57 protein-coding genes are annotated in these 57,671 nt (G+C 28.1%); 47 read left to right on the forward strand and 10 right to left on the reverse strand.

What is annotated here, in order from left to right; genetic code table 11:
* Nucleotides 1-261: 261 nt before the first annotated feature.
* Nucleotides 262-660 (reverse strand): hypothetical protein, encoded by a 399-nt coding sequence (locus LLF98_RS11100; RefSeq protein WP_291703553.1) that lies wholly within the window; start codon nt 658-660, stop codon nt 262-264.
* Nucleotides 661-992: 332 nt separating this feature from the next.
* Between LLF98_RS11100 and LLF98_RS11105 the strand changes: the two genes are divergently transcribed.
* From LLF98_RS11105 to LLF98_RS11115, 3 genes are all read left to right on the forward strand, one after another.
* A complete protein-coding gene (locus LLF98_RS11105) occupies nt 993-1,721 on the forward strand; it encodes a hypothetical protein (protein WP_291703555.1) in 729 nt (242 codons plus the stop codon).
* 512 nt (nt 1,722-2,233) lie between these two features.
* On the forward strand, nt 2,234-2,845 hold the full coding sequence (locus tag LLF98_RS11110; RefSeq protein WP_291703557.1) for a metal-dependent hydrolase: 612 nt from the start codon (nt 2,234-2,236) through the stop codon (nt 2,843-2,845).
* Between the two features lie 176 nt (nt 2,846-3,021).
* Nucleotides 3,022-3,615: a DUF4362 domain-containing protein gene (locus LLF98_RS11115; protein WP_291703559.1), complete on the forward strand. Its 594-nt coding sequence runs from the start codon at nt 3,022-3,024 to the stop codon at nt 3,613-3,615.
* 247 nt (nt 3,616-3,862) lie between these two features.
* Here the strand turns inward: LLF98_RS11115 and LLF98_RS11120 are convergent, their stop codons facing one another.
* Nucleotides 3,863-4,498 carry a hypothetical protein gene (locus LLF98_RS11120; RefSeq protein WP_291703561.1) on the reverse strand — a complete coding sequence of 212 codons (636 nt, stop codon included), beginning with the start codon at nt 4,496-4,498 and terminating at the stop codon, nt 3,863-3,865.
* A 351-nt stretch (nt 4,499-4,849) separates the two neighbouring features.
* Here LLF98_RS11120 and LLF98_RS11125 point away from each other — a divergent pair, with 351 nt between their 5' ends.
* From LLF98_RS11125 to LLF98_RS11290, 34 genes are all read left to right on the forward strand, one after another.
* The gene (locus tag LLF98_RS11125) at nt 4,850-5,467 is read left to right on the forward strand and encodes a hypothetical protein (RefSeq protein WP_291703563.1); all 618 of its coding nucleotides are present in this window, start codon (nt 4,850-4,852) and stop codon (nt 5,465-5,467) included.
* Nucleotides 5,468-5,890: 423 nt separating this feature from the next.
* Nucleotides 5,891-6,529 (forward strand): HD domain-containing protein, encoded by a 639-nt coding sequence (locus LLF98_RS11130; RefSeq protein ID WP_291703565.1) that lies wholly within the window; start codon nt 5,891-5,893, stop codon nt 6,527-6,529.
* A gap of 7 nt (nt 6,530-6,536) precedes the next feature.
* Nucleotides 6,537-6,704 (forward strand): hypothetical protein, encoded by a 168-nt coding sequence (locus LLF98_RS11135; RefSeq protein ID WP_291703567.1) that lies wholly within the window; start codon nt 6,537-6,539, stop codon nt 6,702-6,704.
* Nucleotides 6,705-6,726: 22 nt separating this feature from the next.
* Nucleotides 6,727-6,918, forward strand: a complete 192-nt coding sequence (locus LLF98_RS11140) for a hypothetical protein (protein WP_291703568.1) — start codon at nt 6,727-6,729, stop codon at nt 6,916-6,918.
* Between the two features lie 238 nt (nt 6,919-7,156).
* The gene (locus tag LLF98_RS11145; protein WP_291703570.1) at nt 7,157-8,131 is read left to right on the forward strand and encodes a hypothetical protein; all 975 of its coding nucleotides are present in this window, start codon (nt 7,157-7,159) and stop codon (nt 8,129-8,131) included.
* 200 nt (nt 8,132-8,331) lie between these two features.
* Nucleotides 8,332-9,852 carry a type I restriction-modification system subunit M gene (locus LLF98_RS11150; RefSeq protein WP_291703572.1) on the forward strand — a complete coding sequence of 507 codons (1,521 nt, stop codon included), beginning with the start codon at nt 8,332-8,334 and terminating at the stop codon, nt 9,850-9,852.
* Nucleotides 9,853-9,880: 28 nt separating this feature from the next.
* Complete coding sequence (locus LLF98_RS11155; protein ID WP_291703575.1) at nt 9,881-10,141, forward strand: hypothetical protein; 261 nt, start codon at nt 9,881-9,883, stop codon at nt 10,139-10,141.
* 19 nt (nt 10,142-10,160) lie between these two features.
* A complete protein-coding gene (locus LLF98_RS11160) occupies nt 10,161-11,414 on the forward strand; it encodes a restriction endonuclease subunit S (RefSeq protein WP_291703577.1) in 1,254 nt (417 codons plus the stop codon).
* 73 nt (nt 11,415-11,487) lie between these two features.
* Complete coding sequence (locus tag LLF98_RS11165) at nt 11,488-13,455, forward strand: AAA family ATPase (RefSeq protein ID WP_291703579.1); 1,968 nt, start codon at nt 11,488-11,490, stop codon at nt 13,453-13,455.
* Nucleotides 13,456-13,480: 25 nt separating this feature from the next.
* Nucleotides 13,481-16,663, forward strand: a complete 3,183-nt coding sequence (locus tag LLF98_RS11170; RefSeq protein WP_291703581.1) for a type I restriction endonuclease subunit R — start codon at nt 13,481-13,483, stop codon at nt 16,661-16,663.
* Between the two features lie 163 nt (nt 16,664-16,826).
* On the forward strand, nt 16,827-17,504 hold the full coding sequence (locus LLF98_RS11175; protein ID WP_291703583.1) for a hypothetical protein: 678 nt from the start codon (nt 16,827-16,829) through the stop codon (nt 17,502-17,504).
* A gap of 157 nt (nt 17,505-17,661) precedes the next feature.
* The gene (locus LLF98_RS11180; RefSeq protein ID WP_291703585.1) at nt 17,662-18,399 is read left to right on the forward strand and encodes a SprT family zinc-dependent metalloprotease; all 738 of its coding nucleotides are present in this window, start codon (nt 17,662-17,664) and stop codon (nt 18,397-18,399) included.
* Nucleotides 18,399-18,998, forward strand: coding sequence for a PIN domain-containing protein (locus LLF98_RS11185; RefSeq protein ID WP_291703587.1), 600 nt, complete (start codon nt 18,399-18,401; stop codon nt 18,996-18,998). The genes LLF98_RS11180 and LLF98_RS11185 overlap by 1 nt, the downstream gene beginning before the upstream one ends.
* 18 nt (nt 18,999-19,016) lie before the next feature.
* Nucleotides 19,017-19,253 (forward strand): PC4/YdbC family ssDNA-binding protein, encoded by a 237-nt coding sequence (locus LLF98_RS11190; protein WP_291703589.1) that lies wholly within the window; start codon nt 19,017-19,019, stop codon nt 19,251-19,253.
* Nucleotides 19,254-19,344: 91 nt separating this feature from the next.
* Nucleotides 19,345-20,232: an ADP-ribosylglycohydrolase family protein gene (locus tag LLF98_RS11195; RefSeq protein ID WP_291703591.1), complete on the forward strand. Its 888-nt coding sequence runs from the start codon at nt 19,345-19,347 to the stop codon at nt 20,230-20,232.
* Nucleotides 20,233-20,847: 615 nt separating this feature from the next.
* Nucleotides 20,848-21,363, forward strand: coding sequence for a hypothetical protein (locus LLF98_RS11200; protein WP_291703592.1), 516 nt, complete (start codon nt 20,848-20,850; stop codon nt 21,361-21,363).
* A 63-nt stretch (nt 21,364-21,426) separates the two neighbouring features.
* Nucleotides 21,427-22,017 (forward strand): hypothetical protein, encoded by a 591-nt coding sequence (locus LLF98_RS11205; protein ID WP_291703593.1) that lies wholly within the window; start codon nt 21,427-21,429, stop codon nt 22,015-22,017.
* Between the two features lie 567 nt (nt 22,018-22,584).
* Nucleotides 22,585-23,487 carry a hypothetical protein gene (locus LLF98_RS11210; RefSeq protein WP_291703594.1) on the forward strand — a complete coding sequence of 301 codons (903 nt, stop codon included), beginning with the start codon at nt 22,585-22,587 and terminating at the stop codon, nt 23,485-23,487.
* Between the two features lie 34 nt (nt 23,488-23,521).
* On the forward strand, nt 23,522-24,268 hold the full coding sequence (locus LLF98_RS11215) for a hypothetical protein (RefSeq protein ID WP_291703596.1): 747 nt from the start codon (nt 23,522-23,524) through the stop codon (nt 24,266-24,268).
* A gap of 255 nt (nt 24,269-24,523) precedes the next feature.
* Nucleotides 24,524-25,504, forward strand: coding sequence for a PD-(D/E)XK nuclease family protein (locus LLF98_RS11220; RefSeq protein WP_291703598.1), 981 nt, complete (start codon nt 24,524-24,526; stop codon nt 25,502-25,504).
* Nucleotides 25,505-25,573: 69 nt separating this feature from the next.
* On the forward strand, nt 25,574-25,948 hold the full coding sequence (locus LLF98_RS11225; RefSeq protein ID WP_291703600.1) for a DUF1232 domain-containing protein: 375 nt from the start codon (nt 25,574-25,576) through the stop codon (nt 25,946-25,948).
* A 106-nt stretch (nt 25,949-26,054) separates the two neighbouring features.
* A complete protein-coding gene (locus tag LLF98_RS11230) occupies nt 26,055-26,678 on the forward strand; it encodes a GyrI-like domain-containing protein (protein WP_291703602.1) in 624 nt (207 codons plus the stop codon).
* 408 nt (nt 26,679-27,086) lie between these two features.
* A complete protein-coding gene (locus tag LLF98_RS11235; RefSeq protein WP_291703657.1) occupies nt 27,087-27,245 on the forward strand; it encodes a DUF5808 domain-containing protein in 159 nt (52 codons plus the stop codon).
* Between the two features lie 100 nt (nt 27,246-27,345).
* Nucleotides 27,346-28,413: a DMT family transporter gene (locus LLF98_RS11240; protein ID WP_291703604.1), complete on the forward strand. Its 1,068-nt coding sequence runs from the start codon at nt 27,346-27,348 to the stop codon at nt 28,411-28,413.
* A 98-nt stretch (nt 28,414-28,511) separates the two neighbouring features.
* The gene (locus LLF98_RS11245; RefSeq protein ID WP_291703605.1) at nt 28,512-28,844 is read left to right on the forward strand and encodes a hypothetical protein; all 333 of its coding nucleotides are present in this window, start codon (nt 28,512-28,514) and stop codon (nt 28,842-28,844) included.
* Nucleotides 28,845-28,930: 86 nt separating this feature from the next.
* Nucleotides 28,931-29,527: a sugar O-acetyltransferase gene (locus tag LLF98_RS11250; RefSeq protein ID WP_291703606.1), complete on the forward strand. Its 597-nt coding sequence runs from the start codon at nt 28,931-28,933 to the stop codon at nt 29,525-29,527.
* Nucleotides 29,528-29,651: 124 nt separating this feature from the next.
* A complete protein-coding gene (locus LLF98_RS11255) occupies nt 29,652-30,458 on the forward strand; it encodes an MBL fold metallo-hydrolase (RefSeq protein ID WP_291703607.1) in 807 nt (268 codons plus the stop codon).
* Nucleotides 30,459-30,538: 80 nt separating this feature from the next.
* Complete coding sequence (locus tag LLF98_RS11260) at nt 30,539-30,793, forward strand: DUF1653 domain-containing protein (protein WP_291703609.1); 255 nt, start codon at nt 30,539-30,541, stop codon at nt 30,791-30,793.
* A gap of 80 nt (nt 30,794-30,873) precedes the next feature.
* Nucleotides 30,874-31,353 carry a GNAT family N-acetyltransferase gene (locus LLF98_RS11265; protein ID WP_291703611.1) on the forward strand — a complete coding sequence of 160 codons (480 nt, stop codon included), beginning with the start codon at nt 30,874-30,876 and terminating at the stop codon, nt 31,351-31,353.
* A gap of 535 nt (nt 31,354-31,888) precedes the next feature.
* The gene (locus tag LLF98_RS11270; RefSeq protein WP_291703613.1) at nt 31,889-32,644 is read left to right on the forward strand and encodes a hypothetical protein; all 756 of its coding nucleotides are present in this window, start codon (nt 31,889-31,891) and stop codon (nt 32,642-32,644) included.
* 206 nt (nt 32,645-32,850) lie between these two features.
* The gene (locus tag LLF98_RS11275; RefSeq protein ID WP_291703615.1) at nt 32,851-33,321 is read left to right on the forward strand and encodes a hypothetical protein; all 471 of its coding nucleotides are present in this window, start codon (nt 32,851-32,853) and stop codon (nt 33,319-33,321) included.
* A gap of 371 nt (nt 33,322-33,692) precedes the next feature.
* A complete protein-coding gene (locus tag LLF98_RS11280) occupies nt 33,693-34,022 on the forward strand; it encodes a hypothetical protein (RefSeq protein WP_291703617.1) in 330 nt (109 codons plus the stop codon).
* Nucleotides 34,019-34,456 carry a four helix bundle protein gene (locus tag LLF98_RS11285; protein ID WP_291703618.1) on the forward strand — a complete coding sequence of 146 codons (438 nt, stop codon included), beginning with the start codon at nt 34,019-34,021 and terminating at the stop codon, nt 34,454-34,456. Before LLF98_RS11280 ends, LLF98_RS11285 begins: the two co-directional genes overlap by 4 nt.
* 1,329 nt (nt 34,457-35,785) lie before the next feature.
* On the forward strand, nt 35,786-36,271 hold the full coding sequence (locus LLF98_RS11290; protein WP_291703620.1) for a hypothetical protein: 486 nt from the start codon (nt 35,786-35,788) through the stop codon (nt 36,269-36,271).
* A 26-nt stretch (nt 36,272-36,297) separates the two neighbouring features.
* On the opposite strand, the gene LLF98_RS11295 is transcribed toward LLF98_RS11290, so the two are convergent.
* The 4 genes from LLF98_RS11295 to LLF98_RS11310 form a co-directional block, all read right to left on the reverse strand.
* A complete protein-coding gene (locus tag LLF98_RS11295; protein ID WP_291703622.1) occupies nt 36,298-37,920 on the reverse strand; it encodes an IS66 family transposase in 1,623 nt (540 codons plus the stop codon).
* 90 nt (nt 37,921-38,010) lie between these two features.
* Entirely contained in the window at nt 38,011-38,361 is a 351-nt protein-coding gene (tnpB, locus tag LLF98_RS11300) for an IS66 family insertion sequence element accessory protein TnpB (RefSeq protein WP_291703624.1), read from the reverse strand.
* On the reverse strand, nt 38,355-38,684 hold the full coding sequence (locus LLF98_RS11305; RefSeq protein WP_291703626.1) for a hypothetical protein: 330 nt from the start codon (nt 38,682-38,684) through the stop codon (nt 38,355-38,357). The genes tnpB and LLF98_RS11305 overlap by 7 nt, the downstream gene beginning before the upstream one ends.
* Nucleotides 38,685-38,939: 255 nt before the next feature.
* Nucleotides 38,940-40,424 (reverse strand): diguanylate cyclase, encoded by a 1,485-nt coding sequence (locus LLF98_RS11310; protein WP_291703627.1) that lies wholly within the window; start codon nt 40,422-40,424, stop codon nt 38,940-38,942.
* Between the two features lie 408 nt (nt 40,425-40,832).
* Between LLF98_RS11310 and LLF98_RS11315 the strand changes: the two genes are divergently transcribed.
* The 4 genes from LLF98_RS11315 to gshAB all read left to right on the forward strand — a co-directional run bounded on the left by LLF98_RS11315 (nt 40,833) and on the right by gshAB (nt 45,634).
* On the forward strand, nt 40,833-41,009 hold the full coding sequence (locus LLF98_RS11315) for a hypothetical protein (RefSeq protein ID WP_291703629.1): 177 nt from the start codon (nt 40,833-40,835) through the stop codon (nt 41,007-41,009).
* A 442-nt stretch (nt 41,010-41,451) separates the two neighbouring features.
* On the forward strand, nt 41,452-41,760 hold the full coding sequence (locus LLF98_RS11320) for a metalloregulator ArsR/SmtB family transcription factor (protein ID WP_291703631.1): 309 nt from the start codon (nt 41,452-41,454) through the stop codon (nt 41,758-41,760).
* A gap of 181 nt (nt 41,761-41,941) precedes the next feature.
* Nucleotides 41,942-43,255 carry an MATE family efflux transporter gene (locus LLF98_RS11325; protein WP_291703633.1) on the forward strand — a complete coding sequence of 438 codons (1,314 nt, stop codon included), beginning with the start codon at nt 41,942-41,944 and terminating at the stop codon, nt 43,253-43,255.
* A gap of 39 nt (nt 43,256-43,294) precedes the next feature.
* Complete coding sequence (gshAB, locus tag LLF98_RS11330) at nt 43,295-45,634, forward strand: bifunctional glutamate--cysteine ligase GshA/glutathione synthetase GshB (protein ID WP_291703635.1); 2,340 nt, start codon at nt 43,295-43,297, stop codon at nt 45,632-45,634.
* Between the two features lie 45 nt (nt 45,635-45,679).
* Here gshAB and LLF98_RS11335 read toward each other — a convergent pair whose 3' ends face one another.
* A complete protein-coding gene (locus tag LLF98_RS11335; RefSeq protein ID WP_291703637.1) occupies nt 45,680-46,297 on the reverse strand; it encodes a DUF4489 domain-containing protein in 618 nt (205 codons plus the stop codon).
* 321 nt (nt 46,298-46,618) lie between these two features.
* On the opposite strand from LLF98_RS11335, the gene LLF98_RS11340 reads away from it, so the two are divergent.
* Nucleotides 46,619-47,278 carry a DUF6483 family protein gene (locus tag LLF98_RS11340; RefSeq protein WP_291703639.1) on the forward strand — a complete coding sequence of 220 codons (660 nt, stop codon included), beginning with the start codon at nt 46,619-46,621 and terminating at the stop codon, nt 47,276-47,278.
* Between the two features lie 42 nt (nt 47,279-47,320).
* Here LLF98_RS11340 and LLF98_RS11345 read toward each other — a convergent pair whose 3' ends face one another.
* Both LLF98_RS11345 and LLF98_RS11350 read right to left on the reverse strand, forming a co-directional pair.
* Nucleotides 47,321-47,770 carry a threonine/serine exporter family protein gene (locus LLF98_RS11345; protein WP_291703641.1) on the reverse strand — a complete coding sequence of 150 codons (450 nt, stop codon included), beginning with the start codon at nt 47,768-47,770 and terminating at the stop codon, nt 47,321-47,323.
* 78 nt (nt 47,771-47,848) lie between these two features.
* The gene (locus tag LLF98_RS11350; protein WP_291703643.1) at nt 47,849-48,601 is read right to left on the reverse strand and encodes a threonine/serine exporter family protein; all 753 of its coding nucleotides are present in this window, start codon (nt 48,599-48,601) and stop codon (nt 47,849-47,851) included.
* A gap of 443 nt (nt 48,602-49,044) precedes the next feature.
* Here LLF98_RS11350 and glyA point away from each other — a divergent pair, with 443 nt between their 5' ends.
* Together glyA and LLF98_RS11360 are read left to right on the forward strand one after the other, a co-directional pair.
* On the forward strand, nt 49,045-50,280 hold the full coding sequence (gene glyA, locus LLF98_RS11355) for a serine hydroxymethyltransferase (RefSeq protein ID WP_291703645.1): 1,236 nt from the start codon (nt 49,045-49,047) through the stop codon (nt 50,278-50,280).
* 162 nt (nt 50,281-50,442) lie between these two features.
* Complete coding sequence (locus tag LLF98_RS11360) at nt 50,443-50,688, forward strand: hypothetical protein (protein WP_291703646.1); 246 nt, start codon at nt 50,443-50,445, stop codon at nt 50,686-50,688.
* Between the two features lie 250 nt (nt 50,689-50,938).
* Here the strand turns inward: LLF98_RS11360 and LLF98_RS11365 are convergent, their stop codons facing one another.
* A complete protein-coding gene (locus LLF98_RS11365) occupies nt 50,939-51,094 on the reverse strand; it encodes a hypothetical protein (RefSeq protein ID WP_291703647.1) in 156 nt (51 codons plus the stop codon).
* Nucleotides 51,095-51,318: 224 nt separating this feature from the next.
* Here LLF98_RS11365 and LLF98_RS11370 point away from each other — a divergent pair, with 224 nt between their 5' ends.
* The 3 genes from LLF98_RS11370 (at nt 51,319) to LLF98_RS11380 (ending at nt 57,432) form a co-directional block, all read left to right on the forward strand.
* The gene (locus LLF98_RS11370; RefSeq protein ID WP_291703648.1) at nt 51,319-53,511 is read left to right on the forward strand and encodes a DNA topoisomerase III; all 2,193 of its coding nucleotides are present in this window, start codon (nt 51,319-51,321) and stop codon (nt 53,509-53,511) included.
* Nucleotides 53,512-53,718: 207 nt separating this feature from the next.
* On the forward strand, nt 53,719-56,229 hold the full coding sequence (locus tag LLF98_RS11375) for a DUF2339 domain-containing protein (protein ID WP_291703649.1): 2,511 nt from the start codon (nt 53,719-53,721) through the stop codon (nt 56,227-56,229).
* A gap of 6 nt (nt 56,230-56,235) precedes the next feature.
* Complete coding sequence (locus LLF98_RS11380) at nt 56,236-57,432, forward strand: hypothetical protein (RefSeq protein WP_291703651.1); 1,197 nt, start codon at nt 56,236-56,238, stop codon at nt 57,430-57,432.
* Nucleotides 57,433-57,671 lie beyond the last annotated feature (239 nt).

Genomic DNA, 57,671 nt, shown 5'->3' on the forward strand with positions numbered 1-57,671 from the left:
CCTGTGGATAAGTAGGGGTTTTAACATGTTTTTTCTTTCGAAACTTTTTTATCACTGGATTTGAAAGAGGTGCGGTTAGCCTTGATGGAATAAGGGGTTGGAGGTGGTGGGGGAAGTTCGAAACTATTTTATTAGGGAACATAGATAAGAAAGAATTTTTTAAAATAAAAAATTCTTTCTTACAGGATTAAGGGATAATTTTAAATTGTTTAAGTAGAAGAATAATATATAACCAAAAAATTAGCGACAAATATAATTATATTAACATTTTTGTGATAAATAATACTTATAAAGTCTTTGCTCATCTACTAAATAGCATCTATTTAGTTCACAATTATCATTTTTCCAAAGTTCTCTATATATTGGTTTTTTATAAAATAATTTATAGTCCCTTCTTCTAATAAATCGTTGTTTTATAATATCAGCTGATTCGCACCCTATTGCATATCTAATTTCTAAGGAAAAGGTCATATATCTATTACCATAAAATTGCTTAATAATTGTTGCTAAAATAGTCCTTAGCCCAATTTTTCTGGCATGGGGAAAATCTTCTGAATATACGTCTTCAGTGAATAATATAGTATCACCTAATGTAATTTCATCTGCAATAATTAAATCTCTTTCTATAAACTGTTTAAATTCATCATAATTTATACTCATTTTTAATACCTCTTATTATCATAGCTTGTATATTTAGTAGTAGTTTTTACAAAAAATATCTATTGTATTCATACTGGAAAAAGTTGAGAAAACCGAGTGATGTTAATAGCTTTATGCAACTTATCCTTTAAATCTGAATACTGAAAGTATTCTCAGTGGTAGTGCATAAAATCGATATACATTTATATAGCAAAAAGCTACAATATAAATAAAGTACCTATGGGAAAAATTTGAAAAGATTGAGTGGCAATTTATATAAAGTTGACTATACAGGTATAAAATCAGAATTGATAATTTGATTAAATTTATAGAATATGGAGGATTATATTAATATGAAAAAATTAAAGGTATTACAATTAACAGATGCAGTTGGTGGAGAACTTGATTATTATTCTAAACAACTTGAAACAGCTATAGAGGGGAAGCATATATCTGAAACTTACTATTTCTTAACAGACAATAATATTTTAATAGATATTGATAAAGATATCGATACTGAAAACACAGAGATTAAAGAAGCTATAGCATTGGGAGCAGTAATAAAAATAATGTATTTTGTTGAAGATGAGTCTTTCTCAGACCATATTTATGATTTTAATACTATAGGAGTTTGGGATGGTGTTGAATATGCAGAAGAACATGGAATAGTTTTTGAAAATAAAGAAGATGCAGTAAAATATGAAAAATATGTTTGGTTAGTTAATGATAAGGTAGAAGTTAATGGATATGATGTTATAGAAAAAGAAAATGCAATAAGAATAGTTGAAGAAACACCGGTTAAAGAGATAGCGGAACTTTTGATTAACAAACAAAAAAATAATGAATCTGGGGCAATATGCTATCTGGATTTAGAAATAGGAATTATAAAAGTAGTAGAAGATACTCATAAATTAGAAGAAACCAATATTATAATTGCAAAACTATATAGAGATAAAATATTTAATGGTGATGCAGTTGAAGGGGAATACGTTAAGGAATATAATAGCGCAATTATAGCAAGTATGTTGAAGTTGGATAACTTTAGACAAGCTGTTGAAGAATTTTACAATGAGTGGGAATAGTTATCTGGTTGTAAAAGTTCTGCAAATTATATTAAATTCGCAGAGCTTTTATTTTAAGTAACTTTGAATTTAAGCACAATTGTCTACAAAATGCAAGATTGTTGTGGTCAGTAACTAAAGATTGTTGATTTTGATAAACCTTGATGAAATGTTGATAGAGAGCAGGAATTTTGATAGGGTTAAGGTTGTCCGTTGCTAAAAAAGTTTCGAAAAAATAAAGCTATATGTATGACATAAAGACGTTCATATGTAGGGCTTTTTTGATTGCTTTTGAAAGACAAACCTGTTTAGGATTAAGGGATAATATTTAATTAGGTATGTAAAACATAGAAGCAGTTATAATATATTTATGAATATGCTAAGGAATGATATAATCAATCAAGTAACACAAAAAATGAGATTAGAAAAAGTTAAAGTAGTTATTTATAATATTTTGAATGCAAAAGGAAAGAGAATGTGAATATAAAATATGAACAAATTGTAATTACCGAATAAATAAGGGGGCGATAGATATGACAGGAAAAACACATATGGCAGTTGGCGTAGGAATAGCAACATTATTACTTCCTACAAATGATGCAAAAACTATTATTGGAGGAACTACATTATCATTAATTGGTTCTTTGATAGTAGATATAGATACTGCTAAATCAAAAGGTGCTGTGCTTCTTAAAGAAGCTTTTGGAGGTGCTATAATACTTATGATTTTAGGAGTAATTCTTAAAACAAAATTTAATATTAGTGTTTTAAACTATATAACTGAAAATAAAACAATAACGCAAATGTTTCCTGCATTAGCGATATTAGTAGTAGCATTAATAATAGGTAAGTTTTCATCACATAGAGGATTTACACATAGTCTGATTGGTATTGTAGCATATACGGTTCCGGTATACATGTTGGTGGGTTCTTTATATACATGGTTCCTTATAGGATATATAGCTCACATATTAGCTGATATGTTGAATAAAAAAGAAGTTAGACTATTATATCCATTAAAGAATGGAATATGTTTAAAACTATGTAGTGCTGATGGAGTAGTTGATAAAATACTTTTTATTAGTTTTATAGCTATAATAGTATTAAAATATATTAATGCTTTGAATATAATACATAATACTTAGACAGGATAAAAGTTAACATTTGTAAAGTATTGTGTATATATATTAAGTTATAACCATAGTAAAATAAATTAACCTTCTATTGCTAAAGACATAGTTAGGGAATTTTTATTAGTTTAATTTTTTTGATAAGTCAATAAAGTTCTCCAAATTATATCTGAATAACTGGAGGGATTTACTTGAAAATAGAATCTATAATTATAACAATTGCACTATTATCAATATCGACAGCAATACAAACAATAGAAAACAACAACAATACACTAAAACAACCAATACAAAAAGTAAATATTATATCAACTCTTACACCTAATTTATTGGATAAAACTGATGTTTTAAATAATAAATCTTTAAGTTATAAAAAAGCAATAAGTAAAGGAGATATTGTAGAAATTTCATCTCTTGATTTGGTATCAAGTAAAACACATAATGATACAAAAATTTATAATATTAACAACCTTGATGATTTTATGGAAAACATTAGAAATGGAAAGAAGGATGCAATTCGTATTGTGAAATATGCATATGAGGGTGGTAGTACATGGGTCAATAAATTATATGATTTAGAGTATAATGGTAAAAAAATAAAGTATATTGTGTATGATACGTATTTAAATCCTAACGAGTTCATACCATCTGAGCCTTCTTATTATGATAAAATAATAAGAAGAGACTATCCAAATGATTTATGGTATGGAATCTGTTCAGTAAGTAATAAAGGGGATGACTGTGCAACATTAATTAGTTTAAATAAAATCAGTATAGTTAAGTAATTATTTAAGAATTCATTTGAAAGTTATAACATTTAATAAAAGTTGAAATTATGTAGATGCGTAGACTCATTCTTAAAATATGAAGCAATAGTTATTGATAACGTTACTAATAACTTATCAATAATACAAATAAATTAGCCTATATCTTAAATTACTAAGTAAAATAAGATATAGGCTTTGTATTATAGGTGAAAATACCACTTATATACTTTTAACAACAGATGGCTTTTTGTAATCAACTATATTTTTAGTTTTTATTGAAAAATTCATATAAATAGTCAAAGAGAAAGTCTGAATCTGCTTGTACAATTTCACCTTCTGAGCTAAACATATAAAAAATTTCTGGGGTTATTACTACTGTTTTATTTCTATCATCTATGTTACTAACAAAATCCTTATTCATAGCATTAATAAGGCTGTTATCTTTGTTTAAAATTACAAGCAATGTACCAAAGGTAGAATTAATGTATTCATATTTTTTAGCATCAAGGCTAAATTTTCTGCTTTTTAAACATTCTTTCAAAGAATCTAAAAAGTTGATAACAATTAATTTAAATAACAATCTATTATCTTTAAAATCATCTGGGGTTTCTTCCTGTATTATTGATTCATCATTTTTTACATCATAGTCAACTTCATTAAATTTATTAACTGGTTTAAAAAAGGTTCTGCGAGAGTCTTCTTTTTTAGGAATATGAATTTTTACAAGTTTACTATAACTTAAATAGTTGCTTATATACTCTTTAAGAGATTCTATATCATTTAGAGTTTTTTCTTTTTTCGAATTATCATCAATATTTCTAAAAATTTCTTCTAATCTTTCTTCCATAGTTTTTCTTACTTTTATTGCTTCAGCTGATACGTTAGCATCTATATATATCATCAATATTACCTCCTAATAATGGATTATATTCAATAGTATACATTATTTAACAAAATAAATATACAATTTATCTTATAATATCAAAATATTTCAATTGTAAATGTTTTTTAGTATAAAAAGAATGATTTAGTCTTAAAGAATAAGTATATTTATCCCTTGACGCTACAAAAAAGAGGTAAATCCCTCTTTTTTGTTCATGTTATATAGTCAATATCAAAATAGAAATATTTTATAAACAACGTATACTATATCAAAAATTGCATAAACTAATTTATTTATATAAGATGAATATTTTCTGTTAGCTTAGTAAACACTAATCTTGATAAAATACATAAGATGAGGTGAAGTGATATGGAAAAATTACCAGAACTGCAAGTGCCAAGCATTGGATATCCTAAAGGACGCAAAAACAAGAAGACTAAAATAAAAATTTTTGAAATAGATAGGGTTTTGGGGAAGGAATGCACCTGTAAATTGCATGAGCCTAATTCAGAACATGGTTGGTGGCTTCCACTAACTGAATTTTACGAAAGAGGGAAAGGAAAATACCAACCAATTTGCAAGATTTGTAGTAAAAAAATAGCAAACATAAACAAACGCAGAAAGTGGTACTATTATCATTTGAAACGTACCATTTATACGGGAAAGAAAAGGGGGTTGGATGTTGTTGATATAGATAGATTAGATAAAATAGTTAGACAATGTTGGATAGAACAAAAAGGAAAGGATTTCTTTACAGAAGAGTCTATTAAGTTAGGGATGGGGACCAGAGGCAATAATGGAGATGTTTTTTCGATTGACAGAATTAACAGTAATTTAGGATATATTAGTGGAAATATATGTATCACAACAAATGATACTAATACTAAAATGAAAGCAAGGTTGGAATATTATATAAGAAAATATGGATTAGAAAAAACAGAAAAAATAATATTTAAAATGTTAGATGGTATCAAAACTAATTCTTAATATTTAAATTTTGGAATAGAACTAAGGATACAATATTCTTAACCAATTTATATTAAAAAAATAGAATTTAAATGGTGCCTTTCTTATTAGTTATGCAGAGCTTTTACGTAACTATATTGATAAGAGGAGTTGGAAAGCTTAATGTAATATTATTGGATGTAGATGATATTGTAATAGCTATAATAAATTCAAAATGAATAAAACAAAAATAATTTGATTTTTAGCATAAAAGAGCACTAATTTGTGCTCTCTTTGATTTTATAAATTCATATTATATAGTCAATAAAAATATAAAAATATTTTATAAACAACGTATAGAATGTTCAACGGTGGTAAATAATAAATAAGTTATAGGTATGTATAGAAATCTTTATATTCGCGCATAATACTATCAGAATAATAAATTAATATGAGGTGAGTATAATGAACAATGATATAGAAGCACTTATAAAAGATAGATTGTTATCAATTAGAAGAGATGGCATAGATGAATTAGTAAAATACTTAGAAGAAAAAACTGATTATTTTACAGCGCCTGCATCAACTAAATTTCACAGTAATTTTGAAGGTGGATTAGCAGAACATTCTCATAATGTTGTTGAATTATTTAAGGAGAAAAATGAAAGATTTTCATTAGGAGTTTCAGATGAAAGTATTTACATAGCTGGATATGCACACGATTTATGTAAATGTAATATCTATAATAAGGGATTGAAATTGAAAAAAGACCCAGTAACTAATAAATGGGTAGCATATGAAACATATATAACAGAAGATTTGGTTCCGTTAGGTCATGGCGAAAAGAGCTTAGCAATTCTACAACAATTCATTAAGGTCTCTTTAGAAGAGAGCTTAATGATAAGGTGGCATATGGGTGCTTATGTTTCTAAAGAAGATTTGAAGACTTTTATGAAAGCTAAGGAAATTTGTAAATCAGTATCAGCATTTCACAATGCAGATGAAGAAGCCACAGTTTTCTTGGAAAGAATAGAACCAGAGAAAGTACATACTGTTGAGGAATACAATGAATTCATGAGAAAAAAAGCAATGAGTGAGGTTTGATATAGCTATGGATGAATTATATGAAGCAATAAAAAATGAGCTACATGAGTACACTATAAGGGGTGTTGAGCCGGATTATGAATGTATAGGGGAAGCCCTTGAAGTAAGTAGTGATTATGTGGAGAATGTAGCAGAAGATATAAAATCTACTTCTTGGATTCCAAGAAATAGATAGAATTAAGGGGGAAATAATTTTAATGATGGAAAATAATAATATGTATTCAAAAGAAGGCATTGATGTTTTATTAAAAAGAATTAAGGAAATGAAGTTTGTGATAGATGACTATAGAATGATTTTAGCACAGCTTGCAATATCATGCGGATGGGATAATGAACAAATTGGAAATGTTATAGGTGTTGATTCGGAGACTATAGAACACTTGAAATAGGGGAATAGAATCAAGGAGAAATAATTTTAAAATAAAGCTCTGTATACAACTGCTTAGTATGTATGCAGAGCTTTATTTATAAAAAATTGTCGTTTATTAAATAAATAAGAATAAAAAGATAAAAATGTAGTATATGTTATTAATTTACAATGAGAATAAAAAATACTATACTAAAATAGTGATATAAAGTACAAAAATTGACAGTATTACAAATTAATCTATCTAAGGGGGACTGTTTATGGAGAAACATATTAATTTGGAGGACTATGGGTTTAAATCTTATAAGAAAGAAAATCTTGAAGATATTGAAAAAGCGTTAGAGAAGTTTCAAATTGAGAAATTAGGTCTACAAGTAAGTATTGATATTTTAAATGACTTAGGGAGGAACATTGAAAACTTATATGTTTATTGCTTAAAGGAAAATTACAAAGTTCACCTTTTAACTAATAATAGAATTTATTTTGATGGAAAGTTTATTTTCGATTTTCAAGAAGCACCATGGATTATGCTTACTATGAATAATGGAACAGAAACAGAAACAGTAGAAGAAAAAAAAGAGAAACTTAAATGTAAATTTCTTGAGAAAGAAAAATTATTCTACGAATCATGGGAAGATGAATTTTTGGGGATTAACTGCCCATATGATATGAGACCTATTGCATATTTGATTTTTTATAAATATGGTAAAATGTCAGATGAAGAAAAATATAAAAATTTTATTGAAATAATGTGGGAAATAAAAAGACCAATTATCGATATGCCAAACGAAATAGTAAATGATATGTGTAATATTATTCCTAAAGAGATATCAGAAAATGCTAAAAATAATCCATTAGCAGATGAGAACGGATATATAAAGGTATATAGGGGAATAAATGGATTAAATAAGGATGAAAAGCAAGGTATGTTGTGGACAACCAATAAAGAATTCGCTGAGTCCTATGTTTTTGCAGATAATACATTAACAAAAGGTAAAATAGCTACTGGATACGTGCATGTAAAAGATATTTTATTCGATGGTAATAGAGATAAAACCTTCATTTATGGTTATGAGAGTGAGGATTTAGAAGATGGTGCTACTGAATTCATTGTAAAACCGGGAAGTGTAAAAGATATAACATTTGAAATTGTAGAAAATTATGACGTGCCTTTAATTACAACTGAAATAGTGCATAAAGCTTCTTTGGAAAATAAACCGATATATTTGGGTTAGTGTTAAATAAAAATATTATATACATGTAAAACTCCTATTAACTGATATGGTTAAATAGGAGTTTTTTATTAATATTATAAACTTCCTTAAATCTAATTTATATAGACAAAAAAATGCAAAAATGTGGTAAACTAAAATGTATAGATTATCATAACGAATATACTAAAATAATGGATATAGATTGACGAGGAGATAAGATTATGGAGAAATTAACATTACAAAATTTAGAGGGTGTATTGTGGTCATGTGCAGATATTTTAAGAGGTGAATTATCGGCCGCAGAATATAAAGATTACATATTTGGATTATTATTTTTAAAGAGATTAAATGATGAATTTGATGAAGAAAGAGAAATTAGAAATAAGGAATTTGCTGAGCAGGGAATGGTTGCAGAAGAAGTGGAAATGCTGTTAGATGATAGTTCTATTTATGAGACTTTTTATGTACCTGAAAGTGCAAGATGGAGTAAGCTCAAGAATTTGAATTTAAATGTAGGACCAGAGTTAGATAAGGCTTTTAAAGCATTAGAAGATGAGCCTAAAAATGCAGAGCTTATAGGAGTTCTTACTACAGCTAACTATAATGATAAAGAAAGAGTTCCAGACAAGAAGCTTTCACAACTTCTTTTGTTACTTGATACTATTAATCTTGCAAACTCTAATCTTGAATCAGAAGATATATTGGGAGATGCTTACCAGTATTTAATAAAACAATTTGCAGATGAAGGCGGGAAAAAAGGCGGAGAATTTTATTCTCCAACAGAAATTGTTAAAATAATGGTAAATATTTTAAAACCACAAGAAGGTGATAGAATCTACGACCCAACTTCTGGTTCAGGTGGTATGCTTATTCAATCATTGCAATACATAAAGAATCAAGGTGGAAATTATAAAAACATATCTTTATTTGGTCAAGAAATTAACCTTTCTACATGGGCAATATGTAAGATGAATATGTTATTCCATGGAGCTAAGGGTGCAGATATTCAAAAAGGAGATACAATTAGAGAACCTAAACATACAGAGGGTGGAGTTTTAAAGACATATGATAAGGTATTGGCAAATCCTCCTTTTAGTTTGAGTAACTGGGGATTAGAAGAAGCAAGTGCTGACCAATATCATAGATTCCCATATGGAATACCACCTAAATCCTATGGAGACCTTGCTTTTGTATCTCATATGGTAGCAAGTCTAAATGTAAAAGGTAAGATGGCGTCAGTAGTGCCTCATGGAGTTTTATTTAGAGGTGGAGCAGAAGGAAAGATAAGAGAAGGTTTTTTAAAGGATGATTTAGTTGAAGCTATAATTGGATTACCACAAAATATATTCTATGGTACAGGTATTCCTGCGGCCGTTATAGTGATTAATAAGAATAAGCCAGAAGATAGAAGAAATAAGGTTTTATTTATAGATGGAAGTAACGATTTTGTTAAGGATGGAAACAAGAATAGAGTAAGAGATGAAGATATAGACAAAATAGTTAAGGCTTATGATGAATATATAGATGTAGAAAAGTATGCAAATGTAGTTGATATAGAAGCTATAAAGGAAAATGATTATAACCTAAATATCAGTAGATATGTGGATACAAGTGAAGAAGAGGAAGAGGTAAATATTGAAGCAGTTATTGGGGAGATAAACGATTTAAGAGTAAAAGAAGAAGAGATAGGATTAAGGTTGAATGGTTATTTGAAAGAATTAGGGTTTGAAGAAATAGAGTAGGATTAAGGATGTCGGGGGTTAAAGGCATATGAATAGTATAGATATAGGTAAGATGTTTTACGAACCCTTAATAAATGGATTCTTAATGGTATTTAAGGTGTTTTGGGCTACAAATGAATTTAAGTCTGCTGTAATTGGAATTCCATTATCAATAATAACATTTAGAATTGTTGGAAGAATTTTTAGTTATGGTAGAGCATATGGAGTATTGTTTGGAAGTATAGGTGGAAAAATACTTTATTATTTGATTAATACTTTCCTTGTTTGGTTAGTTATGAAGATAATATAGAGAGAGCGGTGGCAGAATAGTGGAGAAAGTTAAAGATGGATATAAAATGACAGAGTTAGGTGAGATACCTGTTGAGTGGGATTTTATAGATATAGATACAGTTTCGGAGTTTGTTGGCAGTGGAGTAACACCTAAAGGTGGACAGAGCGTTTATAAAGATGAAGGTATACCTTTTATAAGAAGTCAAAATGTTTATCCAGAAGGATTGTTTTTAGACAATGTAGTTTATATAGATGAAGAACAAAATGAAAAAATGAAAAGAACTCAAATTAAAGATAAAGATATACTGTTAAATATTACAGGAGCTTCTATAGGTAGATGTACAGTAGTACCTATTGGATTTGGTAGAGGAAATGTAAATCAACATGTATGTATAATAAGAGCTGTTAAAAAAGCTGACCCAGAATACATAAGTATTTTTATAAATTCAGAAATGGGGAAAAAGCAGATTGATTCATTTAATGGAGGTTCAAGCAGAGAAGGATTGAACTTTCAACAAGTTAGAAGTATAAAGGTTTTTATACCAACATTATGCGAACAACAAAAAATATCATTAATTCTATCATCAGTAGATGAAAAAATAGAAAATGCTGATAATCTTATAGAAAAGACAAAGGAACTAAAAAAAGGGCTTATGCAGAGGCTTCTTACAAAAGGGATTGGACATGATAGATTTAAGGATACGGAGATAGGTAAGATACCAGAGGAGTGGGGAATTAAGGAATTAGGAAGTTGTGTAGATATAAGAAGTGGAAATTCTCCAAGCAACTTTAAATTGAATGATGAAGGAGAGTATCCATTTTATAAAGTAGATGATATGAATTATACTGGGAAATATTTAACCAGAGCTAAGGTTTGGTTTGATATTTGTAATTATGAGTTGATGACAAAAGGAATGGTGGTTTTTCCTAAAAGAGGTGCTTCAATATTTACAAATAAAGTAGCAATATTAAGCAAAGAAGGATATTTTGATACAAATGTAATGGGCTTAAATTGTAAGGAAGGTTTAGAAAATGAATTTTTATTTTATTTATTGAAATTCATTGGATTACAAAAATTTGCTGATACAACTGCTGTTCCACAGATAAACAACAAACATATAAATCCTTTGATAATTCCGATACCATCATTTAATGAACAAAAGCAAATAGCTTCAATACTATCCTCCGTAGATGAAAAAATAGAGCAATATGAATTTAGAAAAGAAAAACTTCAAGAACTTAAAAAAGGACTTATGCAGAAACTTTTGACAGGGAAGATTAGAGTTTATTAATTCAAGCCGATAAATTACTTATATGATAGATATTACTATACTACATAAATGAAAGGTTAAATATGGAATAAAAATGATAGCTGGATTATTTTTAAGGCATTACAAGATATATCAAGGTCTTTATTTTATACCTATTTGTAATGATTACAATAATAAGTATTCTGAATTCATAGGAGATAATGGTGTGGGAAAAAGCTCAGTATTAGAAGCACTTAATACTTTTTTTAATAATGAATATTGGAATAAAAATAAATTTGGAAAAAAAGATGAAGCGTTTATAGCACCAATATTTTTGTTGAAAAAGGATGAAATAGAACAAGAATTAAGTTATCTTACAGATGTATTAAAATTTATTGAATTTTTAAGTGATTATTTTTGGAATGTATCATCAGATGCAAATGCAAATTTATCTTCAGATGAATTTAAAAGATTCTTTGAATTTCGAAATAATCTTAAAGAAGAGTATGGGAGTGAAAAATATTATTTATTTATTTTAGGTATTGAATACGAAAATAAATCAAAAGTGAATTTTATCACTTTTAATAGAGATGTGATGGAGAAGAGGCCAGATGAATTAAGAAATTTTGAATACAGTTGTTTAATTGATGTTATGAGAAATATGTATTCATATGTATATATACCCACACAAACAGCACCAAGCCAAATACTTAAAATTGAGGGTAAAGAATTACAGGAATTAATGAATACAGATATTTTGAATAAAATAGATTTAATTTTAAATGAAAAAAATTTCAAAGATGGGAAAAAAGCTATAAGTGTTATTGATTTTTTAAATAACTCATTAAATGAATATATGGATTCAATAAATGAAACAATTAAAAAAATTGATGATGAATACGCTTTTAAAGTGGAAGGAACGTATAAAAAAAATCTTACATCAAGTGATGTCAGAAAAAAAATTTTAGAGGCTTATTTTTCTATAAGAACATTAAAGAAAGATAAACAAGAAGTAGAAGAGTTAAGTTCAGGAGAACAAAGAATAGCATTAATTGATATAGCTACAGCATTTCTTTTAAATAGTGATACTACTCATAAAAAAATAATTTTTGCAATTGATGAACCTGAAAATTCGTTGCATATATCAAAAGCATTTAACCAATTTGATAGACTTGAAAGTTTGAGTTGTAAGCACCAAATAATGATAACTACTCATTGGTATGGTTCTCTTCCAATCACAAATAAAGGTTGCTTACAATATTTAGAAAAAGTAGAAAGGACAAAAAGGATAAAACTATATTCGTTTGATTTTAATAATTATTTTGAAAGCAGGAGAGGTTTTCCAGAAGATTTAATGATAAAAAGTTATTTTGAACTAACTTCATCCATATTAAGTTCCATGAGAGCAGATAAAACAAATTGGATAATATGTGAAGGAAGTGATGATAAGTTATATTTAGAATATTACTTAAAAGATATAAAGAATTTAAAAATTTTTAGTATAGGTGGATGTGGAAATGTAGTTAAGTTGTATAAGTATCTTTATATACCTTTTTCAGAAAAAGATGAATCTAAATACTTAGAAAGTAAAATTTTATGTATTATAGATAGCGATGATGAATTAAAAACTATAGAATTACCTAATATGACAACAAACAAAAAATTAAAAATTGTACGAATACAGAATGATAGAGAGAATAAAGTTGAATTCAAAAAATTAGATGGGAAGGGACAATACTATTCTACTGAGATAGAAGATTGTTTAGAACCTAAAATTTTATTTGAGGCATTAACCAAAACAATAAAAGAGAATGGTTCTGCTGAACAAATTAGTGCTTTAGAAGATTTTGAATTTAATAAGAATGCTAATACAGCAAGAGTAAAAGGGGAAGCTATATATACAATATTGAAGCCTAAAAAATTAGAAGCATTATATAATAAGATTTATATTGATAAATTCATAGATGATTATAGATTTAAGTACCTAATTGCAGAAAATTATATTTGTATTGCCAATACTATAGGAACTAATTTAAAACCTAATTTGTTTAATTTAGTTGAAGAATATTTTAATGTTGAGTAAATTGTGATAGGAAGTAGATGATATTATGAGTTATTTAGGTAATGAAGAAACACTTGTAGAGTTACCAGCAATAGAATATATCCAAAATAATTTAAAATATGATTTTATTCATGGAAAAGAATTAACTCCAGAAAAGGGAGAAAGAGCTTCTTTAACAGAAGTAATTCTTGCGAAAAGACTTGAAAAAGCCTTGAAAAGATTAAATCCATGGATAGATGAAGGTAACATTAATAAGACTATTAGATTTTTAAGTAGACCAGAGAATTTAGGGACAAGCTTATTAGAAATAAATGAAAAGCTTTATGACACTATTGTAGATTTAAATTATACAGTAGACCAAGACATTTACGGTAATGGTCAAAAGAAGCCTCAAACTGTTAATTTTATTGATTGGGATAATGTAGACAATAATGACTTTTGGGTGACAAGACAGTTTGAAGTTAAAACTTTTTCGGGAAAATCCATATACCCTGATATAGTTATATTCGTTAATGGAATACCTGTTGTGGTTTTAGAATGTAAATCTCCTTTTTTAGAAAAATCTAAAAATGAAAATATAGGAAAAAAAGAAGCATTTGAGCAACTTAGAAGGTATATGAATGAAAGAGATAGTAATGTTTTAGAAGGTAATCCAAGGCTTTTCTATACAAATTTCTTTACTGGAATAATGAATAAGTATCATGCTTATGTTGGCACAATTAGTTCTAAGTATAATCATTATTTAGAGTGGAAAGACGCATATCCGATTAATAGGGATAAGGTGCAAGATGTAGAGGATTTTGGGCAGAATTTATTTATTCAAGGTTTGCTTGAAAAGAAAAATCTTCTTGATATTATGAGGAACTTTTTATTGTTTGAAGCTGATAATGGAGTTACTGTTAAGAAAATATGTAGATATCAACAGTTCAGAGCTGTTAATAAAGCTATTATTAGGATGAATGAAGGAAAAGATTCATTATCACGGGGCGGAGTTGTATGGCATACACAGGGGTCGGGAAAATCTTTAACAATGGTAATGTTGGCAAGAAAGATAAAGAGAACTAAAGAACTTTCAGATGCTACTATAGTAGTGGTAACAGATAGAATAGATTTAGATAAGCAAATATATGCTACTTTTATAAGAACTCTATCTAAAATTACTACACCAGTAAGAGCCGATAAAATTTCTGTAATGAAGGAGCTTTTATCTCAAGCTCAACCAAAAATTATTATGACAACTATTCAGAAGTTTGAGAGTGAAACAGAAGAACGAGAAGTCATTGAAAATGGTAAGAAAGTTAATAAGAAATTTATTGTTCCTTATCAGGTCTTAACTACAAAATCCAATGTAATTGTACTTACAGATGAAGCACATAGAAGTCAATATAAAGATACAGCTTTAAATATGAGAACTGCATTGCCTAATGCAACTTTTATAGGATTTACGGGTACGCCAATAGATAAAGAGGACAAGTCTACTCCAAGAACTTTTGGTGGTTATATAGATAAATATGGTATTAAGGAAGCAGTTGATGATGGAGCTACTGTCAAAATAATATATGAAGGAAGAATGCCACAGCTTCATATTAAAGGTGAAAGCTTAGATGAATTATTTAATGAAGCTTTTGATGATAGAAGTGATGAAGAAAAAGAAGCTATAAAACAAAAATATGCTAACAAAAAAACTATTATTGAAGCAGATGACAGAATTAAGGATATTGCAATAGATATGCTTAAACATTATAGAGATAATATATTGCCTAATGGATTTAAGGCACAAGTAGTATGTGTAAGCAGGGAAGCGTGTGTTAAATACTATACAGCTTTAAGGGATAAAATGAAGGAAATAATAGGTGAGGAATTAGAATGTAAGGTTATTTTTTCGGGAACGTTAAATGACCCAACTCACTTAAAAGAACATTTTACTACTAAAGCAGAACAAGAGACTATAATTAATAGGTTTAAAGAACCAATTGAAAAAGACAAGCTTTGTTTCATTATAGTAAAAGATATGCTTCTAACAGGATTTGATGCACCTATAGAGCAAGTGATGTATCTTGACAGAGCATTAAAAGAACATAATTTACTACAGGCCATTGCCAGAGTTAACAGAACATGTACTATGGAAGTTAACAGGAATAAGGATAAAAAAGACAGTATTGTAAAGCAATGTGGTTATGTTGTGGATTACTATGGTGTTTCAGATTATTTAGAAGATGCTTTAGCTATATTTGATAAGGAAGATTTAGGTGAACCAATGCAACCTATGGGCGACTTATATAAGGAAATGCTTTCTTATAGAGAAGATATTATGAATATGTTTAAGGGAAAAGATAAAAATAACCTTGATGAATTAATAAAAGTAGTAGAACCAAAAGATATAAGAGCCGAGTTTGAAATTGGATATAAGCGTTTTTCAAGTGCAGTAGAAGCTTTACTGCCTTCACATATTGGAACAGATATACTAAATGATTTAAAGTGGCTTGGATATATTAGAGCAGGAGCAAAAGCTAAATATAGTCCGCAAGATGAACTCGATATTGGTGATTGTGGTGAAAAAGTAAGAAAAATAATTGAAGAGCATTTAAAATCTCTTGGAGTTATTCAGTGGATAGAACCAATTACACTATTTGAAGATGATTTTAAAACAAAGATTAATACTTTAAAATCAGATGAAGCTCAAGCTTCTGCTATGGAACATGCTGTAAAACATGCAATCAGTGTTAAGATGGATGATAACCCAGTGTTCTTTACAAGTTTACTTGAGAAGCTTCAAAAAATATTGGATGAAACCAAGAATGATTTTATTGAGAAGAAAAAGAAGCTTGAAGAATTCATTGAAAAAGAAGTAGAAAAAGGTACAAAATCTCAAGCTGAAAGTTTGGGATTAGACGAAAAAGAGTATGCTTTTTTTGAAGTTGTAAAAAAATATATTGTTGATGAAGGCATAGAAGAAAATGTAGTTAAGGAAGAAGCAGAAAGTTATATAAGTAATGATATTATAGAGCTATCTAAAAAGATTGCCATAGATGTACGTAAAGCAGTTGAAGAGAATTATGTAGTAGATTGGACTAATAATCAAACAAAAACGGCTGATATTGAAAGAGCAATATTCATGTTACTTAATAAGAATTATTTTAAACAAATACCACTTAAAAGTAGAAAAAATATGACACAACCATTGTTAAACTTAGCAAAGACGCATTTTTCAGTAATTGTGCCACAATAGTAAAATTTTATGAAATAATTAACTTTTGAATTGATAATTTAAAACCATATTTTGTTGAAATATTTATAAATTGGTATAGCATATATATGTACTTCATTATTGTTGAGATTTGTAATAACCATAATTTTAGCCTAATGTTTATCTTAGATTGAGGAGGCATTAAATGAAAGAGACATTTGAAATTGCAAGTGCAGTATTAATAAGTTTAGGCGGAGGTGGAGCAATTGTATTTGCATTATCAAGTTGGTTAGGAAAAGTATGGGCTAACAGAATATTAGAGAAAGAAAAGAAAACATATCAACTTGAAATAGAGAGTTATAAATCACAATTATCTATCAGCTTAAACAAAATAAATTCAATAAATGAAAGAACATTACATATATCTAAAGTTCAATATGACAAAGAATTTGATATTTATCAAGATATATGGGAAAAATTGCATGACTGCATTGTTGCCACTCTAAATTTATACCCTACTTTTGAAAATGTTCCAATAAATGATGATAAAAAAGAAGAGTTGGCAGAAAAGAAATATCATGATTATGCTGAAAAATATAATTTATATTCAAGAACTATTGATAGGTATGCCCCATTCTATAGAGATGATTTGTATCAAAGCTTTGTTTTGATACGAAATAGTTGCTCAAAAATGGGTGTTATATTCAAACGCTACAATTTTGATATAAAATATAGTCTGTCATATGCACTCGTAAAAAATAAAGAAATGTCTCCAGAAGAAGGGGAAGAAGTATATATTAGAATACCAAAAGAATTAGCAGATAAGAGGAATGAGCTTCAGACTAAAATTCATGAGTATCTTAAAAAGTTACAGGTTTTTTAGAATTAATAAATGTTAATTCACGGTGTACCAATCAAGATTTTATAGTTACTACAATCTTGTAATTTAATAAAGGATTAAAAACAACAAGGAAGAGTTATAAGTAAATTCAAAGCTTACGACTTATCCCTTAAAACTGACGAACGTTGGGGGTTAGATGATGAAATTGGAGTTAATGTATGGAACAACAAATATAGCATTTCATGTAATCTTTAAAAACAGAAAGACTATGGAAATTGCTGTAGAACCACCTAATAATATTACTGTTACTGCTCCAATTGGAACAAAAGAAGAGGAAATACTTAAAAAAGTTGAGAGCAAAGGAAGTTGGATTATTCAAAAGATTTATTCCTTTAAACACATGAACTATATGCCTATTCAAAGGGAATTTGTTAATGGAGAATCCTTTATGTACTTAGGAAGAAATTATTCTTTACAAATAGAATTAGATTCAGAATCTGATTCTGAATCAGGTTCAAGGGGTAAGAATCCAAAAGTGAAATTATATAGAGGCAAATTTATAGTTAAAGCAATGGATAAATATGAGGAAAATATCAGAAAAGCTATGGAACTATGGTATAGGGATAAGGCTAAAGAAGTAATAGAGTTAAGGGTTAAATATTATCAGAGTTTTTTTAATATAGAGCCTACTGAAATCAGAATTAAGGAACAGAAGAAGAGATGGGGAAGCTGTACATCAAAAAATGAATTGTTATTTAATTGGAGATGCATTATGGCTAAATCAAATGCTCTTGATTATATTGTAGTCCATGAGATGTGTCATATGTATCATAAAGACCATTCAAAAGAATTTTGGGAGCTTGTTGCTTCTGTATTACCTGATTATGAAGTAAGAAAAGAATGGCTGAAAAATTATGGTGTTAGGATGGATTTATAATGAAAAGATTGTTTATAGTAGATACTGAAAATACTAATAATTATAGCTTTATAAGTGAAAATAAATTAACTAAAAGTGATAGTATCGTTTTATTTATAAGTAATAAAATGAAGGGCATAAAAGATGATGGATGCTTAGAATTATTTAGTACTAAAGCTAAAATATTAATAGAGAAAGTTGAAGTTGGAGAGAAAAATTCATTAGACTTTCAAATAGTTGTGTATGTTTCTGAAAGAACATTTAGAGGAAGATATGATGAAGTTTATATTGTATCTAATGATTGTGGATACAAACAAGCGATAAATTATCTAAACAGCAAATTCAACAAAACAATAAATATTATTAATTATAATAAAGTATCTGAAAATATAGAGGTAGTTAGTGAAATTGCAGTATCACAAGTAAATGAAAATATAGGAGAATTGATAAAAGAATCAATTCCTAAAATTGAAAGAAAAGATATAACGAAAATAATTAATATAAAGAATGAAAGCTCAACTATAAATGATTTTCATAATAGAATGAGAAACTCATTTGGAAATGAGTTGGGTAGAGAAATGTATTTAAAATTAAAATCAAATATAAAAAACTTATTTTAGAATAGGAGCAGAGGTATTATGGCAGATATAAAATTTGATATTATTAAGAACATTGGAGTTTTATCAGAAGGTGCTAAAGGTTGGAAGCGAGAAGTAAATTTAATTAGCTGGAATGATAGAAAGCCTAAAATTGATATTAGAGATTGGGATGAAGCTCATGTAAAAATGGGTAAGGGTATCACATTAAGTAGTGATGAACTAAAACAGTTAAAAGAAATTTTCAATCAAATTGATATTGATGATTTAGAAAAATAATAGGTTTAAGGGACAAAAATAGGAGGTTTAAGGGATATGAGAATGTTAAAGTAATTCTTATATCCTTAATTCTATTATTATTGGAGGTTTTATGGAAAAGTATTCACGAATTTTAGGCGGTTTATTTGGAGTTGCTTGTGGTGACGCTCTTGGAGGAACTTTGGAGTTTTTAACACAAGAAGAAGGTAAAAAGAAATATGGATATTTAAAAGATATTATTGGCGGTGGATATTGGGATTTAGATGCAGGAGAAGTTACAGATGATACTATGATGACCATTGCAGTTGCAGAAGGTATATTAGATAATCCAGAAAATCCTATTAATTATATTGGTGAAAGATTTATGAAATGGTATTTGAGCAAACCAAAGGATATAGGAGAGATAATTGAATTTGCGTTAAAAGAATATAGCAGAAGTAAGGATTGGTCAAAGACTGCAAAATTTGTACATGATTACAGTAATGGCATGAGTGCAGGAAATGGTTCTTTAATGAGATGCATTCCAGTAGCCCTAATTTACGATAATATTAATAAGATGATTGAAATCACAGAAAAACAATCTAAGCTAACACATTGGGACGAAAAAGCTACAAGAGCTTGTGTATTTTACAACAAATTAGTTAATAAATATATAAATGACGGTTCTAAGATTCCTGTAATTAGAGATGTTATAAAAGAATATCCAGAGTATAATGTAGTTTTTAAAATGTCGAAAGAGGAATTAAATCCAAGTGGATATGTAGTAGATACAATGATATGTTCATTATGGTGTTTTATAAATACTACAACATTTGAAGATGCAGTTTGTGAGGCAGTGAATTTATGTGGGGATGCAGATACAATAGGTGCAATAACCGGTGGATTAGCAGGAGTTTATTATGGATTTGAAAATATACCTGAAAGATGGAGAGAGAGAATAGGTTTAAGGGATAAGCTGATGGAGATTGCAGGAAAAGTACAGGAATTGAAATCAATATAATTTTGTTGCGACCGCACTGATTATTTGTACAGAATTAAGGGATAAATAAATATTAGGGTTAAGGGATAAAGGATTAAGAAAAACAGAATTAAAATATTCAAGATTAAGATAAAAACAGGGATAAGGGGCAAAAGATTTATCCCTTAACTTTGTTGCAAACTATTTTTATTGAAATTATTGTAATTAATTCAATAAAAGGGGTTTACATAATATGAATATATTGGTATAATGATATCAGAAAATCAAATTTAATACTTAAGTAATATATGTTTAATGAGATTTTCTTTAAAGGTAGAGATTTTAGGGAAATAAAAAAGTGAATATAGAAAAAGGATTATTTGTATAGTTACTTAATATTTATTATTTTGTAACGAAGGTTTATTTAATTAAAGGTAAGACGATTTGCACAGAAATCAGTCTACCTATAATAAATAGGCCTTTTTTTTGTTTTATTTATTATAGGTAGACCAATTAATTTCTTTAAACATCAGAATAAATCCTAAAATCTTTATCTGCACAAACAGAGGTCATGTGACTATTTTTGCTACTGAAATTTTAGTTAGTAGCGAAGCTAAATTAATATTATAAGAATTTAAAATCAGAGGAGTGATAATTATGCTAAATAAATTTGAGATAGGTAAATTATATAATGAAGGCGTAACTAAATATCAAGAAGGTGTTATTTTTGATATTGATGATAATGGATGTAATTTGATAATACGATTTAATACACCTTCAAATAATGAAATTCAAGCAATTAAGCAAGGTAAAATTAAAATTGGATACTATACCGAAGGAGAAGCAATATTTATGCTATTCAAATTTGAAGGAATCAACTGGATTGATGCACCATATTCAGTTAAGTTATCGAAAAACCTAACTAAAATTGAGCAGATAAATGATGGACAAGGGTTAGTGATTAATATATATTTGATAGACGCGAATACAGGTATATTAAAATCCATCAGATTGGTTGGCTTACCAACCGCTTTTTCAAGAAAACTTAAATTAGCTATAGAAAAACAAATGTCAATGTCTTTTGAAAATTATAATCAAACAGTTAATACAATATACAGGAAATACACTACAAAAAAACTTGTTGATTATGCTGATTTAATTTGCAATGCATAAACGCATTAAGTTGAATTGAAAGGAAATTTAAATAATTTTAATTTAAGTTTAGGAGGAAATAACATGAATGGATATTTTGAAAAATTAGAAAAAAATGCTAAGGAAAACTGGTCAAATATTATGAGAATAGATGGAATAACAAGTTGTTATACTGTACAAGAATTTTATGCAGAAATGCAAGCACATAAAGAGGAAAGAGATAGAGCTAAAACTTTAATTGAATCAAAAATCCCAAGTATTATGACGGTTGGAAGTATGTTTAATGGAGGGATATGTAACTATTTCATTATAAATGATATGTGTTATGGAACAGTTTGTGAAAAATGTAATTCTACTGGGGCAGTAATATTGATATCAGATACAAATAATACAGTAAATTGGGACGAAAAAATACTGTTACCAAGCCTTGAATATTATTACGTTTTAGGTATTGGAGCAGATGACATAGAGTTAATAAAATATCCACCAATTCCTGTTAACTACAAAACAGATTACTGGTATTGTCCTTATTGTAATGAAATGCATAAATTCAAATATGATAGCATGTTTGGGCTAAAGTATGACCAAGAGGTAATAAAAATGGATATAGATATAAATAAGTATTTAAAAAAGGACAGTGATTTAATTCGTTTGGAACAAATAAAAAAATATTAAATAAATGAATATATAGGAATTTAACTTAAATTCCTATATATTCATTGGAAAAAAGAAATAGTTATTAAAATTTAAAATAAAAATAACCAAAACGAATAGTAGACGCAGGAATAAATTATGATTTTTGATAAAGTTTAAAAAAGAGAAATAATAATATTGAAAGATACAGAAGAAATAGATGTATATGAGGATGCGGTTCCAATTTATGATAGCGAGATTGATTTGACGAAAGTATTTAAGATAGAGATTTTAGGAAAATGAAAAAAATAAATATAGAAAAAGGATTATTTGTATAGTTATATAACATTAACTGTTTTGTAACGAAGGTTTATTTAATTAATGGAAGACTATTTTTAAAGTCATTGGTCTACCTGTAATAAATAGACCTTTTTTGTTTTTATTATAGGTAGACAACTTAATTTCTTTAAACCTCAGAATAGAGCTTAGAATTTTATAATGATACTCAGGGAAGTTATATAATTATTTAAACATTTATAAATTTTATAAATAACTAAGTAAAATAAAGAGAATTATAAAAATATTAAAAATTCGAAGGAGTATAAAAATATGGGATACAACATTTATTATGAAGGAATTGTAAATATAGATAAGCCATTAGATGATAGAACTTATGAAATAATTATGGGTTTAGTTAAAACAAGAAGGATGATATGGGATGCTAAGAAATTAGAAGAAGATGGCATTGCAAGAAGAGAGGAAATAGGAAATGCAGGAGAGTTTTTCTTTGGTATAGAGGGATTAATGGGGAATAAATTAATAGAATTTGAAGAAAAGTATGTAATTGACCACAATCGTCCTCCAATGCAACAACCTGAATTGTGGGGCGTTTGGAACGTTACAGAAGATAGAATTGGGTTAATATGGAATAGAAATGAAAAATCATATGGCGGCCACGAGTGGTTACAATATATAGTTAAGAAAATATTGGTGCCGAGAGGGTATTATCCAAGCGGTACTATAAATTGGTTTACTGAAGAAAATATGTTTGATAATGAATGGCATACCGTTGTAGAGGGTAATTCTGTTAGAAAATACAGAGGGTATAGTAATAAGGAAAAAGAACCAGATATCAATGCTTGGGATGAAGAAGAAATAGAGCTATATGAGAAATATCATCAAGAATGGATTAAGAATCTTATAAATAAGAAGATAGAATTTCTTCATGAAAGCTTAGCTTGCATAGATGACAACACAACTTCAAAGAAGGTACTTTCATTTAATATTTATTTTGAAAATAATATTGTACAAGCAGTTTTTGATAGAAAAAGCATTTGTAAGGCTCAGTACTTATATTTAAATTTGAGAGAAGAGAATGGAATTATAATTTCAGATGAAGCTCTTAATAAAAATAAACTTATTAAAGATGCTGATAAATTAAAGGAAATACAAATAATTATTGAAAAATATATATCAGAAACACCAGATTACCTTGAAGATTCAATTAGATGATTTAGAAGTTAAAAATTAAGTGGAGGAATAAATAATGAGTAATATTAAAGCAGGATGTAAGGAAAGTGTTAAATTATTCAATGGAATTAAGGTTACTAATAGAGCAGTAAGCATTTTAACTACAGAATATAAAGTGAATTTAGAAAATTTAACAGCAGAAGAATTAAAAAAATTATTAATAGAAGCTAAAGAAGATAAAAATATAATGGTAGATGGAAATTACGAAGATGCTGTATGGACTGAATATGATATTCAACCTATATGTTGCATAGATGGTATGGATGATTTTTGTAAAATAGAAGAATTAAAAATATACGTGACCAGTGATTTACATGATGGAGAATACTATCTATATGGTGAATTTGGAGATGCATCTGTATTTTTAGATTGTTACGTAGGATTATGTGAATGTGATGATGCAGAATTAGCTAATAAAACATTTAATGAGAACTTGAATGATATTTATTGGTATGATGAAGAGAATGAGTTAAAGCAGGCTGTAGATAATATATTAAATCAAATAAAGGATGAGATTGAAGGCGAAGATGTTATACTTTTAAGCGGAAGTGGACGTACTTCGCTGGAAAACGAAATAAAAAAGCTTGTAGATTATAATGAAGCAGATTATGAGGTTATGGGATATTATTCTGGAGAAGAAATTTATAGGATAAAAAACAAATTATATTATTTAACTGATGATAGTTATACTTGTAATTATGATTATTATTGGAAATTACAAGAACTTGGACCAAAAGGGTATGAACATTTTAAAATGAAATAAATACTTTTAAAGATAAAAAGAAAATTAAGCAGGTCAAAATTAAAAGGGTTGTTTTAAGGAAAAAAAATAGAGTTCAAAATTAAAGTTAGTTTTGAACTCTATTTTTGCTTAAATCAAAGGTTTAAGAGTATTTTAATTATAAATCATATGGAGTTTACAAGAAAATACAATATTAAATAGAAGATATTGGTATTGTCATTGCATTTAAGCTATAATTATAGCAAACATTTTTTATAAAAGTAGTGAGGGATGAAAATGAATATTTTTAACGTTCTTAGTCAAGGTAAAGGTAGCATAAATGAAGAAAATATGAGTGCAATGTTAGCCTTTTTGCTTTCAGATAGTCAAACTCATGGTTTAGGTGACGTTTTTCTAAAAAGATTTTTAATGCTCGTATCAGAAAAAACGAATCATACATCAGATTTTGATAAATTAATAAATGATAATAATTTAAAAATTGATGTATTATTGGAGTCCCCATATCAAATTGATAATGGTAAAAAAAGAATAGTAGATATTGAACTTAGGTTGAATATAAAACAATTTAATAAGAACATTAATGAGTATGAGTTTAAGGAAGTTAAAAGGGTTTGTATTGAAAATAAAGTTAAATATCAATCTGTTGATACTACTCAATTTAAGGAAGAATTTGAAGGGATTCAGAATGATATTGAGGATGATAGTAATATAGAAATAATAATGGTATTTTTAACACCATATTTTGCAAAGGAAAAATATGAGAGGGAGTATAATGAATTAAGCCAAGAATTACTTGGAGCTAACAAGAAGGTCTGGATAAATTGGTCTAATGAGAATGATAATTGTATAACTAAAATTATTACTGATTTATTAAGGGATGAAAGCAATGCAGAAATTAATCCAATAAATGAATATATAAGACATACTTTAAAAGCATTTGTAAGACATATAATAGAAACTACAACTAAAAGTATAGCTAAGAGATTAAGTTCTAATGATGATGCTGAAGAACATATGAAAGAATCAATTGAAATCAATATTAAAAATAAAAATTATATTATTGAAATGTATGAAAGCGGTACTATTAGGGTGTTTAATCTTGAAAAACAAGAATATGAGATTGCTAAACCTTTACTAAGAAAAATAATTGAAGAGAAAAAACTAAGCGTAAATTTAAACTCTTCAACAGGAAACCACAAAAATACAAGACAGCTTGGTAAAGATGTTATATCTGAATTAAAAAAGTTTAAAGTATAATATTGGATTAAAACGTAATTGTAAATGGGTGTGAAATAAAAGTAGCATAATGAAGAGAGGAAATTAATAATGGATTTTAAAGATAGAGCAAAAAAATTAAAATCAGATATACCTGCTTTATTTATTGCTTTGAATAAAAAAGAAACACCAGTAATAGCAAAGATTTTTGCAGGAATTGCAATTGCATATGCCTTGTCACCTATTGACATTATACCTGATTTTATACCAGTAATAGGTTTGTTAGATGACATAATTTTAGTCCCAATACTTATAGCAATAACAATAAAATTTATACCAGAAGAAATATTTACGCAGTGTAAATTTGAAGCAGAAAACTTATGGAGTGAAGGAAAACCTAAAAAATGGTATTTTGCTATTCCAATTATTTTAGTATGGGTGTTATTAATATTTTTAATTATTAAATTAGTTGTTGTAACAAAGTAAATTATTGTAAAAATTATTTATATAATTCTTATTGTAATATGACAACCTAATGTCATATTAAGTGTGATATATTTTACCTATAAATTCAATAGAAAGTAGGAAAATTATGAAATTTGAATGGAAAAAGCAAGAAAAAGATTTATACTTACCGAAAGAGAAACCAGATTTAATAACAGTACCAGAACAAAAATTTTTTATGGTAAGCGGAAAAGGAAATCCCAATGATGAAGAGTTCTCTGAAAAAATAGGCATATTATATTCTTTAGCCTATGCTGTTAGAATGATGCCAAAACAAGGGTACACACCAGATGGTTATTTTGAATATACAGTTTATCCACTTGAGGGGATATGGGATTTAACTGAAGAAGGTAAACAATTTAATACATTAAATAAAGATGAATTGTTGTATACCATAATGATTAGACAACCTGATTTTGTAACGCAAGAAGTTGTTAATAAAGCGTTTGAAAATGTTAGGAAGAAAAAACCACATCATTTATTAGACGATGTAACTTTTGAAACTATTGAAGATGGATTATCTGTTCAAATGATGCACATTGGTCCGTATGATGATGAACCACAAAGTTTTGAACAAATGAAAAAATTTATAAAAGAAAATAATCTTGAAATAATAACTCTAAAACATAGGGAAATTTATCTTTCAGATGCACGAAAAACTGAAAAATCAAAATTGAAAACAGTTTTAAGATATATGGTTTGTTACAGATAATGAGTATAAAATTTAATTATAGATAGTTCTAAATATTCTTAAAAAGAGTAATAATCAAGAGTTTATAGTTGCTACAACCTTGCAATTTTGTGTGTAGATTCTGATTTTAGCTTAATAGCCAATATAGTCCATTTTAAATTACAAACTGAAGAATGGTTAAATTATTGAGGTAGGGGAAATATTAAAAGTGTATGTTTGGATTATAAGTATTTTCGTTGTAATCATATATTTATTTATAGGCAAAAAAATCTACAATTACCAATAAAACTGAAACAATATATAATCAAAAGCGAAGTAATTGCTATCTGTTAGTAATTTATAAAAAAATTGGACAACAACTATAGAAAGAGAGATTTAAGTATAGTAAAAAGGAAATGGACAAAAGAAGAAATTAAAGATTACAGAAAAATGAAAGGTATTTTTTTCTACTGTAATAAGGAGGATTCCAATTTTCTTGTTCCAAAGGCATACGGAATTGGATGGACAGTCAACTGGGCAAACCCAATTTCGTGGATTTTTGCTTTGGCGGTTATTGGTATTATTGTTTTGCGTGTATTTTTTACGTGAGTTAAATGAACAAATTAGTTGCAAAAATATATTCTATAATTAATTTAAAGAGAAGTGTTTTTATATTTCATTTATGTATGAAGGGCAGTGAGAAGCAATAATGAATAAATCAAAATTTTACCCAATTATCATGGCGTTATTAGCATCAATTTTATTTGGAGCAAGTGCTCCTATAACAAAAATACTTTTAGGTCAAATTGAACCCATTCCTCTTGCTTCACTTTTATATCTCGGTAGTGGATTGGGTTTGTTAGTTTTTCAGATTATTAACTTAATAATAAAAAAACAAGTGATAAATGAAGCACCTTTGAAGAAAAAGGATTTTATATGGCTCTTTGGTGCAATTATTTCAGGGGGAATTATAGCACCTATTATTCTGTTAAGCAGTCTTAAAACAACTCCTGCTTCAACTGCTTCACTGTTGTTAAATTTTGAAGGAGTTGCAACTACGATAATTGCAATAATCTTTTTTAAAGAAAATGCAGGAAAACAAATTTTAAGTGCTGTAGTATTAATTACGCTTGCAAGTATTGTTTTATCATGGGATTTAAAAAATCAATGGGGATTTTCAATAGGTTCTTTAGGAATAATTTTGGCTTGTTTTTGTTGGGGAATTGACAATAATTTTACAAGGAATATTTCCTCGAAAAATCCATTTTCTATTGTTACAATAAAAGGAATTATAGCAGGTTCATTTTCTCTTATTTTATCTATAATACTAAAAAATCAAATCCCAGACTTGAAAGTTATAATAATAGCTATGATTATTGGATTTTTTTGCTATGGTTTAAGTATTGTATTATTTGTATTTGCTATGAGAGATTTAGGAAGCACAAGAACCAGTGCATTATTTGGAACTGCTCCATTTATTGGTTCTGTTTTATCTTTAATTTTATTAGGTGATATTCCGAGTAATATGTTTTTTATATCATTACCTATTATGATTATTGGAGCAGTGCTTTTACTAAAGGAAGAACATCAGCATAATCATATACATGAAGTAATTGAACATGAGCATAGACATAATCATAATGATGGACACCATGGTCATGAACATTCTGCTGAGCAGATTAGTGTAAAGGATTATCACTCACACTTACATACGCACACGGTAATAGAACATAATCATCAACATTCACCAGATATTCATCATAGACATGTACATTGATTTTTAAAGCATAATATCTCAAAAGTATTTTTGATTTTAATTTGGAATATTCTTTTATTGTGAATTTATAAGTTGTTTTATAATTGGGGGGAAATAAAATGAAAAAGCGCTTGAAAATAATTTGTATTGTCTTAGCAGTAATACTATCAGGTTTTATATTATGTTATGTTGGTTTTTTAGCACCTTATAATTTAAAGGATTTAACCAGAATAGATATTCAAAGTTTTAGTAAATCTCATGCTGGGGAGCTAAGTGAATACTTTGATAACTATACAGTAAGCAAAGTAAAATATTTAGGTAATGAGTCTTATGAAGTATTTACAGATAAGGGTGAATTTATAGTAATTGCTGATTATTCTGACAACGACCTTTGGAAGTATAAAATATTTAAGTATGATGATGAATACCAGTATTTTTCAAATCGTATGTAATGTTTTTGAGTTCACCATCTTCTTAAAGTGTGTCACAATGGTAATTTATGGCGAATGCTATTTATATAACAGGGAGGAAATAACTTATGACGGAAAAAGAAAAAATGCTAACTGGAAAAACATATAAATCATTTGATGAAGAACTATTAGGAGAACGTCAATATGCAAAAGAAATGATATTTGAATTTAATTCCTTACGTCCAAGTGAAATTGAAAAGCGAAATGAAATTATAAAAAAATTATTTAGTAAGGTTAGTGATAATTTCTTTATAGAGCCACCATTTAGATGTGACTATGGGTATAATATTTCTATTGGAGAAAATTTTTATACTAACTACAATTGCACTATTTTAGACTGTGCGAAGGTTACAATTGGAGATAATGTTTTGTTTGCACCAAACGTAAGCCTTTTTACAGCAGGTCATCCAATTCATTTTGAACCACGAAATGCAGGAATTGAATATGCTTTTCCTATTACTATAGGGGATAATGTCTGGATAGGAGGCGGTGTTATTGTAAATCCGGGAATTACTATTGGTGATAATGTAGTGATTGGTTCTGGTAGTGTTGTAACTAAAGATATTCCATCTAATTCTATAGCAGTAGGTAATCATTGTAAAGTAATACGAGAAATCATTGATGAGGACAAAAAATACTACTTTAAAAACTTTAAAATTGAATGAATAACTTAGATGTGAGATGTGAATATAATTTTTGGTTCATATAGTGCACAAAATTCTAAATTGTGGCACAGCAGTAATAATCTTATACGCAGATTAATCATGTTAGATGAAGGAGGTAAAAAAAGTGAAACTAAAAGTTTTAGTAGATAACAATACATACATTGACCAATATTATTGTGGTGAACCTGCTGTTTCATATTATATTGAAGATGAAGATATTAGATTATTATTAGATGTAGGATATTCTGATTTATTTATTAAAAACTCAAATGCGTTAGGCATAGATTTAGAAAATGTAACTACTATTGTTATTTCACATGGTCATGATGACCACACAAGAGGATTAAAATACTATTTTGAACAAAATAATAAAAATAATGTTTCTATTATTGCTCACCCAGATACATTTAAAGAAAAGGTGATAGGCAATTTAAAAATTTGTTCTCCTATTTTACAAGAAGAACTAAAAGAAAAATGCAATCTAATTCTTTCGAAAGAACCTAAAAAAGTTAGCAAACATATAACTTTTTTAGGGGAAATACCACAAATAAATAATTTTGAGAATAGAAAATCTATTGGTAAACAAATTGTTGATAAAACTTTAATGGATGATTATGTTATGGATGATACAGCACTTGTATATAAAAGTGAAAATGGTATTTATATTATTACAGGATGTTCTCATAGTGGAATATGCAATATAATAGAATATGCAAAACAAGTATGTAAAGATAATAGAGTATTAGGAATTATAGGAGGATTTCATTTATTTGAAGTAACTGAACAGGTTAATAGAACTATAGATTATCTAAAAAAGAACAACATAAAGGAATTATATCCTTGCCATTGTACTTCATTTGTTGTTAAAGCAGAAATACATAAATCTTTGCCAGTTAAAGAAGTTGGCGTAGGGTTAGAAATAAACTGGTAAAGGCATAAAAAATATATATTATGGATTATAGTTATATTATTACAATAGGCAATCTTCTAATTTTACTAAGGAGTGATTAAATGCAAAATATAGATTTGATAGCATTAAAAGGAAAAATATTTAGACATTTTAAGGGTGACTTGTATTTGCTTATAGATATGGCAGAGCATACAGAAACAGGAGAAAAAGTGGTTATATATAAAGCACTATATGGAGATTGTGGGGTATATGCAAGACCTATTAATATATTTCTAAGTGAAGTAGATAAGATGAAATATCCTAATGTTACACAGAAATATAGGTTTGAACCAGTAATTATTAAGAGCATTAAGTAGTACACCTTCTTTGGGCAATTTTAATGGTAATTAATTACAAAAATACTTTAAGTTGTAGTAGTAACAGAGGAGGAATAAGCATGGTACAGATTTATGATGATAGATACAAGCAAGAGGTTCTTGAGTTAATTTTACATGTTCAAAATGTAGAATATGGGGTTGACCTCAGCATTGAAGACCAACCTGATATTTTGGATATAATTAAGAATTATATAAATGATGACGGGTGTTTTTGGATTGCATTAAATGAGCATGGTAAAGTAATAGGGTCAATAGGTTTGCAAAGGAAAAGTGAGAAAGTAGCAGTATTGAAAAAATTCTTTGTTTACAACGAGTATAGAGGAAAAGAGCATGGTGTGGGTGCGTTACTTTACAATTATTTGTTAAGTTTTGCAAAGGAAAGAGGGATATCTATAATAATTTTAGATACTCCATCAGTAGCTACAAGGTCACATAGTTTTTATAAAAAGGTAGGATTTAAAGAAATAACTAAAGACGATTTGCCAATCTCATATGATTATCCTGATAGAAACTCAATATTATTTCTACTGGACATATAATAGCAATTGAATTTATTTAAGTTAATACATAATAAGTTATAACTATTTTTATAAACTATATTGACAAGCTATGGTAAATATTATAAAATAAATCCATAATTTAATTAAAGATTAGCAATGCTGGTCTTGTTTTAGAAATTTTATAGAAATTGAATATGGTGAAACAAAAAATGTTTCAATAGATTTTTTAATGATGCACAACCAGTGCGTCTAAATCCAAAATCACCATAAACAAACTATAAATATAAAATTTCTAAAGCAAGACCTTTTTTTGTTCTTTGAAAATTGCACAGCGTCAGAACTTATGCCAAGGGCTGTAGAGAGTTTTGAGCATTTAGATAGTCTCTCATCTGACTTTAATAAGGATGATGGGAGCAGGGAATTCGCAACAATTATAAAGCATTAAAATCACTTAATATATTGTCAATGGAGAAGAAGGTTTAATAAAAATAGAAGTAGATTATTAGATAAATGAGGAATTAAAAAGATTAAAGTTAAAAATACAAAAATATTAAATAAAAGGATGGGATATGTTATGGAAGAATTAGAAACAAGATATTTAGAATATGATGATAATACATGGGTTGGAAGAGGAAATGATAAGAGAATTGCATTTAAGACCTATATAAAAGTAGACAAGATATATACTGAAAAATTAGAAGTCATTAGAAAGGTTTTAAATGTATATTTTAAGGAAAAAGAAAAGAGACAAGAATTTAACCTTAAAATGTTTTTAGACTGCTTTGATTATTATGGGATTGAAGTTAAGATTGAAAATCATCTTACAAAGGCAGAGCATTTTAATTTTGTTATCAATAATAAAGAAAGTTTTGAAACAGAGCTGGGACTTTTAGAAACTAAAGATTCGTATTTCTTAAACATAAAATTAATATGTATGAAAAAAGCAAATGTATTATGTGAAGAAAACGGAATTTCTAAAGGTGAAATAATATTAAGAAGTTTTAAAGTAAATGATTCAAATAAGTTTCAGGCATATATCAAAGTTAATAAAAATAGAGAAGACGAAAATAAAAAATCATATTTCATATTGAAAAAAATATTTTGCTATACTCAAGGGAATGGAACTTCATTTTTGTGTTTAGAAAAACAAATGGAGGAATATTACAATTATGAATTTAAGTTTTCTAAAATTTATAAAAAAGATGAGGAAGCATATAACAAATTAATAAAGTATGCTGGTAAATTTGAGATTAGACCAACATTAATTGATTCATATTCTGAAGCAAAACTAATATTGGAGTTTGTCTCTGATAAAAGAAGAGGATATTGAAAGCTATAAAAATAATATGTATAAATATTTTATAGTATAAAAAACATGAATGACAGGAGAAATCTGTTAAGTTGATTGGTTTATACTATGTATAGAAGGAATATTAATAGAACACAAATAATAGATATAGTGCATAAATATAGTTATAAAATCTCACCTCCTCCAGTATAACATAATATCAAGAATAACACTGGAGGTAGTTAATTATGTCAAAGAAAACAATGAATAAAAATGCACAAGAAGAGTTCTTAAGGTTAACTTTAAGTGAACAAATAGAACTACTAAATAATAAAATTTCAACTGGTGGCACTGAAGCTATATCAGATTTAGGATTTAGTTATACATGGGTCACGGGAAAAATGGCAGAGCAAGGCTGTTTCTACGTAGCATCCATTAAGAAGTTTATAAAAGAAGATATAGCAAGCTCTTTTACAGACAAAGAAGTAGCAGTATTAAGAGCTATGATACAAGATTATGATAAGTTTAAAAATGCTAAATCTGATATAAGAATGAGTGCAGGAACTTGTGGAGAAAAACTTACCACGAGAAGTATAACATTAGATTCGCAGATTAATTTAGATTGGAATAAATTCTGTAAAAATAATTCTTTTGTTTCTAACAAAGATTTAGTGAGTTATGCACTAAAGAGTTTTATGTCAAAATACGGAGAGAGCTAAAGAGCAAAGCTCTTTGGCTCTCAGGATAAAGGGGTAAGTTAGAATTAAGGGATGCAGAATTAGGTGTATAGAATTAAGAAGGGAAGAATTAAAGAATTCAGGATTAAGGGATAAGGGTTCAATTGAAAATATATTTATTATATGAAGATAAACATTATACAAAATATGTATTTACATAATGTTTATTTAATGGTAAAATATAATAAATAATTTAATATTGAATTAGTTCATAAAGGGCTTAGTACATGAATGTGTATTCACGATTGTAATAAGAGTTTGTTATTTAAAGGAAAAGACTATTAGAGTGTTAATAGTCTATATTTAATTAACAAGCTCTTATTTTTTTTATTAAAAATAAGGAGAAAAGAGATATGGAGAATTACTCTGTTAAAGACTTTAGAAGTCTTATTGTTTACAAAAGAACCTTGGAATTATATAAGGTTGCAACTACAAATGAAGATTATGATGAATCTAATAGATTTAAGATAAAAAAAGCAATTAGCAGGATTGCACAATATATTGCTAAAAGTACAGGAGATTGCTTATACCTTAATTCCGTCATCTATGACCTGAATAAGGCTCTAAAGTGGACTTACGAAGCAGACAAGCTGTTAAAGACTAAAGTTGAAAAGAATGAACTATCACAAATTAGAAAAATGGTTTTTGGATTAAAAAAGAAAATGGAGGAAGTAAAGAAATGAAGACAATTATAGATGCTGAAACTGATTATTTAGAGGAATTAGAAGAAAAAGATATTATAATTAAAGATTTCAGAAAGCTTAAAGCCTATCAGCTAAGTTTGAAATTTATTAAACAATGTTTAGAAGTAATAAATTCATTGCCACCTTGCGAGGAATATATACTGAAACAGCAGTTATTGCGCGCAAGTGAGGGCGTGGCCGCCCAGATATGTGAAGGAAATTCGCAGTTATATAAAAAGCGAGAGGTATCATTTATGTCTATTGCGATAGGAAGTCTATGTGAGAGTCAATGCCATTTAGATATAGCTCTTATTAATGGGTATATAACAAAAGAGATGCATGCTGAAATTGAAGCTACTGCAATTGAAATCAAGAAATTATTAGTTACGTATATTAGAAATCTATTAAGTTCTGGAGATGCGGTCAAAAGTTAAAAAATGCATGATAGGTAGTAAATATCTATCATGCAAAAAATAAGTACAAAAAGTCGGTCGTATAACTATTTTTATAATTCTTTTAATTATCAATGTTAATTATAAAAATCCCACTTCACATATTAAATTATAGTTAAGACTATCAATTACTATTCCTCCGGGTAACTAATTGATAAACATTGAAATATTAAAGAGTTAAATAGAAAAGAACTTGTGTTATATAAGTAATGTTATTTATATAATTACAATTTCAAGATTTAGAATATATAAATCTAAAGAGCTAAGTTACTGATAAGTTGTTATCACAAACCTAAGTGAGTTGATATCATAAACCAAAAATGGAGCATTTAAAATATAACAACTATATAAAAGCAGATGGCAATTTGAAGATGCTCCATTCGATTTACATTATTTTAATTTTAGCATTTATCCAAAATGTAGTGCTTAAAGCAAGGTTTTAGCAATACCTTAAGTTTTTGTTTATGATATAAAACTTAAAGTAATTTGTGAAATAAATCTAAATAGAGCATTTAAGAGAGAGTAACTTATATATAAACCAGATAGCTATTGTAAAATGCTCCATTCGTTTTAATCTGTTTTAATGTTGGCAGTTATCTCAAGTGTAGTGATTAAATCAGCATGTCAGTAATATTTCAAAGTTCTATTTGTAATATTAAACTAAAAGTAACTGGTGCAATAAGCCTAAATGGAGCATTTAAGAGATGGTAACTTAATATAAACCAGATAGCGATTGTAAAATGCTCCATTCGTTTTAATCTGTTTTAATTATAGCAGTTATCTTAAGTGCAGTGATTAAATCAGCATGTCAGTAATAGTCCAAAGTTTTATTTGCAATATTTAAACTCAAAGCAACTGGTGTAATAAACCTAAATGGAGCATTTAAGATATGCCAACTTATATATAAACCAAATAGCGATTGAAGATGCTCCATTCCATTTAATCTGTTTAAATTTAGGCACTTATTCCAAATGTAGTGGTTAAAGCAAGGTTTTGTAAATGTCTCAAATTTTTATTTGTGATATTAACTTAAAGTAATTTGTTTCATAAGCTCAAAATGGAGCATTTAAAATATAACAACTCCATATATAAAGCAGGTAGCAATTTGAAGATGCTCCATTCGATTTACATTATTTGAATTTTGCCATTTATTCAAAATGCAGTGCTTAACACAAAGTTTTAGCAATACATTAAGATGTATTTTGCTAAGATATACAATCAAAATAGAAAAAATCATATCTACTAATAGTAAAGTAGATTTTCGTATTAAATTTAAATTATTAAAAGTGAAAAAGAAAGGAAAAATAAAAAATGTTAAATAGAAAAGCTATAAATAAGCATAAACAAAATAAGGAAATAGCATTATTAAAAAATGATAAAAAATTATTGAAAGATACAAATGAAGAATTTACAAAAGAATTTATAGACCATATTAATATGCTTCAAAAAGTAATTCAAAATTTGAAAAATGAATGTAAAATAGACATAAATCTTTATCAAGAGAATATAAAAAATAATAAATTAAGTAAGACAGTAAAAACATCTGATGAAGCAATAGAACTTATAAATAATACTAATTTATTTAAATATTTTGGTTTTAATTATAATGAAAAAGAAGTTTTTAAATTAGATGTACCAGTGGAAGTTAAATATATAGCTTATAAAATAAATAATACTAAAGAGGAATATGAAAATAGAATAAATGAATTATCTGAAAAATATGGCTTAAATAATAGTAAGCGTCAAAATTTTGGTACCTATTTTAAAATTTTCATATGTATTAAAATATCCCAGTAAGGTAGTTATCTTTACTGGGATTAATTTTATTTCTTATCTTTAATCTTCATATTTTCAGGAATATTATTTGACCAAGGCATAAGATTTTCTAGGCTTTCGCCATCGGATAAATCTATCTTAGATAGATTATCAAATAGATAAACTAAGTATCTTTCTATAACTAGTTTATTAGCCTTAGCAGTTTCAACAATGCTATAAATAGTAGCACTAGAAGTGGCGCCTTTAGCCGTATTTGCAAACAAGAAGTTTTTTCTTCCTATAACAAAGGGCTTAATTGCTCTTTCAGCAGCATTATTGTCAACTTCTATAGAACCATCTAATAATACGTTTTTTAATCCTGGTAAATGCTTTTTAGCATACTCAAGTGCTTTACCTAATGGACTTCTTGGAAGAGCATTTTTGATTTCTATTTCAACATATTCAATAAATTTATCTATGATTGGTGTTAATTGCTTAGATCTTACTTTAAATCTAACATCATAGTAATTTTCATCACTTGAATAAGATTCTCTAAGCTCTTTTTCTAGTTTATAAATTTGTTCACAATAATTAAACCCTATTATTGCTCTAGAATTTTTTAGGGCTTCTTCATCTAAATCAACTATTATGTTATGAAAGTATCTTCTTATATGAGCTAGGCAATATACTCTTGTGGCGTTGCTAACGGAATTATAACCACTATAACCATCAGTTTGCAGAAAACCTTTGAAATCTCCTAAGAAACTTTTAGGACAAGAGCTTGATCTAGTGCTTTGGTAATCATACAAAATTACTGGACCTAATTCAGTTTCATTCATGTATAACCACATGTATTTCTTAGATTTAGAATCTTTTCCATTATCATTAATTACTTTAAGAGTAGTTTCATCAGCATGAATATAATTTCTATCAAGTAATTCTTTTTTCATATGATTATATATTGGTTCTAAAGCTTCCGCTGCGGACATAGTCCAGTTACATAGAGTTTGTCTTGAAAGGGTAGCTCCCATCATATCAAAGTAAGTTTCTTGCCTATAAAGTGGCATAGCATGCTGATATTTAAGTATAATGGTATGGGCAATTAACTCATTAGAAGCCATGCTATTATAAAAAATAGTTTGTGGAATTGGTGCTGAAATTATATTACTCTCACCTGTTTCTTTTTCGCATGATTTACAAGCATAGCTGTAAATCACGTGTTCTTCGACTACAAGCTTAGGAGGAATATATCTAATAATCTCTTTTCTAGATTTTACTCCAATTTCCGTAAGTGGTTCACCACAATCCCTGCAGTTAAGATTATCACCTTCTAATTTATGTTCAATAATAACTCTTTCTAAGTTTGCTAAATTATCTTTTTTCCCTATGTAATTATTTTTCTTAGATCTTTTATATGTAATTTCCTCTAAAGTAGGTTCTTCTACGTTTGAATCACTAAATTTTTCAGCTTCGTTAAAAAGAGATAATTGGTTTACGTCTACTTGCTCACTAGACGCTCCAAATATCTTCCTATTTTTATTTGATATGACACCTTTTAAGAATTCTAACTCATTTTTAAGTTTTTTTATTTCTTCATCTTTTGAGTTTAATTCTTTTTCCATAACTTCAACTTTTTCAATTAACGATTTAGTAGTTTCATCAAGTTCATTTGTAAGAATTTCGTGATTCATAATTACCTCTTTAACATCTATTTTATAAATTAATTATACCACAAAAACCCTTGAAAATAAAGGCATTTCAAGGGTTTTTAAGATTGTTATTCAAAAGCAATTACTTGATTTTATAGATTTAAATTTAGACGTTGTTCTTACTTCGTAGCCTTTCAGAATCCAGCGTAATTCTTCAACATTTACTTTTAGAGCTTCATCTGTAGTTATTGGCCATTTGAAGCGATTCGCTTCTAAACGGTGATAATATAACCAAAAACCTTCATCAAAGTGGAGAATCTTTAATTTATCCATTTGCTTGTTACAAAAAACAAATAATGCTTTTTCAAATGGATCTAACTTGAATTGATTTTTGACAATCATAACTAGTCCATCAATGCTTTTTCTTAAATCCGTGTAGCCGCAGGCAAGATAAACTTTTTCTACTTTATCTATATTTAACATTTTGCAGCTAACTCTTTGATTATTGAATATATTAAAGTAGTTTCACTAACCGGAATAGTTATATTAGCAGTTCCGATAGTAATTTTAACTTCCTTTGAATTTAAGATATTTTTTTCTATATTATCTTGCTTAGTATTTAATGAAACAGCATGAAAAACAGGTGTTGTAGGATTTGTTGTAGTTAATCTTTTTTTATGATAATAAAATTGGCTTTTGGAAAGTTTATTTTCTATACAAAAATCTTTTAAAGTTATTGTGCCTTTATAGGAATTAAATTTATTGATGCATTCTTCCCAACTGGCATTATCTAATTTTCTAGACATATTAGTCCTCCCATTAATAATTATTTAATTTAACTTTATCAATGAGAGGACAGGCTATCTAGATACTTAATTTTTTACGCTTACGTATAAGTATTTAGTCTTTTAAGAAACTATAAATGTGACCATACTAATTCCTAAGGATGTTGAATTAGTATGGTCGAGTATAATACAAGGTAATAAAATTGTACATGACATAAAATATCATGTCATATGGGTAACAGAATCATAGATATAAAGTATTGAATTTTTTTGAAATTAGTTCCAATTTAGTTCTAAAACTTTTTCAACGAATACTTGTGCAATATATGCATCAAATTGAGTACCTGCATTTATTTTTAGCTCGTTTATAGCATCTTCAATATTTAATGTATTCCCATATGTATTATTAGAAGTCATTGATTGGTAAGCATCGACAATATGAATAATCCTTGAGAAGAGAGGGATTTTAGTACCCTTAAGTCCTTTGGGGTATCCCTTGCCATCTATTCTCTCGTGATGATATAACACGCATTCAGCTATATTTTTATATTTATTTAAATAATTAAGTATTTTATATCCAATTTCACAATGGCGTTTTACTTCTTTCCATTCGTATTCATTGAGGTTATTAGGTTTTGATAAAATTTTGTAATCAATATCTACTTTTCCGATGTCGTGTAATAAGCCGGCTAATTCAAGTTGGTCAACTTCATCTTGACTCAAATCTAATGCAATGCCTAACCTTTTACTAAGAGAACTTACTTCTTTACCATGTAATTGTTCTACTAAATTTTTATCATATAAGATTGAATTCAAATGTTTTATTAGATTAATTTCAAAAACATCTCTACCAAGAAGCTTTTGACTATACATATAATCATCAGCCTTATTATATACTTCTTCAAGTAATTCATTAGCATTATATTTTGTCGCAAAACCAAATGAAACTGATAAAATACCTTTATCAAGGTGTTGAATTGATATGGATTTTTGAATTTTACTGATTATTTTTTCTAATTGTATAGAGCTTGTTTTAGGAAGCAATATATAAAATTCATCACCGCCAATTCTTGCAACAACGTCTTGTTTTCGGCAGTTTTGCTTTAAAACTTCTGCAAAAGCTTTAATAAGCTTATCTCCCTCTGTATGTCCAAATACATCATTGGTGAATTTTAAACCATTCACATCTGCCATAATAACAGAAATCGGATAGTTACTTTCGGTATCCATTTGTTTTAATTGTTCTTCATAAAACCTTCTGTTATAAAGTCCAGTCAATTCATCATGATAACTTAAAAATATATTACGTTCTTCCGCCTTTTTAAGTGCTGTAATGTTAAGTACAAAGCAAGTTAATCCAATTACTTTTCCATCACTTGAGATTATTGGAGAGTAATAGTCTTGCCAATATAAACGAGAATATTTATTATCACCATATTCCTCTACAATACTAAAACTTTCACCATTCAAAGCCCTGTCAAAGTTTTCTCTTGCTTTTTTGCGGTCTTCATCATAACCAATAACATCTAACATATTCATACCTTTTTTTATTTCTTTTTTCCATATATTTAAAATAACTTTTTTGTGTATATTATTAAAAGCGGTATAGCAATAATTTGTATCTAAAGAAAAAACTATTACATCTGGAGAACTTTCTAAAATTGCAGATAATAATATATTTGACATTTCTATTTTATTTTTTGAATCTATCAATTTAGTTAAGAAATTTTTTATAAGTTGGAAATTTATTACCGAAGTCACAAGTACAAAAATCCATCCTTTAACAATACTTATAGTCAAAGTGAGTGAGCTGTTATGAAATATGGCCATTACCATTTTATCAGAGAATAATATCCATAATGATGATATTAAAATATAAATATATGTTATCTTCAAAGCGAGACTATTTGCACTGACTTCATTTTTGCTAAGAAATTTTTTTAAGAAAAATAAATAATGCTTCTTTTTCTTGCTTTCGTAAGAGTTAATTTTTATCATTTTTTAAAGTTGTAACCTCCTATACTAAGCTGTTATTAATTTGATAATAATTGGATTGTTGCGATGATGTAATATAGTAAATTAGTGAAAATTAACTAATATATATTATTAATAATATATATTAGTTAATAATATGTCAAATAAAGAAGAATGGTTGAATATTAACTAAATTTGTATAAGATAGAAGCCCTAAGTGAGATTGCAGTATCACAAGTAAATGTAAATATAGGAGAATTGATAAAAAAATCAATTCCTGAAATTGAAAATAAAAATATACCTAAAATAATTAATGTAAAAAATGAAAGTACATCATTAAGTGATTTTCATAATAGAATGAGAAAAGCTTAGAAGTAGAAAATTCTTCTGTAATTCAAGATATTACGTGTTATTTAGAAACAAACACTAAAAAACTCAAAATAGATTTAGAGTAGTTGAATTTACTGATTATTATGGTAAGAATTTGAAGTGAGAAATTGATTAATCAACACTTGTGGCAACATATATAACAAAGAGAAAAAATAAGAAAAATTAAATGAAAAGAATGACTAACTCAAGTAAAAAAGGGTTGAGGTACAATAGCCTTAGCTCTTTTTTGATGAGGAAAATTGAGAGAAAATATATAGAATATTAAGATATTAATCTTGATGAAAATATAATGATTAATAGACAAGCATATATATAATTATAGGATAATGGATTAAAAAAAGAAAAACATTGACTACACATAGATGAATATCTATACTATAAGCATAGATTATTAAAATGGATAATCTTGAGAAAGGAGCATAATATGAATTCTGAATATGAAGCAAATGCAAAAATATTAAAAGCTTTGAGTGATCCTAATAGGCTTAAGATAATTGATTTATTATCTTGTGGTGAAAAGTGTGCTTGCAATATATTAGAAAGTTTTAAATTTACGCAACCTACATTGTCTCATCACATGAAAGTTTTGATGGATTGTGGCTTAATTGAGGCTAGAAAAGATGGTATATGGAATTATTATAAACTAAAAGTGAATAATGGTAATAAATTAGTATTATTTTTATTGAAATTAATTACGGAAAAAGAAAACTGCATATGTAATAGTCAAAAATAGCACTGTGATGATAATAACATAAATGATGATCATAAAGGTTACAAAGATGGAAAGAGTGATATTTGCACGAATGAACATGATAAAATATAGAAAAATATATTGGTATTTATAGAAATGCTATGGTATAAGAATTTTGAGAATGAATTAGCCATAGTTAATCTTAAATATGAATGGAGATAAAATGAAGAAAATAGATTTGACAGAAGGTAGATCTATAAAAGTTCTAACAACATTATCTGTACCTATAATGGGAAGTTCTTTGCTACAATTTACGTATAATTTAGTTAATATGTTGTGGGTTGGAGGACTTGGTAGTAATGCAGTTGCAAGTATAGGTTCATCAAGCTTTTATATAGGACTTGGATATTCTATAAATTCATTAGTGATTATTGGAACTGGAATAAAAGTTGCTCATGCAATAGGTAAAAAAGAAGAAAAAGAAGTTAAAGAATACATTAATGCAGGACTTTTAATTAATATTATAATTGGATTTATTTTTGGACTTGTACTCATTTTAGGTGGAAAAGGTCTTATAGGATTTTTACATCTTGGAAATAGTACAGTTGAGAAAGATGCTTATCTATATTTGGCTTTAAGTGGTCCTACTATTCTTTTTGCATTTTTTAATTTGTTATATGCAAGAATACTGGGTAGCTTTGGTAATAATAAATTAGCATTTAAAATTAATGCTATAGGAGTAATTTTAAATGTTATATTAGATCCTATATTTATTTACGTATTTAAACTTGGAGTTTTAGGGGCAGCAATTGCTACTATGTTAGCTAATATTGTAATGTTTTCATTATATTTAATTAAATCTTCAGGTATGCTTAAATTTAATTTTAGTATTAAAATTAATTATAAAAAAGTAAAGGAAATAATAATTTTAGGATTTCCTATGGCTTTTCAAAGAATTTTATTTACTGTAATTAATATTTTCCTCGCAAGAATTATAGCGGTATTTGGATCAGATGCTATAGCAGCTCAAAAAATAGGACTTCAAATTGAATCAATTACGTATATGGTTATTGGAGGACTACAGGGTGCAATAGCAGCTTTCACTGGACAAAATTTTGGTGCTAAAAAATATAGCAGAATAAAAGAAGGATATAATGCAGCTTTGAAAATTGGAATAATTTATTCTTTGTTAATGGGATTTATATTTATATTTTTAAATACGCCGTTAATTAAATTATTTGTTAGAGATGAAAATACTATAGTTATTGCAAAAGCGTATTTACAAGTCGTAGCTTTTTCACAAATATTTAGTACTATAGAAACTGTCTCAAATGGATTGTTTACAGGCATTGGTAAGCCTAAGATATCATCTATTATTAGTATTGTATTTACTAGTTTAAGAATTCCAATGGCCTTAGTTTTAATAAAACCTTTTGGATTAACTGGTATTTGGATAAGTATTTCAGTATCTAGTATTTTAAAGGGTAGTGTAGCGTATTTATTATATAGGATTGAAGTGAAAAGAAAGTTTAAATAATTATAAAAGGTATATAAAGAGAGTAGGGGGAGGCAGAAAATGTTAAATAAACTTAAAGAATTATTTAATACGCATGAATTATTAAGTGGGAATTATGGTATAGAAAGAGAAGGTTTAAGAGTTAATGATAAAGGGGAATTATCACTAAAAAATCATCCAAGTGTATTTGGCGATAAGGTTGATAATAGTTATATAACTACAGATTTTGCAGAAAGTCAGATAGAGGTAATAACTCCACCATTTAAAAATGTAGAAGAAACTTATAATTTTGCAAATTTACTTTATGATATTGTAGCAATGGAGATTGGAGATGAATATTTATGGCCACAATCCATGCCTAGTATAGTACTAGAGGATAACAAAATTAAAGTTTCAGAATATAGCAGAAATGACAAGGGTAATGAAGCAAGATTATATAGAGAAAATTTAATTGCAAAATATGGAGGGAAAAAGCAACTTATATGTGGTATACATTATAATTTTTCTTTTAATGATGAATTAATTAATAAGTTGTATAATAGTCAAACTGGTAGTGAACTTTTTAAGAATACAAATTATAAAAATCAAAAATTAGAATATAAGGAATTTAAAAATAATATTTATTTAAAAATTGCGAGGAATTATCTAAGGTATAGATGGCTTATTATATATCTTTTAGGCGCAAGTGGTGTTGTTGACAAAAGCTATATAAAGAATTGCGTAAATTCATCTAAAAAAGTGGTAAGTGATGGCTTTTCTAATGAAGGGGCGCTTTCTTATAGAAATAGTGAATGTGGTTATAAAAATAAAGTTGATTTATATCCAAACTATACTTCTGTAGAGGATTATATTGAAAGTTTAAAAGGTTTTATAACTGATAAACTTATAGATAGCCATAAAGAACTTTATAGTTCTATAAGACTTAAACCTACTGATGTCAATAATTTTATGAATTCTCTTAGCAAAGATGGAATCCAATATTTGGAGTATAGAAGTATTGATATTAATCCATTTGAAAAAGGTGGGATAGGTTTAAATGATTTATATTTTCTTCAATTATTTAACTTATTTTTGCTTATAAATGAAGAAAGTGATTATGATAAATGGAAAGAAGAAGGATTAGAAAATCAAAACATAATATCAAAGTTTGGACAAAATGATGTTATATTAAAGAAAGATGGAGAACTTATCTCAAAAGAGCAATGGGGATTAGAAATTTTAGAAAGTATTAAAAATTTAAATAAAGAACTTAATCTTGGAAAAGAGGAAGTTATTAATTTAATGATTGAAAAAGTTAAAAATTATAAATTAACTTATGCTTATAAGATTGAAAAAAAAGTTAAAGAAGAAGGCTATATTAATGCTCATTTAAATATAGCCAAAGAATATAAAAAAAGTGCATATGATAATAGATTCAAATTAGAAGGCTATGAGAAATTAGAATTATCTACTCAGATTTTAATGAAGGAAGCTATTAAAAGAGGTATAAAGACTGAAGTTTTAGATAAGACTGAGAATTTCATTTCTCTTAAGAAAAATGGTCAAGTAGAATATGTTAAGCAAGCTACTAAAACTTCAAAAGATAATTATGTGACTGTTTTAATTATGGAAAATAAGAGTGTTACAAAAAAAGTACTTTTAGGAAGTAACATTAAAGTTCCAGAAGGAATAGAAGTTAATTCTATGGACGAAGCTATGAATGTAATAAATGATTTTATTAATATGCCAATAGTAATTAAGCCTAAATCAACTAATTTTGGAATAGGTATAAGTATATTTAAAGATGGTACAGATGAAGAAAGCATTAAAAAAGCTTTTGAGCTTGCATTTAAACATGATAATACAGTTCTTATTGAAGAATTTATGAAGGGGAAAGAATATAGGTTCTTAGTTATAGATGATAAGGTTGTTGGAATACTTCATAGAGTACCAGCTAATGTTAAAGGTGATGGAATAAAATCTATAAAGGAACTAGTAGAAGTAAAAAATCAAGATCCACTCCGAGGATATCATTATGTGACACCACTTGAAAAAATAAATTTAGATGAAAATGCAGAGTTATTTTTAAAACAACAAAATAAAGATTTTAATTATATCCCAGAAAAAGATGAAGTAGTTTACTTAAGAGAAAATTCTAATATAAGCACAGGAGGGGACAGTATAGATTATACTGATGATATTCCAGAAAAGTTTAAGACTATAGCAGTAAATGCGGCTAAAGCAGTAAATGCTAGAATTTGTGGTGTTGATATGATGCTGGAAGATTATAGTGATGAAAACTCTAACTATGCAATAATTGAACTTAACTTTAACCCTGCTATTCATATTCACTGTTATCCTTATAAAGGAGTTGAGAGAAAGATTGGAGTAGAGGTGTTAAAGATATTGGAATTTATTTAAAATAAGAGGAGCTCTAAAATAGAGCTCTCTGTAATATAATTTCTATTAGCAAAGAGTTTCAACAGCTAAAGCACTTAATGTTCCATTTATTGTTAAACCAGCTGTTTCAGAAATAAAACTGCTTGGTTGGACTTTAACGGTGTAAGTTGTACCACCAACAAGTGGACTACAATCACAATGTTGGAAACAGAAAGGTTCAGACTCTAAAGCACCAGCTAATTCAGTAAAAGTATGGGTTCCAATTGCTTGAGGAGCACCACCGTTAACTGATTTTTCAATTATAAAGTTTAAGCTTATTAAAATATTTGCAGGTAAACAAATTAAGCCTGTAAAGCTTAAAAGAACTCGAGGATTGCACATACGTGTAGTATCAATTGATACACTAGTTATAGTCATAGGGCTAGAGAATGTTGTTGAAATTATAGGCATAGGTCCTACTGAGCCAGAACCACAAGATAATATTGCTCTGCCAGGTTCAGGAGAATGATGGCATCTGAAACTAGTATCACTAGTATCTAAAATGTTTTCAGCACCACGTTCATCTTCAAAATCACGACGTCTGCAACTAGTTAGAGAATTCTCAAAGCCACGTTCATTTTCAGTATTACGGTGTTTAGCTAAAAAAGTTTCAAAGCCACGTTCATTTTCACATTTCATACTCATAAATACCTCCATAAATTATCATAAGTTTATCAAAATTTTCTCCATATAATTACGTTATAAGAGATTGATTTATATTATATTGTATGAATAATATATAAAAATGTGAGGTAAAGTAATTTTAATATTTTGAGATATCATATGATTAAAATATTGAAATTATATTTCTTTGATTAAAGCAGTTAATCATGGTAAAATTCTATGGTAAGTATGTCATTTTGAATATATTTATAAAATGTAGGATATAGTATATTGAAAAATTGATTGTTCAAATCATTACGCAAAAACTATAATTGGTAATTTAAAATATGAGGTGTGACTAAAATGATAAAAAACGATTTTATGAAAGAAGTAGAAAATACTTTAAGATTAGTAACAGAAGAAGTTGATAAAAACATAATTAATGGAGATATAGAAAAAGCTAAAGAAAGAGTCAATAAAGAACTTAAAGCTTTAGTTGGAATTGATATAGGAACTGTAGATGTTTTTTCTTTTAATAGTTTAGATGGACTTATAAGTAGAGATATGCAATATAATGCTGAAAAGTTTATTGCATTTGGATGTCTTATGAAGCTTCAAGGTCAAATTAGTAATAAAGAAAATAATGAAAATTTTAAAATCCAATATTATGAAAAATCTCTAGAAGGTTTTTACAAGGCATATACTGAAGATGATGAGACAAATCCTAAATATTTAGATGATGCAGCAGAGGTAGCAGGAGAATTAAGCAATTATGAAATTTCGCTAGATATTGATAAAAAAATATTAAGACTTTATGAATTAGCTAATAAATTTGATAAGGCTGAAGATACTTTATTTTACATGCTTAGAAAAACTAATAATGACGGAAGTCTGATTTTAGAGGGAATGAGATTTTATAACAGACTTAAAGAAAGAGAACTTGAAGAATTAATTTTGGGAAATTTACCTTTAGAAGAAGTTGAAGATGGGATTTCAGAGCTTGAAAGAAGACTTGGGTTATAATTGTACCCAAGTCTTCTTATTGATTAATCATAAAAAAATCAGTTATTTTTCAAATAACTTTTCTTTTACCATCTTTAAGTTCACAACTTGTCTTGTTATTGTAGATACAAAGATTACACCTAAGGCTAGGGCTCCAGCACTAGCTAAGGTATTTAGACCAAGTTCTACAGCACCACTTACATTTCCCAGTATAGTCTCGTGCATGGTATAATACATACCAGCTCCAGGGACTAACGGTATAAGGGCACAAACTACTAAGGTGGTCACAGGAGTTTTTAAATATCTTGCACAAATTTCTGAATAGATACTAAATATTATAGAAGATATGAATAAAGATAAAATAGTACTTATTCCATAGTTATTTAAGTACAAATAACAAAACCAACTTAAGCCACCACCTATAGCTGCAAAGATTAAATTCATTCCTTTTATATTGAAAATTATTCCAAAACCAAAAGATGCGATTAAAGCAACTATAACTTGTTCAATCATAAAAATCCTCCTTGTCTAACGCTAAATATATATGAAATTCTTAATTTGTTATTTTTTTTCATCTGCCTAATGCCTAAATTATTTATAAATAAATATGCTTAAGATAGCACCAGTACCAACTGCAATTGAAATGGCAATCAAAAAAGCTTCGGAAGCTTTTGTTATACCTGATAAAAAATCTCCTGCTATAGTATCACGAATAGCATTTGTAATTATAAGCCCTGGTACAAGTAACATAATAGAACCTATAATAGTCTTATCTAAGTTAGAACATAAATTTATCTTCAAAAATATAATAGCTAAAATAGCACATAATCCACCACAAAAAGAATTTACAAAGAATTCATTTATATTTAACTTTTGAAATATGATACTTATTATTTTTATGAAAGCACCTATTAAACTTGCAGCAAAAAAGTCTTTTAGATTTCCACCAAACATTATTGAAAAACATCCAGCAGCTATAGAAGAACAAAGTAAAGTAATTAAAGAAGAATATCTAGGATCATTAGATATTTTTATAAGATCTTTGTTAAAATCACTAAGATCTATAGCTTCAGTTTGAATTCTTCTAGAGAGATCATTGACAGCATCTATTTTATTTAAATCAACACCACGAGACGTAATCCTGTTAACAAGGGTTGCAACTTCGTCATAATAAGTAATTGTAACTATGATTCCAGTTGGGATTACGAAGCTATCTGCAGTATGGGCACCATAAGCAATACATATTCTACTAATAGTTTCCTCAACTCTATAAGTTTCAGCACCACTTTCTAACATGATTTTACCAGCAAGAGTAGAAATTTTAAGTAATTTATTTAAGTCCATATTTTCTTCTCCATATTAATATTTTATACGTCAAATGAATTATAGCATAAAATAAAAAATTCTTATAGGAGTAAAAAATTCAATATTTAGGCATATGAAAGAAAATAACAAGTCTAAAATGCGATGTATATTTTGTCTTAAGATAGGTTCAACTAGATTCAGCTGGAATGTAAAATTATCAATAAATATTAAACTAGAAATAGCTTTTAATATAAGGTTTATTAGAAGTATAAGTAGAAGTACAAATAGTGAGAATATAGGGTGAAATTAAAAAAATTACTAATAATATTAGAAAAGGTTAAAAATTAGTTGATTAATTTGGTGAGAAATCTTATAATTTGAATATCAAGTGAAACTTTTCAGGTGGAGTTTTATACGCCAGCTGAATTTAGTTGAACTTATACCCATTCAGGGTATAAAAAATATATTGGGGTGGTAAAATTATGAATTTTGAAAACATACAAAGAGAAGACAAAGAAATTTATGGCTTAATGGAAAAAGAATTAGAAAGACAACAAAAAGGTATAGAATTAATAGCCTCAGAAAATATTGTAAGTCCAGCTGTTATGGAAGCTATGGGTTCTTATTTAACTAATAAATATGCTGAAGGATATCCAGGTAAAAGATATTATGGCGGATGTCATGTAGTTGATGAAATAGAACAAATAGCAATTGATAGAGCTAAAGAATTATTTGGAGCAGAACATGCAAATGTTCAACCACATTCAGGATCACAAGCAAATATGGCAGTTTATTTTGCAGTATTGGAGCCAGGAGACACAGTTTTAGGAATGGACTTAAGTCATGGAGGACATTTAACTCATGGTTCACCAGTTAATTTTTCAGGAAAATTATTTAACTTCGTATCTTACGGTGTTGACAAAGAAACTGAAGTGATTGATTATGAAAATGTAAGAAAAATTGCTAAGGAAGCTAAACCTAAGTTAATAGTTGCAGGTGCAAGTGCATATGGAAGAATTATAGATTTTCCAAAGTTTAAAGAAATAGCTGATGAAGTTGGTGCTTTACTTATGGTAGATATGGCTCATATTGCAGGGCTTGTTGCTGCTGGAGTGCATCCATCACCAGTACCATATTGTGATTTTGTTACAACGACAACACATAAGACTTTAAGAGGTCCAAGAGGTGGATTAATACTTTGCAAAGAAAAGTATGCTCAAGTTTTAAATAAGAATATATTCCCAGGAATACAAGGTGGTCCATTAGAGCATATCATAGCTGCAAAGGCTGTATGTTTTAAAGAAGCATTAGATCCTAGTTTTAAGGCATATGGTAAAAATGTAGTTGAAAACTGTAAAGAGCTTGCAAAGCAATTAATAGCAAAAGGATTTAAAATAGTATCAGACGGAACAGATAATCACGTATTCTTAGTTGACTTACATAACAAGGATATAACAGGAAAAGAAGCAGAAAACTTATTGGATTCAGTAGGAATCACTGTTAATAAAAATACAGTACCAAACGAAACAAGAAGTCCATTTGTAACTTCAGGAATTAGAATTGGTACAGCAGCAATCACTACAAGAGGATTTGTAAAAGAAGATATGGCAGAAATTGCAGCCGTTATAGGAGAAGCAATAGATAACAGAGAAGGAGATTTATCATCACTTAAATCTAGAGTAGAAGTTTTGTGTGATAAACATCCATTATATAATTAATAATTAAATCCATTACTGTAGCCTAGATATAATTTGAAGACTATTTCAAAATTAATTACATTTTGAAATAGTCTTTTTTATTTAAATATTTGTCGTGAACTTTTGAAGCATTATTGAATATTATAGATATGAAGTAAAAAGGTTTTACAGGAGGCTTATAAAATGAATCCTTTTCAATTAATTATGAAAGTTCAGCAAAGAATGCAACAAGATCCGGGTTTTGCCAATAAGTTTAATAGAGCAGTATCTGAACTAAATAATATACCAGGACTTCAACAACAGGTAATAAAAATAGCTCAAATCAATGATCAAAATCAAAGACAACAAGTAATAGATAGACTCCCAAAAGATGCAAAAAAGGCAGTTAAAGAAATATTAGGATTATTGGATGAATATAGTCTTCTATAATTAAGATAAAGAAGCATATTAATAAAAAAGGTGCGTTTTTTCACATACTTATTCGATATTCACAATTTAGAATAAACAATAAAGAATAATCTCGAAGAAGAAATTTAACTAACAAATATAAAATGCCTACAAGGAGAAAGCTAGAGAGTCCAAATATAAAAAATTTGGACTCTCATTTTTGCATTTTCACTTTTCGCTAAGTGATTTTTTAGAAATACTTTTAGGATTTCTTCATTAATTGTCCATTAATTTAGAAACCTCTCTTTTTAGCTTCTACACCACTTTCATTTCTTCCAGGTTTTTCAATTGTTGTGTTAACACTACTTTTACCATATTGATCTTGAGTTTTGGTACCATTTCTCAAATAATTACTTTTAGAATAATCTCTTTTATTGTTGTTATCCATAAAACATCATCTCCTTTTTTTGTACATATATAGTATGTGTAGATTAATAAAAATTAATAATGTTAAATATAGCTATCAGATAAAAAATTCTTAAGGCAAGTTTATGAAAAATATGCTATAATAAGGTGCCTTGAAGGTTATTATAATTTTAAGGTATATTTAGAAAATATAAAAAGAAATAATAATATTAAAAAATAGATTGTAATAGTGAGGAAGATAAATAAATGAGTAAAACTCTTGTATTAGCTGAGAAACCAAGTGTTGGTAGAGATTTAGCTAAAGTTTTGAAATGTAATCAAAATAAAGGTGCGTATATAGAAGGGCCTAATTATATAGTAACTTGGGCATTAGGCCATTTAGTAACCTTGCTTGATCCTGAAGGTTATGGAGATAAGTATAAGAAATGGAGCATGGAAACACTTCCAATGTTACCAAAAGCCATGAAATTAACCGTTATACAGAAGACAGGTAAACAATTTAATGAAGTAAAGAAGCAAATGCTAAGACAAGATGTAAGTGATTTAGTGATTGCAACAGATGCAGGACGTGAAGGAGAATTAGTTGCAAGATGGATAATTGAAAAGGCTGGATTTAAAAAGCCAATAAAAAGACTTTGGATATCATCACAAACAGATAAAGCAATTTTAGATGGATTTAAGAATTTAAAACCAGGTTCAGCTTATGAAAATTTATATAAGGCAGCACAAGGAAGAGCAGAAGCAGATTGGATTGTTGGACTTAATGTAACAAGAGCTTTAACTTGTAAGTATAATGCTCAATTATCAGCAGGAAGAGTTCAATCTCCAACTTTAGCTATGATAGCTCAAAGGGAAGAAGAAATTAAGAATTTTAAACCTAAAGATTATTTCACAATCATAGGAAATACTAATAACTTCTCTATAGAATGGATTAATAAAGATAATACTAATAGAACATTTGATGAGAATTTAGCTAGCAAAATAGTTGGAGCAATTAAAGGTAAAGATGGGGAAGTTATTGAAATTACAGAAAGTAATAAAAAGCAATATGCACCTGCTCTTTATGATTTAACAGAACTTCAAAGAGATTGTAATAGGATTTTTGGATATTCAGCAAAGCAAACTTTATCTATAATGCAAAGACTTTATGAAAATTATAAGGTTTTAACATATCCTAGAACTGATTCAAGATATATAACAAGAGATATAGTTCCTACGATAAAAGATAGATTAAAGGCAATTTCGGTTTCAAATTATGCAAAAAGTGCAACTGAAATATTAAAGGGAAATATTACTGCAAATAAAAGCTTTGTTGATGATAGCAAGGTTTCAGATCACCATGCAATTATTCCAACAGAACAAAGAATAAGCCTTGGAATTTTAAGTTCAGAAGAAAGAAATGTTTATGATTTAGTAATAAAGAGATTTTTAAGTGTATTGCTTCCACCATTTGAGTTTATTCAAACTGGAATTAAAGTGCAAATAGGAAATGAAACCTTTAGAGCTAAAGGTAAGGTTATAACCTCTAAAGGTTGGAAGATGGTTTATGACAAAGTAGATGATCTTGAGGAAACAAGTGAAGAAGGCATGTTAAAGGAACAAGTCTTACCAAAGCTTGTTAAGGGAGATAAGATTAAGGTAAATAAAGTTGAGATTAAGAAACATCAAACTAAACCTCCTGCAAGATTTAATGAAGGTACACTTTTATCTGCTATGGAAAATCCACAAAAGTATATTAGCATAGATAAAGAAGCTGCTAAGACTTTAGGTGAAACAGGTGGCCTTGGAACAGTTGCAACAAGAGCAGATATTATAGAAAAATTATTTAACTCTTTTGTAATAGAAAAAAAGGGGAAAGATTTAGTTCCAACATCAAAGGGAAAACAACTTATGGAACTTGTACCAAAGGATCTAAAATCACCACTTTTAACTGCTAGATGGGAAAAAGAGCTTGATGATATAAGTAAAGGAAAGACAGATGTTCATGATTTTATAGGAAGAATGAGAAATTATGCAACAGCTTTAGTTCAAGATGTTAAATTTAGTACAGATAAATATACTCATGATAACTTGACTGGTAAAAAGTGTCCAGAGTGTGGTAAGTATATGCTAGAAGTTAAAGGTAAAAATGGTGTAATGAACGTATGCCAAGATAGAGAATGCGGACATAGAGAAAGTGTATCAAGAGTTACCAACGCAAGATGCCCTGAATGTAAAAAGAAACTAGAACTTAGGGGACATGGAGATGGTGCCATATACGTTTGCCCTGGCACTAATTGTAACTTTAGAGAAAAAGCTTCTCAATTTAAAAAGAGATTTGATGGAAAAGGAAAAGTTGACAAGAGAGAAGTAAATAATTATATGAAGAAAATGAAGAAAGAAGCAGAGGACTTTAATGATAATCCATTTGCTGCACTTTTAAAGGATTTTAATAAATAATAAATAATAAAGGTAGAACAATGTGTAGTTATTGTTCTACCTTTATTCATGTATAATATTAACTTAAGCTATCCATCACATGACACCAGCCTTAGTACCTATATACTGTATCTGTCAACTAAAATATGGTAGTATATATATAACAATATTAATATATTATATAAAGCTTATTAAAGATATAGAGAAAGAGCAGGGGAGGGGAAGCTGATGTTAACGGTGGATAATTTAAAAGATATTCTTGTCAAACAAAAAGAAGTTCTGTCTAGCCTTGAAACTGAAATCATAAATATTGAAAATAGTGACCTGTTGATTGAGAATGAAAGCTTAAAAACAGAGCTTGTAAAATGTCAGGTATTTCTGGAAACGGAAAAAAGCGATAATTTAAAACTATCAGAAGAAAACAAGAATCTTAGAAATTCACTATATGAACAGCTCTATAACGAAAAAATTCAGATACTGAATACGGTAAATAGTAAAATGGATGTTTACTATAAATCAAATATTCAGGGAGAAGTAAACAGGTTAACTAGTCTGGAAACTTCAGTAAAAAAGCAGATAGATGAAATGGATGGTGTATTGAAAGCAAACAGGGTAAATATTGAGGACGAAATTTATAAGGAGCTTGAAGAATTAAGAAAACTGCTTAATATAAAGATAACTCTTGCCCGTGAAGAAATTGCGAGACAAACAGGAGCATTTAGTGAAAATAAAGCTGAAGAATTAGCGAAGTTAAAACAGGAAAAAGTTACAGAGGAAGAAATAAAAGCCCGGATAAAACAGAATAATATAGAATCGTTTATAGGACTTAGTATTATCAATAAGCTGGGCATTTTGTTACTTGTTATAGGTGTAATTGCTACATCTCAGTTTACGTATGTTAAATTGCCTGACATGGCGAAAGGTATTTTTGCATTTGCATTTGGTGTTATATTACTTATAGTCGGTGAATTGTTAAATCGTAAAAAGCCAAATGTTTTTTCACTAGGAATTACAAGTGGTGGAGTAGCTGTATTATATGTGGCGCTAGCGTTAAGCTTTTTTAAATTTAGAATTCTGGATATGTATCCGGCTTTAGGATTGTGTGTTCTTATAACAGCATCAGCCTTTGTTTTGTCTCAGTGGTATAATTCTCAAACCATATCAGCATTCGCAATGATTGGTGGATATTTGCCTCTTTTCTCTATTGCGGGAAACAAAACAATGGTGTATGGTGCGATGGTTTACTTTGTAATGCTTAATATACTGGCACTTATTATATCAGTTAACAGGAAGTGGACTGCAACTGCATATATAGGATTTGTACTTAATGTAGTAGGTTCATTCTATATATCCTCAATCATGTTTTTTGGAAGATTCAAAAATACAACATTTTCTATAGATGATTTTATAACAATACTTTACATTGTTTTTGCGTTTATAATCTATACACTTATTCCTGTCCTGGGCTCTTTTAGGAAAAAACTCAGCCTTAAAAATTCAGATATTGTTTTAATGGCATTGAATACAGTAATAAGCACTTTACTCCTATATTCAGTGTTTTATATTTTAAAACTATCAGATTTTACAGGCCTTCTAGCTATTGCCTTTGCGATTGTTTATTTGGCTTTGGGAAAATTTGTGGAGAACTATATGACAGAAGAGCAAAAAGCAAGAGGACTCTTTTATATTACAGGCCTCACTTTTATCGTTTTGATAATACCATTTCAATTCGGTAAGGTATGGTTGTCTTTAGGCTGGCTGGTGGAAGGAATTACTCTTCTTTCATATGGTATATATAAAGAATTAAAAGACTTTAAAAAGGCTGGAGTTATTATTTCATTCCTATGCTTAGCTGCCTTCATACTTTTTGATGTATTCAATTTCGATAATTCACTCTTTGTGTATAAATATCTTGCAATAACTGCAGGAAGCATTATAGTTTTGAGAGCATTAATGTACAAAAAGAATTTGGCAGGACAACAAATATTGTTGTTTAAGTACGCAGCAGCAATTAATGTATGGATTTTCTTATTATACATCACAGGAAATAAATTAAGTGGGTATTTATCAAGACTATTGCCAAACAGTAGTTTAAATCTGAACTACCTGACTACTGCAGCAATGATATTAGTAAGCTTTTTAACTGCATACATTATTCCTAGGATAAGGCTTCTCTGCGATGATGTTATGAAGGTTATATCTGTAATAATTTATGCTATTGCTTTAATAGCTTTATTCTTCTTAAATTTCAATTCACCAGTAAGAGAGCCTCTGCATGAGGTGGCTACAGCTGTAAGCATAATTGGTACAATTGAATTGGTAGTTATAGCTATACTTGCAGTTCTGGCATTGAGGGATTTGATATTGTGCCTTGTGATAGAGTGGAAACTCGGAATTGAATGGTATCCATTTATAATATCCCTTTATTTTGTAGTAGTTTTGACACAAAATCTGATAACTCAATATGACCTTAGATTCAATAATGCAGTTATAAGCATTATATACCTGATTACTGCTTTTGCATGGATTACATTTGGGTTTATAAGGAGATATGCCTTTATAAGAAGGTTTGGTCTTGGATTATCCATATTATCCGTAGCAAAATTATTTATTATTGACCTTTCATTCCTATCCCAAGGATATAGAATAGTATCATATTTCATTTTTGGTGCGATACTTATTGCAATATCATTTGTTTATCAGCATTTTAGTAAAAAAATAGATGATATAGGGAGGTAATACTGGATGTTGAAAAAACTAATAGCGAGTATAGTTATATTTATAGCTTTGCCTAGTACTGTTGCATACGCACTTGACTACTCATACAACACTAGTATTGATAATAAAGGAAGTTATAAATATAAAGCAGTAACGTTAACTCCAGAAATATATAACAAAATAAGGGGAGACATGGCTGATTTAGATATCTATGATAAGGATAATGAATCCATGCCTTACTTTATAAACAGCTTCGTAGAAAGTGGAAGTGAATCAAGAACTATCTATGATATGAAGCTTGTTAACTCATATATAAAAGATGAGTACACATATTATGACTATGCTCTCAAAAATCAACAGGATGGGGATGTTACAGCAACATCAATGGAAGTACAAACTGACCAGGAAGGCTTTGCAAAGAAAGTAGAGATTTTCGGCGGTTATGATAATGTAAATTGGGAAAAAGTTCAGGATGATATTTTATATAGCGTCGATGGCAATAAAAAACTTGAAATAACCTTTAATGGTGTAAAAAAATATACGTATTACCGTTTTAAAATATCTAACAACTTGGAGAAAGTTTTCTTTTCCTCTGTTGTGCTGAAATTTAATAAAACAGTACAGAAAAAAGAATACTTCATCAATTCTATATCCCCAGAGTTTTCTACTGAGGAGCAGGGCAAAACCACTGTTGTTAAAATTCAGGGATTGAGGAACTTAAAACTAAACAGTATTACTCTGAAAACAGATAATATATTTAAAAGAAGGGTCACTTTTGATGGCAGTGCTTCCAAGGTGCTTTATAATTTAGATTTTGCAAACACAAGCTATAGAGATTTAACGATACCGCTGGTTTCATACAGAGCAACTGCTGATACTGCAGAAATTATAATAGACAATAAAGATGATAAGCCTATACAAGTATCGGGAATTGAAGCAAAATACCTTGCTGATGAGTTGGTTTTTGATGGATCAAAATCAAGTGAGTATACATTAAGATTTGGAAACAGTGAAATTCAAACTCCAAAGAACTATGATATCTCGAAATATAGGGAGATGATTCTTAATGAAGGATATGATGTTTTGAATGTAAGAGAAATCAAAGAAGAACCTTCTAAAACTCCAAGCAAAGCACAATATGATTATAAGTTAATTTTTAATATTGCTATATCGGTAGCTGCTGTAGTTATGGGGATAATAGTATTTTTGAAACTAAAAAAGTAGATTATGAATAATAAATATAAAATGATTTTGAATTTTGCGAGCAGGGGTTCGATGTCTATCGCCTCCACCACGAAACCCACGAAAGTTTAATAAATAAAGCATATGGTATAGATAAAGAATTAGATATACCATATGTAAAAAGAGATAATTATAGTATAAAGAAAATTAGTCAAATGAATGAAATGGAATATTTTCTCAAATGATAAGCGAGAAGCATACTTATATGTATTTACATTATT

Source organism: Clostridium sp., assembly GCF_021372645.1.
In the GTDB taxonomy this organism is placed as follows: domain Bacteria; phylum Bacillota; class Clostridia; order Clostridiales; family Clostridiaceae; genus Clostridium.

Excerpts from the sequence above, each read along its gene's own strand:
- LLF98_RS11100 (WP_291703553.1), bottom strand. The coding sequence starts at position 660 with ATGAGTATAAATTATGATGAATTTAAACAGTTTATAGAAAGAGATTTA.
- LLF98_RS11105 (WP_291703555.1), top strand. The coding sequence starts at position 993 with ATGAAAAAATTAAAGGTATTACAATTAACAGATGCAGTTGGTGGAGAA.
- LLF98_RS11110 (WP_291703557.1), top strand. The coding sequence starts at position 2,234 with ATGACAGGAAAAACACATATGGCAGTTGGCGTAGGAATAGCAACATTA.
- LLF98_RS11120 (WP_291703561.1), bottom strand. The coding sequence starts at position 4,498 with ATGATATATATAGATGCTAACGTATCAGCTGAAGCAATAAAAGTAAGA.
- LLF98_RS11125 (WP_291703563.1), top strand. The coding sequence starts at position 4,850 with ATGGAAAAATTACCAGAACTGCAAGTGCCAAGCATTGGATATCCTAAA.
- LLF98_RS11130 (WP_291703565.1), top strand. The coding sequence starts at position 5,891 with ATGAACAATGATATAGAAGCACTTATAAAAGATAGATTGTTATCAATT.
- LLF98_RS11135 (WP_291703567.1), top strand. The coding sequence starts at position 6,537 with ATGGATGAATTATATGAAGCAATAAAAAATGAGCTACATGAGTACACT.
- LLF98_RS11140 (WP_291703568.1), top strand. The coding sequence starts at position 6,727 with ATGATGGAAAATAATAATATGTATTCAAAAGAAGGCATTGATGTTTTA.
- LLF98_RS11145 (WP_291703570.1), top strand. The coding sequence starts at position 7,157 with ATGGAGAAACATATTAATTTGGAGGACTATGGGTTTAAATCTTATAAG.
- LLF98_RS11150 (WP_291703572.1), top strand. The coding sequence starts at position 8,332 with ATGGAGAAATTAACATTACAAAATTTAGAGGGTGTATTGTGGTCATGT.
- LLF98_RS11155 (WP_291703575.1), top strand. The coding sequence starts at position 9,881 with ATGAATAGTATAGATATAGGTAAGATGTTTTACGAACCCTTAATAAAT.
- LLF98_RS11165 (WP_291703579.1), top strand. The coding sequence starts at position 11,488 with ATGATAGCTGGATTATTTTTAAGGCATTACAAGATATATCAAGGTCTT.
- LLF98_RS11170 (WP_291703581.1), top strand. The coding sequence starts at position 13,481 with ATGAGTTATTTAGGTAATGAAGAAACACTTGTAGAGTTACCAGCAATA.
- LLF98_RS11175 (WP_291703583.1), top strand. The coding sequence starts at position 16,827 with ATGAAAGAGACATTTGAAATTGCAAGTGCAGTATTAATAAGTTTAGGC.
- LLF98_RS11180 (WP_291703585.1), top strand. The coding sequence starts at position 17,662 with ATGAAATTGGAGTTAATGTATGGAACAACAAATATAGCATTTCATGTA.
- LLF98_RS11185 (WP_291703587.1), top strand. The coding sequence starts at position 18,399 with ATGAAAAGATTGTTTATAGTAGATACTGAAAATACTAATAATTATAGC.
- LLF98_RS11190 (WP_291703589.1), top strand. The coding sequence starts at position 19,017 with ATGGCAGATATAAAATTTGATATTATTAAGAACATTGGAGTTTTATCA.
- LLF98_RS11195 (WP_291703591.1), top strand. The coding sequence starts at position 19,345 with ATGGAAAAGTATTCACGAATTTTAGGCGGTTTATTTGGAGTTGCTTGT.
- LLF98_RS11200 (WP_291703592.1), top strand. The coding sequence starts at position 20,848 with ATGCTAAATAAATTTGAGATAGGTAAATTATATAATGAAGGCGTAACT.
- LLF98_RS11205 (WP_291703593.1), top strand. The coding sequence starts at position 21,427 with ATGAATGGATATTTTGAAAAATTAGAAAAAAATGCTAAGGAAAACTGG.
- LLF98_RS11210 (WP_291703594.1), top strand. The coding sequence starts at position 22,585 with ATGGGATACAACATTTATTATGAAGGAATTGTAAATATAGATAAGCCA.
- LLF98_RS11215 (WP_291703596.1), top strand. The coding sequence starts at position 23,522 with ATGAGTAATATTAAAGCAGGATGTAAGGAAAGTGTTAAATTATTCAAT.
- LLF98_RS11220 (WP_291703598.1), top strand. The coding sequence starts at position 24,524 with ATGAATATTTTTAACGTTCTTAGTCAAGGTAAAGGTAGCATAAATGAA.
- LLF98_RS11225 (WP_291703600.1), top strand. The coding sequence starts at position 25,574 with ATGGATTTTAAAGATAGAGCAAAAAAATTAAAATCAGATATACCTGCT.
- LLF98_RS11230 (WP_291703602.1), top strand. The coding sequence starts at position 26,055 with ATGAAATTTGAATGGAAAAAGCAAGAAAAAGATTTATACTTACCGAAA.
- LLF98_RS11235 (WP_291703657.1), top strand. The coding sequence starts at position 27,087 with ATGAAAGGTATTTTTTTCTACTGTAATAAGGAGGATTCCAATTTTCTT.
- LLF98_RS11240 (WP_291703604.1), top strand. The coding sequence starts at position 27,346 with ATGAATAAATCAAAATTTTACCCAATTATCATGGCGTTATTAGCATCA.
- LLF98_RS11245 (WP_291703605.1), top strand. The coding sequence starts at position 28,512 with ATGAAAAAGCGCTTGAAAATAATTTGTATTGTCTTAGCAGTAATACTA.
- LLF98_RS11250 (WP_291703606.1), top strand. The coding sequence starts at position 28,931 with ATGACGGAAAAAGAAAAAATGCTAACTGGAAAAACATATAAATCATTT.
- LLF98_RS11260 (WP_291703609.1), top strand. The coding sequence starts at position 30,539 with ATGCAAAATATAGATTTGATAGCATTAAAAGGAAAAATATTTAGACAT.
- LLF98_RS11265 (WP_291703611.1), top strand. The coding sequence starts at position 30,874 with ATGGTACAGATTTATGATGATAGATACAAGCAAGAGGTTCTTGAGTTA.
- LLF98_RS11270 (WP_291703613.1), top strand. The coding sequence starts at position 31,889 with ATGGAAGAATTAGAAACAAGATATTTAGAATATGATGATAATACATGG.
- LLF98_RS11275 (WP_291703615.1), top strand. The coding sequence starts at position 32,851 with ATGTCAAAGAAAACAATGAATAAAAATGCACAAGAAGAGTTCTTAAGG.
- LLF98_RS11280 (WP_291703617.1), top strand. The coding sequence starts at position 33,693 with ATGGAGAATTACTCTGTTAAAGACTTTAGAAGTCTTATTGTTTACAAA.
- LLF98_RS11285 (WP_291703618.1), top strand. The coding sequence starts at position 34,019 with ATGAAGACAATTATAGATGCTGAAACTGATTATTTAGAGGAATTAGAA.
- LLF98_RS11290 (WP_291703620.1), top strand. The coding sequence starts at position 35,786 with ATGTTAAATAGAAAAGCTATAAATAAGCATAAACAAAATAAGGAAATA.
- LLF98_RS11295 (WP_291703622.1), bottom strand. The coding sequence starts at position 37,920 with ATGAATCACGAAATTCTTACAAATGAACTTGATGAAACTACTAAATCG.
- tnpB (WP_291703624.1), bottom strand. The coding sequence starts at position 38,361 with ATGTTAAATATAGATAAAGTAGAAAAAGTTTATCTTGCCTGCGGCTAC.
- LLF98_RS11305 (WP_291703626.1), bottom strand. The coding sequence starts at position 38,684 with ATGTCTAGAAAATTAGATAATGCCAGTTGGGAAGAATGCATCAATAAA.
- LLF98_RS11320 (WP_291703631.1), top strand. The coding sequence starts at position 41,452 with ATGAATTCTGAATATGAAGCAAATGCAAAAATATTAAAAGCTTTGAGT.
- LLF98_RS11325 (WP_291703633.1), top strand. The coding sequence starts at position 41,942 with ATGAAGAAAATAGATTTGACAGAAGGTAGATCTATAAAAGTTCTAACA.
- gshAB (WP_291703635.1), top strand. The coding sequence starts at position 43,295 with ATGTTAAATAAACTTAAAGAATTATTTAATACGCATGAATTATTAAGT.
- LLF98_RS11335 (WP_291703637.1), bottom strand. The coding sequence starts at position 46,297 with ATGAGTATGAAATGTGAAAATGAACGTGGCTTTGAAACTTTTTTAGCT.
- LLF98_RS11340 (WP_291703639.1), top strand. The coding sequence starts at position 46,619 with ATGATAAAAAACGATTTTATGAAAGAAGTAGAAAATACTTTAAGATTA.
- LLF98_RS11345 (WP_291703641.1), bottom strand. The coding sequence starts at position 47,770 with ATGATTGAACAAGTTATAGTTGCTTTAATCGCATCTTTTGGTTTTGGA.
- LLF98_RS11350 (WP_291703643.1), bottom strand. The coding sequence starts at position 48,601 with ATGGACTTAAATAAATTACTTAAAATTTCTACTCTTGCTGGTAAAATC.
- glyA (WP_291703645.1), top strand. The coding sequence starts at position 49,045 with ATGAATTTTGAAAACATACAAAGAGAAGACAAAGAAATTTATGGCTTA.
- LLF98_RS11360 (WP_291703646.1), top strand. The coding sequence starts at position 50,443 with ATGAATCCTTTTCAATTAATTATGAAAGTTCAGCAAAGAATGCAACAA.
- LLF98_RS11365 (WP_291703647.1), bottom strand. The coding sequence starts at position 51,094 with ATGGATAACAACAATAAAAGAGATTATTCTAAAAGTAATTATTTGAGA.
- LLF98_RS11370 (WP_291703648.1), top strand. The coding sequence starts at position 51,319 with ATGAGTAAAACTCTTGTATTAGCTGAGAAACCAAGTGTTGGTAGAGAT.
- LLF98_RS11375 (WP_291703649.1), top strand. The coding sequence starts at position 53,719 with ATGTTAACGGTGGATAATTTAAAAGATATTCTTGTCAAACAAAAAGAA.
- LLF98_RS11380 (WP_291703651.1), top strand. The coding sequence starts at position 56,236 with ATGTTGAAAAAACTAATAGCGAGTATAGTTATATTTATAGCTTTGCCT.